This is a genomic window from Nocardioides humilatus (assembly GCF_008373755.1).
GTDB lineage: Bacteria > Actinomycetota > Actinomycetes > Propionibacteriales > Nocardioidaceae > Nocardioides > Nocardioides humilatus.
In genome coordinates this window covers 57,672-113,709 of record NZ_VUJV01000004.1, presented here as the reverse complement: position 1 = coordinate 113,709, position 56,038 = coordinate 57,672, and the positions used below count along the sequence as shown (strand labels likewise).

The following is a 56,038-nucleotide window of genomic DNA, read 5'->3' as shown; positions in this document are numbered from 1 at the left end:
GTGACCGAGGTCTCCGAATCCATGCGGACAGCACCATCCGTTCTCTCTGGAGGTCCTTCATGCGTGTCCCCAAGCCCAGCCCCTCATTGGCGGTCGCAGTCGCGGCCCTCGTCGTCTCCCTCGGAGGCACCTCCTATGCAGTGGCCCAGATCGGATCGGCTGACATCGTCGACGACTCGGTGCGGTCCATCGACGTCACCGACGGCACCCTGCGCTCCCGGGACATCAGGGACGGCGGCGTTCGCCTCGCGGACCTCTCCGACGGTGCCCGGCAGGCTGGGCCAGTGGGCCCGCAGGGGCCCCAGGGTCCAGCCGGTCCTGCCGGTGCAGGGCGCTGGCTGCTGATCAATGCTGCTGGTGAGATCGAGGCTCAGTCGGGGGGCTTCACGATCGCGGCTGCCTATCCGACCCTCCCCAACACGTTGCCGCTGCCGGAGAACAACTCTCTTCGCGCATCGGGCAACGTCTACATCAATGCCGGAGAGGACTTGAGCAACAACGGCCTGGTGGCCGTCATCGCCTTGCAGAACCAGCTCGACCAGAACGCCGACGGAGTCACCAACGGGCGGTCGCCGAACCCGGACTCCAACCCGGAGTTCTCCGGTGAGATCTCGACGACCGTGTGCGGCGTGGCCAACGTCGTCGTCTGCGCCCCCCCGGGCACCAACGAGACGACTCACTTCGTGGTCAGTCCTCGCAACAGCGACGGCACGGTCACCATGCCGGGCGCGCGCAAGCGGTTCTACGTGATCGTCTCCGGCGACTCGACGAACTGACATCGGGACGACCCCCGACCCGGGAACACGGGTCGGGGGTCGTTGTGGTCTCCACCCCAACGCCCAGCAACACATCGCGTCCGCTAGTTGGCAGCTCCGCACGCTGCGAGCGGCAATTTCGGGCGCTTGCGAAGCAGCCCCGCGGGTTACTGGCGGCGATCCGATCAACCTGGTTGATTCGATCAGCGCCGATCAGCTCGACACGCACCGAGCGTGCTCTCGGCAGTCGGCTGCGGGCGTCTCGATACGTCCTCGCGCCAGAGCGCTCGGACTACTCGACGAGCGGAAGTCGGCAGTAGCGGGCGCTTCCGGGTCCGGGCATGCCGATGGCCCCGCTGGTGGGCGGGGTCATCAAGCGATGGGTGGTCGAACGCGGTCAGTGTTCGGGGAAGCCGGGGTCGGCCCAGGGTGGTTCGTCGTCCGCGGGATATCTGGGGACGGGTGGTTCGAGGGCGTGGGTGCCTTGGGGTCCGACGATGAATCTTCGACCGTTCTTTGAGGTCCAGAGGTAGAGGCCGGGTTCGAGGATCTCGTAGACCCAGAACTCGAACGTCTTGGCCCGGTGATGTCGCCGGCAGAGGGGGACGAGGTTGCAGGGGCAGGTCGGTCCGCCCTTGTTGTGGGGCACGACATGGTCGAGGTCGCAGTGTTCGGCGCGGCGGGTGCAGTGCGGTGCTCGGCAGTACGGGTCGCGCATCTCCACGATCAACCGGAGCCGGTCGGGGATCTCGTAGGAGTCGATCGGATGGTGGCCGGCCAGGTCGATCACCGGCCGCACGATGACCGTGGTGCCCTCGGCGGCGGCCCAGGCGCGGATCTGCTCCACGGTGATCGGAGTCTGGGTGTTCTCCAGCCGGGCCACGTTGGCGGGCTCGACGGCAGTGTTGGGAGTGCTGCCGGTGATCGCGGCCTCGGACAGGTGGACCCGCAGCTCGAGGGTGCGGCCCTTCAACGTCTTCTTGATCTCACCAGTCTCGGGATCAGCGATCGGGAGGTCGAGGGAGAGGTCGCCGCGAGCGATCTCCCCTAACGCGATCGAACGACGTACGTCCAACGAGTCGGTGGACCCGGAGAGGCGGAGCTCCTCGGCGCGGCGGGCGACCGCTTCTTCCAGGGCGAGGGCATCAGCAAGATCCAGCACTGAGGCCTGGCCGACCACCCCGTCCGTGGTCTCTTGGAGGTCGATGGTGCAGTGCCGCCGGTCCGCGGCGTCCTGGCGTCGTTCTTCCGCAGCGTCGGGGTCGAACCGGTCGATCGCCTCAATGACCACCCGGTCGATCTGGGTCCAGGTGCAGCCGCCGAGAGCGAAGCCGAGGTGGCGGTCGACGAACGCCGCGGCTTCCGGCGACAGGCTGCGAGTGCGTTCGGCGACCTTGAGCGCTTTCCAGACCGGGACCTTCCCGGCGAGCACCGCGTCGCGGATGGCGGGGAGTCGCCAGCCGACCTCGATCACGTTCCCGACGTAGGTCCGACCCGAGTCCAGCGACCTCCCGAGGGTGGCGCACGGCTCCTGGAGAGCGAACTCCGACACCAGCGGTGCACTGGGCCCGGCGATCGGGATGCCGGTATCGACGTAGGAGTCCCGGATCGTCGCCGCGCCCTCGGGGTCGTCGACCACGTTGGCATCAGCCCAGGCGATCAGGTTGCTGAACTCCTCGACCTCAACTCGACGCCGCAGACCCACGCCGGTGGCGAGGTCGTCGAGGAGTTCGCTGGTCGTCCGGTTCATGTTCCATATTCAACACGAGACCACCGACATTACCCCTCGACCGACTTCAGCGCTGTGGAGAAGGCCGTAGGAACGTCGCGGCGTCTCGATACGTCCTCGGCTAGCGCCTCGGACTACTCGACGAACCAGGGGCTCGGGGCTCCTCAACCGGCGGTGTGGTCGACCGATGGGTCATCCATGGAGGTGTCGGCGGCGCAGTCACCGGTGCGGGACGTCTATGGCCGCATGCGGCGGCTGTCGGCGGCGATCGATGACCCGGACAGCACGTTCGGGCAGCGCTGGCGCTGGACCGATGAGTACGTCGACCTGGCCGCTGAGCTCGCCGGGCAGGTCGGGGCTCGGCAGGCTGCCGGGGCTGAGATGGTCGATCGGGGGACGCGGCGGCGGGAGGCGCCGGACGGGTTCACGCCGCGGGTAGGACCTCGCGCGGACGGGACCGACCTCTACCTCTGACCGGCGATCTCCACGTCGCTGATCGCGGTGAAGTCGCGGGCGTCGGGCCCGTCGCCGGGTGCGGTGACGCCGTCCAGCCGCAGTTCGATCGTGCTCGTCGTGACGCCGTCGATCGGGGTGGTCTGCATCGACCTGGTGGCGGCCAGCTCCTGGGTGACCTCGGCGCCGTCGTCGAAGACCCAAGTGACGTCGGTGATGCGGCGGTTGCCCTGGTACCAGTCGTGGATGGGGTCGTTCTTCGCATAGCCGTTGATGAGCCCGACCTCGGTGATCGTGACGGGGCTGTCGAAGGTGAACGTGATGACCGATCCGGTGCCGTCGCCGACCATCCGCCAGCTCGTGCGCGGGTCGTCGTCGAGCATGTTGCCGGCGCCGAAGGTGACCTCCTGGCCGTCGCTGTCGAGGCTCGGGGGTGCGGTGTCGGGCACGTCGACGTCGGCTGGCGTCAGCGGGCCGGCCTCGGTGTCGGGGGTCGAGGACCCGGCCGTCTCCGACGGCTTGTGGTCGACCTTGTGCGTGCGCTCGGGGTCGGGCCGTGAAGGATCCTCGTCGCCGGACCCGCCGATCATGAGGAGCAGGCCGCCGACGGCCGCGACGACAGCAAGGAGCAGGAAGGCGAAGATCCACGGGAAGACCGCGCGCCGGCCCTTCCCGCGGCCGCGACCGCCACCGCCATCACTGAGCGGGACGGTCGGCACCACGACAGGGAACGGAGCCGGATCCGTCGGGGGAGCGGCCGGGGGCTCCGCAGCGGAGACCGTGTCGGCGAACAAGGGGTAGCGCGCGGTCGACGGCGCTGGACCGAGCGGCGGAGGCGGCGAGGTGTCGAGGGGGTTGTCGCCGTACGGATGGAGCGGCGGGATCTCGCCGGGCCGCACCGCGGTGGGGAAGTCCTCCACGCTGGCGGGTGCGTCGGCGGGCGGGACCGGCACGCGGGCACCGCAATTGGTGCAGTACCGCCCGATGCCGAGCTGGTGACCGCAGTTGGTGCAGTACCTCATCTTGGAACGACCCCCCGGTTGAAGTCGTAGGGACTCTAACCCGCCGGCGTGATCGATGCCGCTTCGGCGGGTCCGCGGCCGACGAGTGGGGGCAGCTGGCGGACCGCCTGCGCGAGGGCGCGCAGCTCCGACCCGTGCAGCGCCTGCGGGCCGTCGCAGAGGGCGACCTCCGGGTCGGGGTGGACGTCGACGATGACCCCGTCGGCGCCCACGCCGATCGCGGCCCGGGCGAGCGGTACGACCAGGTCGCGGCGTCCGGCGGCGTGCGACGGGTCGACGATCACCGGCAGGTGGCTCGCGGACTGCGCGATCGGGACGGCGGAGATGTCGAGGGTGTTGCGGGTGGCCGGTTCGAAGGTCCGGATGCCGCGCTCGCAGAGCACGATGTCGAGGTTGCCGCGTTGCGCGACGTATTCAGCCGCCATCAGCCACTCCTCGATCGTGGCCGTCATCCCGCGCTTGAGCAGGACCGGCTTGCCCGCCTCGCCGACCGCCTGCAGCAAGCCGAAGTTGGCCATGTTGCGGGTGCCGATCTGCAGCATGTCGGCCTGTTCGGCGACCTCGGCGACGTCGCGCGCATCGACCACCTCGGTCACGACGGGGAGTCCGGTCGCCTCGCCGACCGCCGCGAGGATGTCGAGGCCCTTGCGGCCGAGTCCCTGGAAGGCGTACGGCGAGGTGCGCGGCTTGTAGGCCCCGCCCCTCAGCAGCGTGGCACCGGCGGCCTTGGCCATGATGGCCGCCTCGAGGGTCTGCTCGGGGGTCTCGACCGCACAGGGACCCGCGATGAACGTGAAGGTCATCGGCCCGATCGGCACCTGGGCGCCGACCTTGCCGACCCACACCGTGGAGCGCTCGGGGTGGTGCTGGCGGCTGACGAGCTTGTAGGGGTCGGAGATCCGGTGCACGGCAGCGACGCCGCGCATCGCGCGCAGGTTGAGGCCGTGGAAGCCGTCGATGTCGCCGACCAGGCCGATGATCGTGCGCACCACACCCTGGGACACGAAGGCTTTGCCGCCGAGCGCTTCGACGCGCTCGACGACGTGCGCGACGTCCTCAGCGGTGGCGTCCGCCGCCATGACCACGACCATGGTCGTCGAGGCTAGGCGGTGGGCGGCCTTCAGGCCGGCACTGTCCGGCGCTTGACCTCTGCCTCCAGATCTTGCAGATCGTGCTCGAGCATCCGCTTGGTGCGGTCGTAGCTGAAGCCGCCGAAGAACTTCCAGCTGAGCTTCTCCGCAGGCGTCCGATCGGACTCGATCATCGTGGTCGTCATGGCGAAACGGGTCTGCCCGCCGCTCGCGCCCTGAGGCGTGAGGCGGTAGGCCGTCCGGATCGTGTCGTGGCCGAGCTTGGTGTCGACGACGGAGCGTCGTTCGGACTCGCACTCGACGACGTGGAGCTCCTCCTCGCCGTGGTGGCCGAAGAGCGTCCGTTTCTCGTGCCAGACGGTGCCGACGCCGTAGTCGCCCTCGGTGAGCTTCTCGCTCCCGCTGACGCTGCGGAAGATCTGGTCGGCGCGGCCGACATCGGTGATCACGTCCCAGACCACGCTCGGTGGTGCCGGGATCGTCGCGTTGAGGATGATGACGTGACTGGCCATGGGTGCCCTTTCTGCCCCCAGACCCTCCATGGTGCTCCTGCGGAGCGCCGCGGTCCAGAGGTCGGAGCACACGGGGCGGACTACACCGCGAGGTGGGTGACCTCCGCCTCGATCTTGCGTCGCGGCAGGGCCTCGACCACGACCATCGCGGTCAGCACCATCAGCCCGCCGAAGAGCATCCGGCCGGTCACGGACTCGCCGCCCAGCAGGACGGCGAAGAACGCCGCGAAGACGGGCTCCATGCTCATGATGATCGCGCTCCGCGTGGGCGGGAGGTGGGCCTGGGCCCACGTCTGCGCGAGCATCGCGGCCGCTCCGGCGACCAGCGCCATGTAGACGAGCGAGACCCAGTCGGCGCCGCGGTCGGGCAGGACGACGCCCGCCTCGCCCGAGACGAGCGCCGCGACCAGGCAGATGCCGGCGATGACCAGCACCTGGAGGATCGACATCCCCAGCGCGTCGGCCGGGGTCGACCAGGCGCCCAGCCCGACGATGTGGAAGGCGTAGAGGATCGCCGCGACCAGCGTGATCGCCTCGCCGTAGCCGATGGAGAAACCGTCGAGGGTGAGCACACCGAGTCCGGCGGTCGCCAGCACGACGGCTGCCCACGTCATCGCGGTGATCCGCGTGCGGAGGAGGGCGGCGGCGATGACGGGGGTGGCGACGACGTACAGCCCGGTGATGAAGCCGCTCACGCTCGCCGGGGTGTGGGCGAGGCCTGCTGTCTGCAGGATCTGGGCGACGCCGTAGACGCTGCCGAGGAGGACGGCGCGGCGTCGCGTGGTGGGGGAGAGCCGGCCGATCGCGCGAGGAGCGACGAGGAGCATGGCGGCGCCTGCGATGAGGAAGCGCACCGCCAAGAAGTCGACCGTCGGCACCCGGTCGAGCAGGTCCTTGATGAGAAAAAAGGTGCTGCCCCAGCCCGCCGTCATGGCCAGCAGGGCGCCCGCCGCCAACAAGGAGGTACGGCGACTCGCCTGCGTCACCGCCTGAGTCATCGCCGGGTCATCGCCGGGTCATACGACGTAGACGATGATCGTGCTGCCCCTCGGGGCCATCGTGCCGGCAGGCGGGTCGGTCGAGTAGGCGCGGTCGCCGGTGAAGTAGATCGCGGCGTGCCTGATCTCGACCTCGAACCCGAGGTCCTCGAGCTCGTCGACGGCTTGGTCGGTCGGCTCGTAGAAGACCCGCGGGACCTCGATCAGCTCCGGACCGTCGGAGACGACGAAGGTGACCGGGTCACCCTTGAAGAGCGAGCCGCCGGTCGGGTCCTGGCTGATGACGTCGCCCTCGTCGACCGTGTCGCTGTACTCGTGGTCCGACACGGTGACCACCAGGCCACGACGCTCGAGCACCTGCTTCGCGCGGTCGAAGCTGTGGCCGACCCAGTCGCCCACGGGCAGCGGCTTGCGGCCCTTGCTCACCGTGAGCTTGACCACCGCGTTGACGGGGAGGTTCTTGGCCTTCTTCGTGCCGAACTCCGGGTCGGTGCCGATGACCTGGCCCTTCGGCACGTGCTCGGACCACCGCTCGCGCACGTTGTCGCTGGCGATCAGCTTGACCTCGGCCAAGAGGTCCTTGGCCTCCGCAACGGTCTTGCCGCGCAGGTTGGGCAGGTCGTGGACCTCCTCGCCGAGCGACAGGGTCACGGTGACCGTGTCGCCGGGGAGGATCCGCTCGCCGGGGCCGGGGTCGCTCGAGACGACGTCGCCCTCGTCGACACTCGTCGAGTAGACCGCGTCGGCGTAGTCGACCTCGAGCCCGGCGTCGTCGATCTTGGCCTCGGCCTGCGACTGGGAGAGTCCCTCGACGCTCGGCGTCGTCGTGTAGCGCGCCCAGCCGTACCAGTAGGCGCCGCCGCTGATCGCCCCGACGAGGAGAGCGACGAGCACGAGCAGCACGATCGTGCGCTTACGGCGCGGCGGCCGCGGCGCTTGGGCGACCGGGGTGGCCGGACGCGGCGCTGACGGAGGGGTGCGACGCGGAGGCGGCAACTGCTCGAGCACGGTGGTGCCCTCGGGCATCACCGGCACGGGCGGGTGGGGCTCCTTGATGACGGACTGGTCCCAGAGCTCGGCCAGTGGCTCGGGCATGGTGTCGGTCTCGACCCCGGCGCGGGCCGGGGCGGGCATCAGGTCGGCGTAGAGCTCGGGGTCCTCCCGCACGCCGTCGTGGAGCGCGTGGGTCACCCGGTGGGCGTGGTGGAGGAGCACGGATGCGTCGGCGGGCCGCAGCGTGCGGTCGCGGGTCGTCGCCCGGGCCACGAGCGCATCGACGTAGGCCGGGATGCCCGTCACCTCGTCGGACGGCGCCGGGACGTCCTCGTGGACGTGCTTGTAGGCGACCTGGATCGGGGTGTCGCCCTGGTGCGGCTTGTGGCCCGTGAGCAGCTCGTAGAGGATCACGCCGACCGCGTAGACGTCGGCGCGCGCGTCGGCCTTGCCGTCGACGACCAGCTCGGGCGCGAGGTAGGAGACGGTGCCGATCAGGACCCCACCGGTCGCGGTGTGCTGGGTCTCGGCGCTGACCGCCCGTGCGAGGCCGAAGTCGGCGACCTTGACCCGACCGTCGTCGGCGATGAGCACGTTTTCGGGCTTCACGTCGCGGTGGATGAGGCCGGCTCGGTGGGCGGCTGCGAGCGCGGACATCACCGGGTCGAGGAGCGCCAGGGCCCGCTCGGGCGACATCGGCGCTTCCTTGGCGATGGTGTCGCGCAGGGTGTGGCCCGGCACGAGCTCCATCGCGAGGAACACCGTGCCGGTCTCCTCGCCCTGGTCGTAGACCGCGACGACGTTGGGGTGCGACAGGCGCGCCGCCGCCCTCGCCTCGCGCACGAAGCGGGCCGCGAACTCCTCGTCGCCCGACGTCGAGTCACCGAGGCCGGCGTGCATGATCTTGATGGCGACCGCGCGGTCGAGCCGGATGTCGTGGGCCTCGTAGACCGAGGCCATGCCGCCGCGCGCGATCCGCGCGCCGATCCGATAACGACCGTCGAGCAGCCGCCCGATCTGGGGGTCGTTGTCAGGGGTGCCAGCGTCGCGCGGTCGCCGACCGCGGTCGTGGGTGTCCTCGTGCACAGCGACCCTCCTGTGCAGTCTGTGCAGCTCCGGTCGGGGAAGTGACCGGAGGGCCAGGATACGGGGGACCCTGAGTGCGCCCCCGCAACCACGCCGCAGTGTGATCATCGGCGCGTCGGGTGGAAGGATGGGGCCCATGAGTGACCCCGCACCTCGGCTGGCCGACCTCGACCTGGCGACGCTCGTCGACGAATGGCTCGACTGGGACAGCGCCGCCGCCCGTATCGGTGTGACGCCGGCGAAGGTCCGCACCATGGTGCGCGAGCACCACCTCGCAGCGGCCGTGCCCGTGCTCGGTGGCGGGCCGAAGATCCCGGCGCTCTTCATCGACGACGAGGGATTGCCGGTCAAGGGACTGCCCGGTCTGCTGGTCTCGCTCCACGACCAGGGCTTCGACGACCGTGAGTGCATCGCCTGGATCTTCCTCGACGCCGACCTCCCCGGTCGCCCGATCGATGCCTTGCACGAGAACCGCGGCTCTGAGGTCAAGCGCCGCGCCCAGGCGCTCGGCTTCTAGGCGCATCGGTGGCTTCCGGGGGCCGACGGGGAGGCGGAGTCGGCGCCGCCGTACTGGTCGGGGTGCTGGCGCTCGCCGGTTGGTGGGTACAGAGCACGACAGGTGACCCCGAACTGCCCGCATCGCAGCCCTCGTCGAGCGCCTCCGCCCCCGCCGGGATGCCCGAGCGCGACGACGTCAGCGGCCTTGCCTACGTCGATCTGGCCGGCCTCCCGCCCGAGGCGACGGCTGTCGTGGACCTCATCGACGCGGGCGGTCCTTTCCCTTACGACAAGGACGGCAGCACATTCGGCAACTACGAGGGGTTGCTTCCGGACCATGAAGACGGCTATTACCGGGAGTACACGGTGGAGACACCGGGGTCCTCTGACCGCGGTGCCCGTCGGATCGTCGGCGGCTCTCAGGGTGAGCTCTACTGGACAGAGGACCACTACGAGTCGTTCGAGGTGATCTGGAGATGAAGCAGGGAGCGAGTGAACAAGTTGGTGGCACGCAGTGAGCGGCCTGGCGGCCGTCCTGGCGGGCCGGCACGACGCCGGCGTCCACCACTGGCACAACGCCCTTCACGTCCCTGACGTCCAGCACGCGGTCGAGCACGCGGGCTGGACGTTCGGCTATGTGGACGGGGTGGCGTTGGAGGACAAGAAGGAGATCCTGGGCGCGATCGGCGCCGCGCTCTCCTTCCCTGACCACTACGGCGGCAACTTCGACGCGCTGCGCGACTGCCTGCGCGACCGTGAGAATCCGACCGTGCTCCTCTGGGACGGCTGGGGCAGCCTGGCTCGAGCCGACGCGCACACCTTCGAGAAGGTCTGCAAGGTGCTCGGCCACCGCGACAACGGCGAGGCCATGCTCGAGGTGCTGCTGCGCGGTCCCGGTCCCGACACCGGGATCGAGTCGCTCGACTAGAGCACGCGACGGGTCGCGGCAGCAGCGAGACCTTCGAGCACGGCGCACGCGTGCTCGTCGAAACCGATCGCGGTGCGGGCCGCAGCGAGCGCCTCGACCGCGCCCTTCGCGAGGTCGTCGATCATCGTCTCGACCTGGGCGTGCGCGCCGGACCGGTCGATGATGCCGCGCAGCTCGGCGACCTCGTCGGCCGACAGGGGAGTGCCGAGCGCGGCGTCGAGCCGAGCAGCCTCCGCTGCGGGCGCGTTGTCCAGGGCGAGCGCGACCAGCACGGTGCGCTTGCCCTCGACCAGGTCGTCGCCCGCCGGCTTGCCGGTCGTCGCCGGGTCGCCGAAGACCCCGAGCAGGTCGTCGCGCAGCTGGAAGGCCTCGCCGAGCGGCAGGCCGAAGCCGGACAGTGCCTGCAGCGCCTCAGCCCCGGCGCCGGCGAGGGCGGCGCCGACATGCAGGGGTCGCTCGATGGAGTACTTGGCCGACTTGTAGCGCAGCACCGTCATGGCCGCGGCCACATCCGCGCTGCCACGTGCCTGCACCGACACGTCGAGGAACTGGCCGGCGATCACCTCGGACCGGCACAGATCGAGTACGTCGAGCGCCGGCCCGGTGCGCTCCCAAGGGAGCCCGCAGCGGCGGAGCAGCTCGTCGGACCAGGACAGCAGCAGGTCACCGAGGAGGATCGCTGCCGCGGCGCCGTACTGGTCGGAGTTGCCGGGCCAGGCCTGCTGCTGGTGGAGGGCGGCGAAGCCCCGGTGGGTCGCGGGTCGGCCGCGGCGGGTGTCGGAGGCGTCCATCAGGTCGTCGTGGACCAGGGCGCTGGCATGGAGCAGCTCGAGGGAGGCCGCGGCGCGGAGGATCGCTGCGTCGTCGTACGTCTCCCGCGCGGCAGCGCGAAAGCCCCAGTAGCAGAAGGCGGCGCGGAAACGCTTGCCCCCGCTCACCGACGCCCGACCTTCCGCGATCAGCCGTGTGGCGTCGTCACCCAACGGGGCGAGGCGCTCGGCCTGCTCGTCGACGAAGGCGTCGATCGTTGCCTGGAGGTCGGTTCGGAACCGCTCCTGGTCAGCTTGGTCCCACGCCTGCCCGGTCACGGACCGACCCTAGGACACCGACCGGTGCCACCTAGACTGCGCCCATGACAACAGGTCGCGGCCGCTCGCTCGGGGAGATCATCCGCCAGGGTGAGCGCTCCTTCTCCTTCGAGTTCTTCCCGCCCAAGGACGACGCCGGCGAGACGCAGCTGTGGGACGCCATCCGCGCGCTCGAGCCCTACAACCCGACCTTCGTCTCGGTGACCTACGGCGCGGGCGGCAGCACGCGCGACAAGACCGTCGCCATCACCGGACGCATCGCCCGTGAGACCTCGATGGTGCCGATGGCGCACCTGACCTGCGTCGGCCACACCCGCGATGAGCTCGAGGGCATCCTCGACCTCTACATCGCCGAGGGCGTCTACCACGTGCTGGCTCTGCGCGGCGACCCGCAGGAGGGCCCGCGCGCCGACTGGACCCCGACCGAGGGCGGCCTCAACTACGCGCTCGACCTGGTCGAGCTGGCGCGCTCGCGCGGCGACTTCCGGGTCGGCGTCGCGGCCTTCCCCGAGGGCCACCCGGGCGCCGACTCCCTCGACGTCGACGCCGACCGGCTGGTCGCCAAGGCCAACGCCGGCGCGGAGTTTGCGGTCACCCAGATGTTCTTCCGTGCCTCCGACTACTTCGATCTCGTCGACCGGGTGCGGGAGCGCGGCGTCGACATGCCGATCCTCCCGGGCATCATGCCGATCCTGAACCTCAGCGCGATCCGCCGTCAGGGCGAGCTCATCGGCACCTCGGTGCCCGACGAGATCGTCGAGCGCATCACCGCCGCCGGACCCGAGCCGGAGAAGGTCCGCGCCGAGGGCATCAAGATCGCGGCCGAGCTGTGCGAGGACCTGCTCGACGGCGGCGCCCCCGGCCTGCACTTCTACACGCTCAACCGCTCGAAGGCGACGCTCGAGATCTTCGAGGCCCTCCGCATCACGGTCTGACTCAGGCCGTCTGACTCAGGCCGGACCGATCAGCTGGGCGACCAGCGCGGCCGACTGGGCGACGAACGGCACGCCCGAGCCCGGAGCGGCGTGGGCGCCGGCGGCGTAGACCCCGCTGATCGGCGTGGTCGGGCCGAGCCGGTAGCGGACCGTGCCGCGCCCCTGCCACAGCACTCCGCAGGGCGAGCCGTGCCACTGCTCGACCAGCTCGCGGGGGGAGAGGTCGACCCTGGCGACGACCTGCTCCCGAACGTCGATCTTGTGGCGGGCGAGGGCGTCGAGGATGTCCTCGGCGAGCTTGCCGCGTCCGTGGAGCGTCCAGGCGGTGCCGCCCTCCGGAGCGGTGCCACCGGTGCGGATCACGATCATGGGGTCGGCGTGCAGGACGACCTCAGCGGGAAGGTCGGGCACCTCGCCGACGAGCCCGAGGTGCGCGACGACCGGCGGGATCGCGGGCATCGTGCGCTCGACGACGCGAGCAAGGGCCGGGAGGCGGCGCGGGTCGATCGCGACGACGACGGCGTCGACGTCGATGTCTCCGTTGTCGATGGACACAGCGGCCACCTTGCCGTCGCGCACCACCAGGTCACGGGTGACGGTGCCGGTCAGCACGGTGACGCCGCGGGTCTCGAGGCGCTCGGCAAGGAGGTCGACGAGCCGGCCCATCCCACCGGGGATGCGCCAGGCGCCGAAGCACTGCTCGAGGTACGTCGTCACGCCCACCCAGGCGGGCACGTTGCGGAGGTCGTGTCCCTCGGCGACCGCGCGATAGCCGGCGACCAAACCCAGACGGTCGTCGCGGAAGTCGCGGCGCAGCCGCTTGTGGAGCGTCTCGCGGGTGCTGAACAGGGAGTCGAGGTCCTTCGGCAGGTCCTGCTGATCCCAGGGCGCCTCGACGTAGCTGCGGCGCAGCACGTCCCACACCGGCGCGTAGGTGTCGACGTGGCGGACCCAGGCCTCACCCGTGCCGGCACCGAGCTCGTCGAACGCCTCGATCTGGGCGGCGCGGGATCCGCCGGGGACCCGCACCGACGAACGGTCCTCGAAGCGGTGCTCGCTGATGATCTCGAGCGGCTCGAGCTCGCCGCCGATCTCGGCCTCGAGCGGGCGGCCGGACTTGCGGAAGAGGTCACGCAGGGCCGCGGGGACGAGGGTCGAGGACGCCGACCCGTCCCAGGTGTAGCCGCCCTCGCTGACGGCGCCGAGGGCGCCGCCGAGGGTCGCCGAGGCCTCGACCAGCACGACCTGGTGCCCGTTCTTTGCGAGCCGGGCGGCGGAGGCGAGTCCGCCGAGCCCGCCGCCGATGACGACGATCCTCATGCGTGGGTCCTGTCTTCGGTTGCTGGGGTCACTCGACGTCGATCGGGGCGGCGCCGGTGAGGCGCAGGAGCTCGTCGTAGGTCGTGGAGAAGACGGCCGCGGGGTGGCCGGCAGCGGCCCACACGACCTCGTAGCGCTGCAGCCACGAGTCGAGGTAGGTCGGCACCGGTGCAGGGTGGCCGATCGGGGAGACCCCGCCGATGACCTGCCCGGTGTGCTCGCGCACGAACTCGGGGCTGGCGCGCTTGAGCTTGTCGACGCCGACGCCCGCCGCAGTCTTCTGGGTGTCGACCCGATGGGCCCCCGAAGTGAGGATCAGGACCGGCGCGCCGCCCGCGTCGAAGAGCAGGCTGTTGGCGATCGCGCCCACCTCGCACCCCAGTGCTTCGGCTGCGAGTGCGGCCGTGTGGACGGCATCGGGCAGAATGACGATCTCGCCAGCGCCACCGCGTCGCGCGTGCTCGGCGCGGAACCGGCTGATCGAGGGATGGTCGGCCGACATGGGTGTGACCTTAAGGCACTGGCGCGCAGCGTCCGGCCTGAGGATCGGGGAGTCGAGGAGGATGGATGGGCAAGCGGCCTGCTTCGGTCGACTTCGCGTCGTGGTTGCTGTGGTTCGAGGTGATCGTCGGGTTCGTCGTCTCGATCCTGGTCGTCGTCTTCCGTGACGACCTGCAGGAGGCCTGGTCTCCTGGTCGGTCCGGCGACAGCACGGTGCAACCTCTGGACTTCGTGCCCGTCATCCTCGTGCTCTACGGCGTCATCGCGGTCACCGCGCTGACGCTCATCCCGATGCTGCGGGGCGGCCAGAACTGGGCGCGCCACGCTTTGGCCCTGCTGTCGATCGGGATCGTGCTCGCCGGCCTCGCGACCGTGCGCACGATGCCGCCGCCTCTCTTCCGCGGATTCATCATCGCCGCGGCGGTGGTCAGCGCCGTCACGCTCGTCTTCCTGTGGCACCCCGACAGCCGTCGGCACTGCCGCGCGCCGGTCGACGACTGACCCGAACTTCTGGCCTTGACCATGTGTCGGGGGACCGGTGTACCTTGGTCTTGTTCGAACAGATGTTCGAACAAGACCTGGACCGAGGAGCCCCGATGGCCGAGCAGCACCTGCGTCTCCACCCCGACCACCTGCCGGCCACGACGCATTCCTACCTGATGCGTGCGGCGCAATCCCTGAGCGAGGCGGTGGCCGCGCGCGACATCGCGGAGCGCTACGCCTGCGCTCACGTGGCGGCGCTCCGTGCCGCAGCCGCGCTCCTCGCAGCCCGAGCCAGGCCGGCGCCGGCGCGACGTCGCGCTCAGAAGAACGCCTGGGTGTTGCTCACCGAGGTGGCGCCCGAGCTCGGCGAGTGGGCTTCGTTCTTCGCGGCCGGAGCCGCCAAGCGCGCAGCCGCCGAGTCGGGCTCGACCCGAGCGGTGACCGAGCGCGAGGCCGACGACCTCGTCCGCGACGCCGACCGGTTCCTCGCGGTCATCGAACACGCCCTCGGTCTCACTCCGCACCTTCCGCTCGGCAAGCAGCTCGCCGGGCGCGCCGCAGGCTGAGCCGTCCCGGCCGGAGCACTAGTGTCTGGGGCATGGTCTCCCGAGAGCGGCCCGACCCGCGTCCGGGCTCGGTGCGCACCGCCGTCGTGTGGGACGCGCTCGGCCCTGTCCTCTCCGGCGAGCCGTGCGACGTCGTCGACATCGGTGGCGGCACGGGCGGTTTCGCCGTACGCGTTGCTCAGGCGGGGCACCGCGTCGCCGTCGTGGATCCCAGTCCCGATGCCCTTGCCGCGCTGTCCCGTCGGGCGCGCGAGATCGGCGTCGAGGTCGCCGGCCACCAAGGTGACGTGTCCGGCCTGCTCGATGTCGTCGGTCCGGAGAGCGCCGACCTGGTCCTCTGCCACGGTCTGCTCGAGGTCGTCGACGCGGCCGCGGCGCTCGCCACCATCCGCAAGGTCCTCCGGCCCGGAGGCACCGTCAGCATCCTGGTCGCGCAACGGCACGCTGCCGTCGTCGCGCGAGCGATGGCCGGTCACCTCAGCCAGGCGCTCGCGCTGCTCGAGGGTGACGAGCAGTCCGAACGTGGTGCTCGGGCGGGCCGACCGCCCCGCCGGTTCACCGCCGCGGAGATCAGTGACCTGGTCGAGCAGGCCGGTTTCGCCGTGTCGGCGGTGCACGCGGTGCGGGTCTTCACGGACCTGGTGCCTGGCTCACTCCTGGACCAGGAGGCCGGCGCGGCCTCCGCACTCGCTGAGCTCGAGCGGGCCGTCGCCGAGCGGCCCGAATACCTCCCGCTCGCCACGCAGATCCACCTCCTGGCCACCTGACCGGCCGCCGCGCCGGCCACCGGACCGACGGCCCGCGCGGTGAGTGCGCGGCTGCCGCACCTGCTCCACGTCGACATGGACGCGTTCTACGCGTCGGTGGCGATCCGTGACCGCCCTGAGCTCCAGGACGTGCCGGTCGTCGTCGGTGGCGGCCACCGGGGCGTGGTGCTCTCCGCCAACTACCCGGCCCGCCGCTACGGGATCCGGTCGGGGATGTCGGGCGTCGAGGCGCGCCGGCTCTGTCCGCGACTCGTGGCGGTCGCTCCCGACTTCGACGTGCTGCGGCCGGTGTCGAAGGCGATCATGGAGACCTTCCGCCAGTTCACGCCGGTGGTCGAGGTGATGTCGCTCGACGAGGCGTTCCTCGACGTCCGCGGTGCGACCAAGCTCTTCGGGCCCCCGGTCCTGATCGCCGAACGGATCCGGGCGCGCGTGCGTGCCGAGCACGGCATCACCTGTTCGGTCGGCATCGCCACCGCGATCTCGGTCGCCAAGCTGGCGAGCCGTCGGGCGAAGCCCGACGGCGTCCTCGTGATCGCCCCCGAGCAGTTCGTCGAGATCGTGCACCCGCTCGACGTCGGCGAGCTCTACGGAGTCGGCGAGGCCACCCGGCAGCGGCTGCACCGGCTCGGGCTGATGACGGTGGGTGACGTCGCGCGGATCCCGGTCGCCGAGCTGCGCCGGATGCTGGGAGGCCACCTCGGCGGCCACCTCCACACGCTGGCGTGGGGCGCCGATCGCAGCGAGCTGTCGCCGGGCGGTGCCGGCACCTTCGGCTTCGGCGAGGGCGTTCCCGAGGGGAGCATGGGAGCCCAGCACACTCTCGGCGCCGACACCCGCGACCGCGACGTCTTGGCGCGCGAGCTGCTTCGCCTGTCGTCGCGGGTAGCCGGCCGACTGCGCGCGGCCGGAAAGGTCGGGCGCACGGTCGCGATCACCATCCGTTGGAGCGACTTCCGCACCATCGCGCGGTCCCGCACGCTGCCCGAGCCGACCGATGTGACCAGCGACGTCTACCAAGCCGCGCTGCTGCTGCTCGACGAGGCGTTCCCGCTGCGCTCGGGCGTGCGGCTGGTCGGGGTCAGGGTCGAGGGGCTGCGGCCGCGGCTCGAGCTGGGCAGCCGTCAGCTGGTCATCGGGGAGCGGGACCCGGGTTGGCCCGATGCCGACCGTGCCGTCGACCGCGCCACCGACCGGTTCGGGTCATCGGCCGTCCGCCGTGGAAGTCTCCTCCGATGAGGCTATGACGAAATGTCAGGTCGGCCTACCGGTCACCCCGGTCGCTGCTTACACTGAAGATTCAGACAACCGACGTCACGTCGATGCACGCGTGGAGGATCCAGGTGCCACTCTCCGAGGAGGAGCTGCGACTGCTCGAGCAGATGGAGCGCGCGCTCGTCGAGGAGGACCCGAAGTTCGCCTCGACCTTGCGCGGCACCACGCTCCGGCAGGCTGCGCGTCGTCGCGCCGTGCTCGCGGGTTTCGTCTTCGCCGTCGGCATCGCCGTGCTCATGGGCGGCGCGATCAGCGGCTGGTGGCAGATCGGCATCGTCGGCTTCGTGATCATGCTCGGCTCGGCCACGATCGGCCTCAGCGCACTGCGCGGGCAGACCGCCGGTGGCGCTCCGCGTCCCGACGTGACGACCACCCACCCGTCGGGCTTCGGCGTCATCGACGGCGGCCGGCTCCACAGCCGTCGCTCCCGGCGCACCCGGTCCCACGGCTCCTTCATGGACCGGGTCGAGGCGCGCTGGCGTCGTCGCAAGGACCGCGGCGGCTTCTGAACCCGTTCGATCGGCCGAGCGGGTCTCCGGCCTAGGCGTCGACCAGGTCGTCGTCGCTGGCGACCGCGCGGACCGGTCGCTGCCAGACCGACCGCGGCAGCCACCGAGCTCGGGTGGCCACGCTGGGGGTGACCCCTGCCTCGAGGGACGCGATGCAGGTGAGGGCGTCGTCGGCGAGCCCGGGCGGCGGCACCGATGAGCCCGGCCGCGCGTAGCGGGCCAGTTCCAACGCCGAGATGATCCGCTCGAGCGCCATGGTCGCCTCGGGGTCGGCATCGGGTCCGGTGCGTGGGCGCTCGGGCCGGTCGTCGTCGCTGCGGTCGCCGAGATGGCTGACCAGGGTCATCCCGATCTGCTGGGGGGACCGACCGGCGGGCCAGGGGAGGGCCAGGTCGAGCGCACTCGCTCGCAGCTCGTCCCAGATGTCCTCCGGTGAGCCGGACAGTCGTCGACCACGGGCTCGACCGCGAGCCACCCGGGGCCAGAAGAGAGCGAGGGCTGCGATCGCGAGGACGAGCAGGCCGATGCCGACCCGCACCACGATCCCGACCCAGTCGATCCCGCTGTCAGCGCCGCTGCTGGACTCGTCGGCGACCTGCTCGTCGGGAAGCGTGGTCGTGACGGTCGCCGTGGGCTGCTCGGACAAGGTGCGCGACGGTCCGCTCGAGGTCGGGTCGCTCGTCGGCTCGGTCGGGTTGTCGATATCGACCGGGACGCTCGTGTAGTCGGGCGGCGTGCCGGAGATGCGTGCCGGCGTGGGTTCGAAGCCGACCCACCCGGTGCCGTGGAAGTAGAGCTCGGGCCAGGCGTGGAGGTCGTCGGAGGTGTATTCGAAGTCGCCGTTGCCCAGGTCGTCGGGAGCCAGGAAGCCGATCGCGACCCGCGCGGGGATCCCGACCATGCGGGCCATCACCGCCATCGCCGAGGCGAACTGCTCGCAGTAGCCGACCCGGCCTCCAGGTGCGTCGGCGTTGAGGAAGGCCTCAAATGCGTTGCCGCCGATGCCGTCCGGGGCCTTCTTCAGGCTGTACTTGAAGCCGCCGCGCTCGCGGAACCAGTCCTGCAGCAGGAGAGCGGCCTCGTAGTCGTCGCTCGCGCCGGTCGTGACCGCCACGGCCTGGCTGCGGACGATCGCGGGCAGGCCGCCAGGCACCTCGAGGAACTCGTCGGCGACCTCGTCGAGGCCGGCGTCCTTGAAGAAGCGGCCGTCGGTGCCGAAGTCCAGGTCGAGGCCGGTCGCGTCCCAGTCGAGGTCCTCGGTCGTCAGGTCGTCGGGCACGGCCAGGAAGTCGAACGTGTCGGGGTCGTAGCGCCAGTCGCCGTCGGCGTCGACGGAGGAGGCGGGGAAGGGTGTGGGCAGCCACGTCGAGTCGAAGGCGTGGGTGGCCTCGAAGGTGTAGGAGTACGACGACCGCGGCACGTCGAGGTCGACGCCCGGGGGGTCGGGGAGCGCGCCGGTCGCGGTGTCCTCGTCGGCGACACCGCGGTCGCCGGTGCTCCACTCGTCGCCGGTGAACCGGTTGAGCGCTGCGATGCGTAGATAGCCGGGGTGGGGGTCGTTGGTGTGGAACCGGACCAGGGTCACCTCCTCGGACTGCTCGAGGTCGCGGCGCAGGTCGGTGCGCGGGTTGCGGATCTGGATGTTGTCGTCGCCGTTGCCCGGACCGATCGCGAGCAGGTTGATGTCGAGCACCGGGATGAAGGGCGGGATCACCAGGGCGCAGGCCGTCGCGACGGCGCCGATGCGGCCCGCTCCCACCCGGATCGCGTCGCTGACCGGGTTGCCCTCGGCCCAGGGGCTGTTGCTCTCGGGGCCGAGCGGGCGGCCCCACTTGAGCAGGTGGTCGCGGCTGTCGAGGTGCAGCAGCGCGAGGAAGCCGATCGCCGCGAGGAGGAAGGCGACCCAGCTCGGCCCGGTCTTCACCAGGCCGGCCGGGACGGAGTAGATCGCCAGCAGTGCGAGTCCGGCGACCGGCACGCGGTGCAGCGTGCAGGCCAGGAAGTCGACGATGACGACGAAGACGACACCGCCGAGGAAGAGCAGGGGAGAGACCGACGGGACGTCGGAGGCGATCGGCGCGGCATAGGTGCTGGCGGAGTGCATCGCCTGGTCGATCGACCTCCCGATCTCCCTCGCGGCAGGGCCGAGCGGGATCGGGCTCCCGCCGAGCTCGCTACTCACCATCGCGGTAGCGACGAGGAGCTGCACGGACAGCGTCAGCACGGCGGGGCTGCCGAGCCAGCGCAGCACGGCGCCGGCGGCCCCGATCATCACCGCGGTAACGGCCAGGGGAGCGAGGTAGGAGAAGGAGTCGACGAGGAAGCCGCGCCAGGCGAGCAGTGCTGCCCAGGTCGTGCCGGCCGCGAGCATCGCGACGAGCAGCGCCGGGGCGAAGGCCGGACGGCCTCTCATCGGTTCCGCCCTGCCCGCCCGAGGTCACGCCACGCGCTGTCGAGCCGGTCGCGCGGGCCGACGGTCACCGAGCGGAAGCCCAGCGCGGTCGCCGACGGGGCCCCGTCGACATCAGGGGTGCCGCGACCGACCCACTGCTCGACGTCGAGCACCAACGCCAGCGCGGTGCCGGCGTCGTGCCTGATCTGCTTGAGGGGTACGACGTCGTGCTGCTCGATCCCGCCGAGCACGGCCACGACCAACCCGCCCCGGGTCTGGTCGCCGGTCCACCCGACATCGATCGAGGCGTGGTGGGTGGTGCTCACGAGCGCGAGCCGCTCGAGGACCGCGGTGGAGGTCTCATCGGCGCCGGAGCCGTCGGCCAGCACCAGCCGGACGGCGTAGCCGTGCTGGTCGAGGTGGAGGACCAGCGACGCAGCGGCCACGACGCCGTACTCGAAGCTCGAGCCGAGACCTTGGCCCCGGTGGGCGCGGAGCCGGTTGTCGAGGAGGACGGTCGCCCGGGCCTCCCACGGCTGCTCCTCGCGGCGCACCATCAGGTCGCCCATCCGGGCCGAGCTGCGCCAGTGGACGCGCCGCAGCTCGTCGCCGCGGCGGTACTCGCGCACGCTGACGTCCTCGGCCGAGCCGGCGGCGAACACCTGCGGTCGGTGCTCGCCCGATCCGCTCCAGCCTCCGACGATCGGCGTCCGCGGCAGGGCCACCGTGCGCGGGGTGACGACGAGGGGGGCGGTGCCGGGGACCGCCCGCCTGATCTCCACCAGGCCGAACGGGTCGGCGATGCGGATGGTCAGCGGGCCGATCTCGAAGCGGCCGCGCACGTCGGAGCGCACCTGGTAGCTGACCCGACGTCGCCACTGACGCGCGATGCCCTGCAGCACGAATCGTGGACGAGTGCCGAGCGCGTAGGGGACCTGGTCCTCGACGAGGAGCGCCCCGGCACTCGACCGACCCTCGTTGACGAGGTCGAGGTCGATCCGAGCCGGCTGGCCGGCGGCGACCATCCGGGGGTGCACCCCGCGGCCGGCGGTGAGCGCGTAGCGCCGTCGGCCGATGACGAAGGCCGAGGCGAGCGGCAGCGCGATGATGAGCACGCCGATCCGGGTCAGGTTGGACTGCCCGAGCAGGACGGCGCACACGATCGCCGTCGCGCCGGCCGCGATGAACGCCCGCCCGCGAAGGGTCAGTCCTGCGAGCCCGTCGCGCATCGCCTGGTCCTCGTCCTCCCGCGTCGGGGTGTCAATGACGGATCTCGGGCACCGGCACGAGTGCCGCGATGCCCTCGAGGATCACGCTCGTGCTGCGTCCGCCGACCGCCGCCTCCGCGCTGGGCAGCAACCGGTGGGCAACGACCGGCTGGACCAGAGCCCGTACGTCGTCCGGGAGCACGTAGTCGCGCTGGTGGAGGGCCGCGTAGGCCTTGGCCGCGCGGACCAGGTGGAGCGTCGCGCGCGGTGAGGCGCCGAGGAGCAGCTCGGGATTGTCGCGCGTCGCGCTGGTGAGCGAGACGGCGTAACGCTGCACGGCCTCGGACACGTGGACCTGCCCCACGATCGCGCAGAGCTTGCTGAGCTCGGCGCCGTCGGTGACCGGCTCGAGGTCGTCGAGCGGGTTGAGCTCGGTGTGGGAGTTGAGCATCGCGATCTCAGCCGCCGGCACCGGGTAGCCGATGGACACCCGCGCCATGAAGCGGTCGCGCTGGGCCTCGGGGAGCGCGTAGGTGCCCTCCATCTCGACCGGGTTCTGCGTCGCGATGACCATGAACGGCGGCTCGAGGTGGTAGGTCACGTTGTCGACGGTGACCTGCCGCTCCTCCATGCACTCGAGCAGTGCCGACTGCGTCTTGGGGGAGGCCCGGTTGATCTCGTCACCGATCACGATGTTGGCGAAGACGCCGCCGGGACGGAACTCGAACTCCCGGGTCTGCTGGTTGTAGACCGAGACGCCCGTGACGTCGGACGGCAGCAGGTCGGGCGTGAACTGAATGCGGCGCACGGTCGAGTCGATGCTGCGCGCGAGGGCCTTGCTCAGCATCGTCTTGCCGACGCCCGGCACGTCCTCCAGCAGGAGGTGTCCCTCGGCCAGCAGCACGACGAGGGCGGCAGAGACGACCTCGCTCTTGCCCTCGATGACGTGCTCGACGTTGGCGCGGATGCGCGCCGCCACCCGGGCAACGGTCGCCACGTCGGCGCCCGTGGGGTGGTGCAGCTGCTCGGCAGTCGGCGAGTCCACGTGCGTCTCTCCCGTCTCTTGCGCGCCCTCACGCGGGGATTCCGCGGTGAGCCAAAGGTACGCGCCGGAGAAACCTAACCCGCCCGCGTCGATTCCGGGTCACGGAGCGGTCACGCGTTCGCATCGACCCAGAAGTGGAGGAAACGCAGACCCAAAGTGGTTGACGGTGGAGGAAAGTGGAGTAGTGTGGGGGAAAGTGGAGGAAGCAGGAGGTGCCCGATGCTCTTCATGGGCACCTACACCCCCAAGCTCGACGAAAAGGGGCGCCTCTTCCTCCCGGCGAAGTTCAGGGATCGGCTGGCGGAGGGGATCGTGGTGACGCAGGGTCAGGAGAACTGCCTCGTCGTCTGGCCCTCCGACGTCTTTGCTGCTGAGGCCGAGCGCGCAGCCGCTCGCCCGATGACCAACCGGTCGGCACGCCGTTACGCACGGGTGCTCTTCGCCGGTGGCGACGAGGGCACTCCCGACAAGCAGGGCCGCATCGGCATCCCGGCGCACCTGCGTGACTACGCCCGACTCGAGCGCGACGTCGTCGTCATCGGCGTCCGCGACCGACTGGAGATCTGGAACCCCACGGCATGGCGGGAGTTCCAGGAGGACGCGATGGCCGACTTCGCCGACCTCGACGAGGACGACGACTAACCACGCGCCTGGCTCAGCGCCCACGCAGGCACCACAACTCGATAGCGATCCGTAGGACGAGGTCTCTGGCCCGCTCCCACTTCATCTGGGGCACCTTCCCCGGCACCAGACGGGGCTTGGGGGCGGGCGGGGGACCTGGTTCTACGGATCGCTCAGCACCACCGTCTTTTTCTCTCAGCACATCCGGGTCAAGGGGTCGAACCGATGAGTGTCATGGATGCGAGCGCAGCCGGCGCCGCCACCGACGGGGCTGCTTTTGGAGCAGAGCCGCGGGTGCGGGAGCTGGCACGCGACGCCGTGACGCGGATGGTGTTCTCCGCGGCTGTCTCCTCCGGAGTCGTCCTGCTGATGCTGATCGCTCACGGACTCGGGCGCTGAGGGCCACACGGAGATGACGAATCCCCGACACGTCCCCGTCCTGCTGGACCGGGTCGTGGCGCTTCTGGCGCCTGCTCTCGATCACCCCGGCGCCGTACTCGTCGACTGCACCCTCGGCCTCGGCGGTCACAGCGAGGCGGTCCTCGCGCGGTGCGAGCTGGCTCGCGTCGTCGGCATCGACCGCGACCCGCGGGCACTCGAGCTCAGCCGTGAGCGGCTCGCGTCCTACGGCGACCGCTTCACCGCCGTGCACGCCGTCTACGACGAGATCCCCGACGTGCTCGCCGGCCTCGGCCTGCGCACGGTCGACGGTGTCCTGTTCGATCTCGGCGTCTCCTCGATGCAGCTCGACCTGCCGGAGCGCGGGTTCGCCTACTCGGTCGACGCGCCCCTGGACATGCGGATGGACTCCGGGACCGGACCGACCGCCGCCGACGTCCTCAACACCTACGAGGCGGCCGACCTGGCGCGCGTCCTGAAGGAGTACGGCGAGGAGCGGCTCGCCCGCCGCATCGCCGACGCGATCGTGCGGGAGCGCGCTCGGGAGCCCTTCACCAACTCCGGTCGGCTGGTCGCACTGCTCTATGACGTGATCCCGGCACCGGCCCGCCGTACGGGTGGACACCCGGCCAAGCGCACCTTCCAGGCGCTGCGCATGGAGGTCAACGACGAGCTCCGGGTGCTCGAGCGGGCGATCCCCGCCGCGATCGCCGCGATCGGCGTCGGCGGCCGGGTGGTCGTCGAGTCCTACCACTCGCTGGAGGACCGCCTGGTGAAGCGGGCCTTCGCCGCCGCGACGGCCTCCGACGTGCCCGAGGACCTGCCGTTCGTCCCCGAGGGGCACGAGCCGACCCTGCGCCTGGTCACCCGTGGCTCGGAGCAGGCCGATGCCGACGAGATCGCCCACAACCCTCGAGCCGCCTCGGTGCGGCTCCGCGCCATCGAACGAGTCCGGACCCGCGAAGGAGCGGCGTAACCCATGAGCAGCAGCAGCGCACCCCAGCTCCGCTCCCGACTCCCACGGCTGGCCGAGGTCGCGGTCCAGCGCGCCCGACTCACCGTCGTCCCGCGTCCGCGCAACCGCCCCCGCGCGCCGCGGGTCCCGTTCGTCATCTTCGTCAGCGTGATCATGCTCGGCGGCGTCGTCGGGCTGCTCCTCTTCAACACCTCCATGCAGCAGGCGTCCTTCCGGGAGACCGCGCTCGAGCAGCAGGTCGCCGACCTGACGGCTCGTGAGGAGGCGCTCAACCTGGAGCTGCAGGAGAAGCGCAGCTTCCAGCACGTCGCCTACGAGGCGCAGAAGGCCGGGATGGTCTTCACGACGGGCGCTGCCTGCGTGCTCGGCCTGGGCACGGGAGAGATCAAGGGCACGTGCGTGCCGGCGCTGCCCGACAACCGGATCCCGATCAACCCGCCGGGGGTGGAGAAGCCTGCTGCCCTCGACCCGGCCCCGGTGATCGTGCGCGACAAGCCCGACCCGAAGACCGACCCGGGGACGAAGGGCGGCAACCCCTCGGGGGACGGCGCGCCCAACAACAATCAGCAGCGCTGACGACCTAGTTTTACGAGTGTGACCGGACCGACCCGCAACCGACCGGCGCCCGGTCCCGGGCGCGCGTCGCCGGAGATGCGGCTGAAGATCGGCTTCATCGTGATCGCGATGGTCCTGTCGGTGTTCGCTGCCCGGTTGGTGCAGCTGCAGGGCGTCGATCCGGATCAGTACGCGGCGATGGCTGCTGCCGAGGGTTCGGTCGACGTGATCCTCCCGGCGACCCGGGGGTCGATCGTCGACCGCAACGGCGAGCCGCTCGCCGAGTCGATCGACGGCAAGATGATCGTGGCCGACCCCGCGCTGACCACCGACGACGCCCCGGAGCTCGCCACCTTCCTCGCGAAGCGGCTCCACCTCGACTACTTCCAGGTCCTCCAGCGGCTGCGTGTCGAGAACAGCCGGTTCCAATACATCGCTCGTCAGGTCCCGGCCCGGCTGGCCACCCAGGTGGTCGACGAGGCGGAGGCCGAGGGCTTCGTCGGGCTGTTCCTCCGTCGCGACCCGGTCCGGATCTACCCGCAGGGCCGGCTCGCGGCCAACCTCGTGGGCTTCCTCGGCACGCCGCGCAAGGACGGGTCGGCGCGCGCGCTCGCCGGCCTCGAGGACGCCTTCAACAAGTACCTCTCCGGCACCGACGGCGAGGAGCGCTACAAGGTGGGCGCGGGCAACCAGATCCCGCTCGGCGACAGCACCATCACGCCGGCCGTCGACGGCCAGCAGCTCCAGCTGACGATCGATGCCGACATGCAGTTCTACACCCAGCAGGTGCTCCAGCAGACCGTCGAGGGCGCCAACGCCGAGTCCGGCATCGCGGTGATCATGGACAGCAAGACCGGTGAGATCCTCGCGCTGGCCGACTACCCGACCTATAACAACAGCGCGCCGGACGAGTGGTCGCCGAAGCGCTACAAGTCCAGTGCGCTCACCGACGTCTACGAGCCCGGGTCGACCGAGAAGGTGCTGACCCTGAGCGCGCTGATCGACGCCGGCCTGGCCCGGCCGCGCCAGCAGTACGTCGTCCCGCCCGTGCTCAACCGGCAGGACCGCCCGATCCACGACCACTGGTACCACGGCATCGAGCACCTCACGCTGGCCGGCATCCTCGCCAAGTCCTCCAACATCGGCACGGTCCTGGCCGCCGACAACTTCCCGAAGGGCGAGTTGCGGCGCTACCTGAGCGACTTCGGCCTGGGCCACACGACCGGCGTCGGCCCGCTGGGTGAGAGCCGCGGGATCCTGCCGTCGGGTGATGCCTGGACCGATCAGGTCGACGACCGCATCGCCTTCGGCCAGTCGCTGTCGGTCAACGCGGTGCAGATGATCGCGGCGGTCAACACGATCGCCAACGGCGGCATCCGGATCGACCCGAGCCTGGTCGACGGAAGCGCGTCGCTCGACGACGGCACCGAGATCGGCACCGACGACGCCACCGAGCGCCGGGTGATCAGCAGCGAGGCCGCCCGCCAGACCGGCTTGATGATGGAGCGCGTCCTCGACCCGGTCGACGGCGTCGCACCGCTCGCGTCCGTCCCCGGCTACCGGATCGCCGGAAAGACGGGCACCGCGCAGCGCGTCGTGGAGAGCTGTGGCTGCTACGACGGGAGCCACACCGCCTCGTTCGTCGGGTTCGGCCCGACCGACGACGCCCGGTTCACGATCTACGTCGTCATCCACGACTCCAGGACTGGTGGCGGTGGCGCGGTCGCCGGCCCCGCGTTCGCCAAGCTGATGAGCTACGCCCTGCGCCGCTACGGCGTCCCGCCGACCGACACCAAGCCCTCGAAGCTCCCCGTCGAGTGGTGAGCGGAGTGACGGGCGCAGGGGGCACGCGGCCGGAGCACCCCGTCGCGCTGGCCTTCGACGAGGTCGTGGCGCTGGTGCGGGAGCAGGCCGACGCGCGCGTGGTCGGCGGCGGACCTGCTGAGGGCGCTGGCGTGATCACCGGGATCACCCTCGACTCCCGCCGGGTGCAACCGGGCGACGTCTACGCGGCGCTCCCGGGTGCCCGCGCCCATGGGATCGACTTCGTCGAGCAGGCGAGGACGGCGGGTGCGGTCGCCGTACTCACCGACGAGGCGGGGGCTGCCGCCTGTCCGCCCGACCTCCCCGCGGTCGTCGTCGCGTGGCCGCGTTCGGTCCTGGGGGCGGTCTCTGCGGGGATCTACGGCCACCCGGCCCGCGCGATGCGAATGATCGGCGTCACCGGCACGCAGGGCAAGACGACCGTCACGCGACTGCTCGACGGCGGACTGGGCGCGGCCGGGGTCTCCTCGGCGGTCATCGGCACGGTCGGCACCCGGATCGCGGGGATCGACCTCAAGACAGCGCTCACCACACCGGAGGCTCCCGACCTGCACGGGCTCTTCGCCGTCATGCGCGAGCAGGGGGTCACCTCGTGCGCGATGGAGGTGTCGAGCCACGCCCTTGTGCTCGGACGCGTCGACGGCGTGGTCTTCGACGTGGCCGTCTTCACCAACCTCGGCCGCGACCACCTCGACTTCCACAGCGACGTCGACGACTACTTCGCCGCGAAGGCGACCCTCTTCACCCCGGCCCGGGCGCGACTGGGCCTGGTCAACGCCGACGACGAGTACGGCCGCCGGTTGATCGACAGCGCCTCGATCCCGATCCGGACGATGTCGATCAAGGGAGAAGCCGACTGGACCGCGGTCGACATCGACCTCGGTCCGGAGGGATCGAACTTCACCGTCCGCGGCCCCGGCGGGATCTCGCTCCCGGCGTCCGTTGCGCTGCCCGGCGACTTCAACGTCGCCAACGCGCTGTCGGCGATCGCAGCCGCGGTCGAGGCGGGACTGGACGGTGCTGCGCTGATCAACGGCATGGCCGTCGCGGGCGGGGTGCCCGGTCGGCTGGAGCGGGTGACCGGTGCGCTCGACAGCGAGCGAGGCTTCGCGGTCTATGTCGACTACGCGCACAAGCCCGATGCGCTGACCGCGGTGCTCGACACCCTGCGGCCGGTGACGGCCGGCCGGCTGATCGCGGTGATCGGCGCGGGCGGCGACCGTGACCGTGGCAAACGACCGGTCATGGGTGCGATCGCGGCGGACGGAGCAGACCTTTTGATCGTCACCGACGACAACCCGCGCACCGAAGACCCGGCCGCGATCCGTGCCGAGGTGCTGGCGGGCATCGACGCCGACGTCCGGGCCGAGGTGCTCGAGATCGGCGACCGGCGCGCGGCGATCGCCGCTGCTGTCGCGGCGGCCGGTCCGGGCGACGTCCTCCTCGTCGCAGGCAAGGGACACGAGACCGGCCAGGAGATCGCGGGCGTGGTGCATCCGTTCGACGACCGTGACGTGGTGCGCGAGCTGTTGGCAGGAGACGACCGATGATCCCGATGCGGCTGGCCGAGATCGCCGAGGTGGTCGGCGGTGTGGTCCACGGTGACGGCAACGCTCCTGAGGTCCTGGTCACCGGTCCGGCGTACGTCGACAGCAGGTCACCCGTGAGCGACGGTCTCTTCCTGGCGGTCGTGGGGGAGCGGGTCGACGGTCACGACTACGCGGCCGGGGCCCACGCCGTGCTCGGGAGCCGGCCGACCGACGCGCCGACGGTCGTCGTCCCCGACCCGGTCGAGGCGCTCGGTCGCCTCGCCCGCCACGTCGTCGACCGCACGCCCGCGACCGTCCTCGCCCTGACGGGCTCGCAGGGCAAGACCGGGACCAAGGACTACCTCGCCGGCATCCTGCGGCGGCTCGCCGGTGACGACGCGGTCGTGGCGACCGAGGGCAACGGCAACAACGAGGTCGGCGTACCCCTGACAGTGCTGAGGGCCGGTGCCGACACCCGCTTCTTGGTGGTGGAGATGGGGGCCCGCGGCATCGGGCACATCGCCTACCTGTGCGGCATCGCCCCGCCGCGGATCGCGGCGGCGCTCAACGTGGGCACCGCCCACGTGGGTGAGTTCGGCGGTCGCGAGCAGATCGCGCAGGCCAAGGGCGAGATCGTCGAGGCGCTGCCCGCCGATGGTGCTGCGGTCCTCAACGCCGACGACCCGCTCGTGGCGGCGATGGCGCCCCGGACGGCGGCGCGGGTCGTCACCTTCGGCAGCGAGGGCGACATGCGCTGGTCCGGCCTCGTGCTCGACGAGCTCGGGCGACCGGGGTTCGTCCTCGAGCACGGTGGGGAGTCGGCAGCGGTCCAGCTGCTGCAGACCGGGGTCCACCAGGCGCAGAACGCTGCCGCCGCGGCCGCGATGGCGCTCGCCGCGGGCTTTCCGCTCGCCGACGTCGCTGGGGCGCTGTCGGCGACGCCGGCCGCGTCGCGCTGGCGGATGGAGCTGCACGAGCGTCCCGACGGGATGGTCGTCATCAACGACGCCTACAACGCCAACCCCGACTCGGTGCGGGCAGCGCTGGAGGCTCTCACCGCGATCGGTGAGAAGCGCGGTCGTCGCACCATCGCGGTGCTGGGTGAGATGAAGGAGCTCGGCGAGGAGCACGACGCGGGCCACCGCGCGGTCGGCGCCGACGCCGCGCGGCTGGGCGTCGCCGTCGTCGTGGTCGTGGGGGAGCCTGCGAGCGGGATCGGCGACGCGATCCTGGCGTCTGGTGAGGGCGACGACGCGCCGGAGGTGATCAGGACCGAGGGGCGCGACGCCGCTCTCGCGTGGTTGCGGCAGAATGCCGGTGCTGAGGACGTGGTCCTCGTGAAGGCGTCTCGGGGAGCGGCGCTCGAATGGGTCGCCGAAGGATTGGTGACCGGGTGAAGTCGACACTTTCTGAGAGGACAGCGGCGTGCTAGCGATCCTGCTCGGTGGCGGTATCTCGCTGCTGATCTCCCTGCTCGGCACCCGCGTCGCCATCCACTGGTTCACGAAGTGGGGCTACGGTCAGGAGATCCGCGAGGACGGCCCGACCAGCCACCACACCAAGCGCGGCACGCCCACGATGGGCGGGGTCGTCATCATCGCCGCCGTCGTGCTCGGCTACTTCCTCGCCAAGGCCATCACGACCGACGTGCCCAGCGCGTCGGCGCTCCTGCTGCTCTTCCTCTTCGTCGGGATGGGCCTGGTGGGCTTCCTCGACGACTTCATCAAGATCTACAAGCAGCGCAACCTCGGTCTGCGGAGCAAGGCGAAGATGGTCGGCCAGACCGTCATCGCCCTGGTCTTCGGCGGGCTGGCGCTCTCGCCGTGGCTCGCGGACGAGAACGGCCGCACGCCGGCCTCGGAGAAGATCTCGTTCCTCCGCGAGATCGACTGGCTGGTCCTGCCGACGATCCTGGCGCTGCTCCTGGTCTGGCTGCTCGTGACCGGCTTCAGCAACGCGGTCAACCTCACCGACGGCCTCGACGGCCTCGCCGCCGGTGCGAGCGTGATGGTCTTCGGCGCCTACATGCTGGTGAACATCTGGCAGAACAACCAGTTCTGCCAGGAGGAGCCGAGCTCGAGCTGCTACAACGTGCGCGACCCGCTCGACCTCGCGATCATCGCCGCAGCCATCACCGGCGCGTGTTTCGGCTTCCTGTGGTGGAACGCCTCGCCGGCCCGGATCTTCATGGGTGACACCGGTTCGCTCTCGCTCGGCGGCGCGCTCGCCGGGTTCGCGATCCTCACGCGCACCGAGCTGCTCCTCGTGATCCTCGGCGGTCTCTTCGTGCTCGAGACGGTCTCGGTGATGATGCAGGTGACCTGGTTCAAGGCGACCAAGCGCTTCACCGGCGTCGGCAAGCGGATTTTCCGGATCGCGCCGATCCACCACCACTTCGAGATGCTCGGCTGGGAGCAGGTGACGGTCGTGATCCGGTTCTGGATCATCACCGGCCTGTGCGTGGCCACCGGCCTGGGCGTGTTCTACGCCGAGTGGGTGGCGCGGCTTTGAGCTCCCCGGCGACAAGGGTCGACGAGCTGGGCCGCAAGGACTCCTGGGAGGGCGTGCGCGCGGTCGTGGCGGGCTTCGGCGCGAGCGGCTACGCCGCTGCCGACAACCTCACCCACCTCGGCGCCTCGGTGATCGCACTCGCGGACAACGCGACGGCGGCACAGCTCGAGAAGGCCGAGCTGTTGGAGATCCTCGGCGCCACCGTGAAGCTGCACCCGGGCGCGACCGCGCAGCTGCCCGACGACGTCGACCTGCTCGTGATGTCGCCCGGCTTCCGGCCCGACGCCCCGCTGCTGGTCCAGGCCGCCGAGCGCGGCGTCCCCGTGTGGGGCGAGGCCGAGCTCGCCTGGCGGCTCCGCGACCCCGACCGCGCGGCTCCGTGGCTCTGCATCACCGGCACCAACGGCAAGACCACCACCGTGCAGATGCTCGACTCGATCCTGCGCGCGGCCGGCCTGCGCAGCGTCGCGGCCGGCAACGTCGGTCTGCCGCTCACCGAGGCGGTGATGGACCCCGAGCCCTATGACGTGATCGCGGTCGAGCTCTCGAGCTTCCAGCTCCACTACGTCTCCACGATGGCCGCCGAGTCGGCAGCAGTGCTCAACTTCGCCGAGGACCACCTCGACTGGTACGACGGCCCGACCGCCCTGGACGACTACGCCCGAGACAAGGGGCGGATCTACCAGGGTGTCGAGCGAGCGTGCGTCTACAACGTCGCCGACCCGACGACCGAGCACCTGGTGCGCGAGGCCGACGTCGTCGAGGGTGCGCGCGCCATCGGTTTCACCCTCGGCATCCCGTCGGTCGGCATGGTCGGGGTCGTCGAGGACATCCTGGTCGACCGCGCCTTCATCGACGGCCGCCAAGACAGCGCGGCCGAGCTGTGCGCGATCTCCGACCTGGCCTCGCCGGCTCCGCACTTCGTCGCCAACGCGCTGGCGGCCGCGGCACTCGCGCGGGCCCACGGGATCAGCCAGGCCGCCGTACGGGACGGGCTGCGGGCGTTCCGCCCGGACGGCCATCGGATCGCGACGGTCGCCGAGAGCGGCGGCATCACGTGGGTCGACGACTCCAAGGCCACCAACCCGCACGCCGCGCAGTCCTCGCTGCTCGCGTTCGAGCCGGTCGTGTGGGTGGCCGGCGGGCTCGCCAAGGGTGCGACGTTCGACGAGCTGGTCCACAAGGCCAAGGACCGACTGCGAGCAGTCGTGCTGATCGGCCGCGACCGTGCCGTCATCGCGGAGGCGCTTGCGCGACACGCGCCCGATGTACCCGTGATCGAGGTGACCGCCGGAGAGACTGGCCCGGTAGACGGGGCTGACCTGATGGGACGCGTCGTCGGCGCGGCGGCCCAGGTCGCCCGGGCCGGTGACACGGTGCTCCTCGCACCGGGGTGCGCCTCGATGGACCAGTTCACCGACTACGCCGCACGGGGCGATGCCTTCGCAGCAGCGGTCCGCGCGGCGGTCGACGACCGGACTGAGTAAGAGGCCGAGCGAGAGAAGGGGGTCCGTCATCACGACTGCGGTCCCCGATTCCACCGGCTCCCGGTTGGCGTCGCTGCGCTCGCGGGCGCGGCTGACCTGGTTGGCGGCTGTGCGCGACGCACTGGCGCGCCCGCTGACCAACTACTACCTGCTGCTCGGTTCGGTCGCGCTCCTGCTGACCATCGGTCTGCTGATGGTGCTCAGCTCCTCGAGCGTCGAGGCGTTCGAGGAGTCCGGTGACTCCTACGCGATCGTGAAGCGTCAGTTGCTCTGGGTCGTCATCGGTGTGCCCCTGGCGTTCGTCGCCTCGCGGCTGCCCCTGCGGCTGGTGCGGCGGATGGCCTACCCGGCGTTCGTGGTGTCGCTCATTCTGCTGCTCGCCACGGCCAAGTTCGGCGTCGAGGTCTACGGCAACAAGAACTGGCTGCCGCTCGGACCGGTGCAGATCCAGCCGTCGGAGATCGCGAAGTTCTCGATCATCATCTGGGCCGCCCACATCTACGCCAACAAGGACCGCCGGTTGCGGAGCCTGCACCAGGTGCTGGTGCCGGTGGTGCCGGGCATGGTCTTGGCCACGGGGCTGGTCGTGCTCGGACGCGACCTCGGCACGGCTCTCGTCTTCGCCGCGATCCTGATCGGCATGCTGTGGGTCGTCGGCGCACCGATCCGGCTCTTCGTGCTCTGCCTCAGCATCTTGAGCGTGCTCGCCCTCGGGATCGCCGCCACCTCCTCGGAGCGCCTATCGCGCATCACGACCTTCGTCGATCCGTTCAAGGACTACCACGGCACCGGATGGCAGCCGGCCCACGGCCTCTACGCCATGTCGACCGGCGGCATCTTCGGCCAGGGCATCGGCGCCAGCCAGCAGAAGTGGGGCGCGCTGCCCGAGGCCCACACCGACTTCATCTTCGCCGTCCTCGGCGAGGAGCTCGGACTGGTCGGCACGTTGCTGGTGATCGGGCTGTTCCTCGTCATCGCCTACGCCACCGTCCGGATCGCGCGCGAGACCAAGGACCCCTTCGTCCGCTACTGCAGCTTCGGCATCGTGATCTGGCTGCTCGGCCAGATGATGATCAACGTCGGCATGGTCCTCGCGCTGCTGCCGGTCATCGGCATCCCATTACCCCTGGTCTCCTACGGCGGTTCGAGCCTGTTGCCGACCCTCGTCGCGCTCGGTCTGGTGGTCGGCTTCGCCCGTCGCGAACCTGCCGCGGCGAGGGCGTTGGCGCAGCGGCGGCGCGCCCGCGCGACCGGACTGTCCGCACGTCGCTAGCGTTAGTGCAATGCGAGTCTTGTTGGCCGGCGGCGGTACGGCGGGGCACACCTCACCCCTTCTCGCGACCGCCGACGCGCTGAAGCGGCTGGACGCCTCGACTGAGATCACTTGCCTCGGCACGCCGCGCGGCCTGGAGAACACCGTCGTGCCGGCCGCGGGCTACCCGCTCGAGCTGATCCCGCCGGTCCCGATGCCGCGCCGCCCCAACAAGGACCTGGCCATGGTGCCGTCGCGCCTGCGGGGTGCGGTGAAGGCGACGCTCGAGGTCATCGACCGGGTGCAGCCCGACGTGATCGTCGGCTACGGCGGCTACGTCTCGATGCCGGCCTACTTGGCTGCCCGCCGTCGCAAGCTCCCGCTGGTCATCCACGAGCAGAACGCGCTGCCCGGCCTGGCCAACAAGGCCGGTGCGCGGATCGCGCGCCGGGTTGCCGTCAGCTTCCCCGACACACCGCTGAAGAAGGCCGAGTACGTCGGCCTGCCGATCCGGCGGATGATCTCCCAGCTCGACCGAGTGGCGCTTCGGGCCGAGGCCCGTGAGTTCTTCGGCCTCGATCCCGCCCTGCCGACCCTGGTGGTGACCGGTGGCTCGCTCGGGGCGTGGAAGCTCAACCGCGCGATCACCCGCGCCTCCGCCGCGCTCGGCACCAGCGGGGTCCAGGTCCTCCACGTGATCGGCGCGCGCGGCAAGGAGGACCCGGAGTGGGTCGAGCCCGCAGACACCGGCACCCCTTACGTCGTGCTGCCCTTCGTCGAGCGGATGGACTACGCGCTCGCGGCGGCCGACCTGATGGTCTGCCGTGGTGGCGCGTCCAGCGTCGTCGAGGCCGCTGCCAGCGGGGTGCCGGCGATCTTCGTGCCGCTCGCCCACGGCAACGGTGAGCAACTCCTCAACGCTCGGTCCGTCGGCGACGCCGGGGGAGCGCTCGTCGTCGAGGAGCCCGACTTCTCGGCCGACTACGTGGCCGACACCGTGCCCGACCTGGTCCACGACGCCGGCCGTCTGGCGACCATGAGCGCTGCGGCCTCCGGCCTGGTGCCGCGCGACGCCGACGAGCGCCTCGCTCGGATCGTGGTCGAGACGGCTCGCGGATGAAGATCCCCGTCCCTGAGGAGATCCCGGCCGCCGACCGGCTCGGCCGCGTGCACTTCGTCGGCATCGGCGGTGCCGGACTGTCCGCCATCGCGCGGCTCATGCACCAGGCCGGGATCGAGGTCAGTGGCAGCGACGCCAACGACTCGGTCGTGCTGCAGGCGTTGCAACGCGAGGGCATCGCCGTCCACGTGGGCCACGACGCCGCCCACCTCGACGGGGTGGACACCGTGGTCGCGACGACCGCCGCGCGCGAGGACAACCCGGAGATCGTCGAGGCGGCCGCTCGCGGGCTCCGGCTGTGGCCGCGGTCCGCCGGGCTCCAGTCGGTGCTCGTCGGCAGGTCGGTCGTCGCGATCGCCGGGACCCACGGCAAGACGACGACGACCGCGATGGCGACCGTCGCCCTGCAGGAGGCCGGGCTCGACCCGACCTTCGCGATCGGCGCCGAGGTCGAGAGCCTCGGCACCAACGCCCGGCTGGGCGCGGGTCCGGTCGCCGTCGTCGAGGCCGACGAGTCCGACGGCGCGTTCCTCGTCTACACCCCCGACATCGCCGTCATCACCAACGTCGACGCCGACCACCTCGACCACTGGGGCACCGAGGAGGCCTACGAGGCCGCCTTCGCCGAGTTTGCGCAGCGGGCTCGGGTCACGATCGCCGAGCGGGCCGACCTCGCCGACGTCACGGCTGGTTTCTTCGACGGCGCCACGGTGCGCGGTCACGATCTCGTGGTCGAAGGAGGCGGCACCCGCTTTCGGGTCGAGGCCCGAGGCGTCGACCTGGGAGAGGTCGTGCTCGCCGTGCCCGGCCGCCACTACGCCCAGGACGCCCTCTACGCGCTGGCCGTCGGGCTGGAGCTCGGGGCCGAGCCGGACGCGCTGATCCGGGGACTGGCCCGCCACCGCGGTGCCAAGCGTCGGATGGAGCCGATCGGCGAGGTCGCCGGCGTCCGGGTCTACGACAGCTACGCACACCACCCCAGCGAGATCCGGGGCGACCTCGAGGCGGCCCGGTCGCTGGCCGCCGGGGTCGAGGGCGGACGGCTCGTCGTGTGCTTCCAGCCGCACCTGGTCTCCCGCACGCGGATCTTCGGTGCGGAGATGGGCGCCGAGCTCGGCGCCGCCGACGAGGTCGTCGTGCTCGACATCTACGTCGCGCGGGAGGATCCCGACCCGGAGGTCACAGGTGCGGTGGTCGCTGACGCCGTACCTCTTCCTGCGGAGCAGGTCACCTTCGTGGCCGACCGCGACCGCGCGCTTGCCGTGCTGCTCGACCGGATCCGCCCCGGCGACCTGGTGCTGACCCTCGGGGCTGGTGACGTGACCGCACTCGCGCCGCAGATCGTCGCGGCGCTGGAGGAGCGGGCCGGTGGCTGAGCGTTCGACGCAGGAGCGGACGCGGCGCAAGTTCGCCCGCCGCCAGTGGGCGCGGCGTTGGGTCGTGCTGCGGGCCGTGCTGGTGGCGGTGCTGCTCGTCGGCGCCACCGGCTTCGGGATCTACGCCCTCTACTTCTCCTCCTGGCTGCAGGTCGAGGGCGCCACCGTCGCCGGCACGTCCCAGCTGACCGACGACGAGGTGCTGGCCGCTGCGGAGGTGCCGACCGGCGAGGCCCTGATCCGTGCGGACCTCGAGGCGATCGAGGCGCGGGTCAAAAAGCTCACGGCAGTGAAGTCGGTCGACGTCTCCCGCGAGTGGCCACACGACATCCACATCGAGGTCCACGAGCTCGACCCGATCGCCGTGGTCGGGGTGGGCACCGACTATGCGTTCCTCGCCGACACCGGCGACACCTACACCTTCGGCGCCATGCCCAAGCAGGCGCCGGCGGCCCTGCCGCGGGTCGAGGTCTCCTCCGGCGCCGACCGGCTCGCGCTGCAGGAGGCCGCCGACGTCGTGGGCGCGCTCGACCCCGCCGTCGCCTCCCTCGTCGATCACCTCAAGGTGGAGACCGCCGACCAGATCCAGCTCGTGCTGTCGGAGGACCGGCTCGTCGAGTGGGGGAGCGCGGACCTCTCCGACGAGAAGGCCCGGGTCCTGCTCGACCTGCTCGACGCGAAGCCGGACGCGACGGTCTACGACGTCAGCGTGCCGAGCATGCCGGCCACGCGCTGACCTCTCGGCGCTGATCTTCCGGCGCCGATCTTCGGCGGCGATCTTTCGCGTCCGGCGACTTTCTCCCGGCGTGTCTCCCTGATCACGGGTGTCGTCGTACCTACTGTCATGGACACGACGAGGTTGACATAACTATAACCCTCAGGATGAGGGTAAGGGTTGACCGAGGCGGAGCCGGCCGGGGAAGTCGGCTCCCTGACGAAGAAGGGGAAACGGCGTGGCTGCTGCACAGAACTACCTGGCCATCATCAAGGTCGTAGGCATCGGTGGCGGCGGAGTCAACGCCGTCAACCGGATGATCGAGGTCGGTCTCAAGGGCGTCGAGTTCATCGCGATCAACACCGACGCGCAGGCGCTGCTCATGAGCGACGCCGACGTCAAGCTCGACATCGGCCGTGAGCTGACGCGCGGACTGGGCGCCGGGGCCAACCCCGACGTGGGCGCCAAGGCCGCCGAGGACCACGCGGAGGAGATCGAGGAGGTCCTCAAGGGGGCCGACATGGTCTTCGTGACCGCGGGCGAGGGCGGTGGCACCGGCACCGGTGGCGCCCCGGTCGTCGCCCGGATCGCCCGCTCGCTCGGCGCGCTGACGATCGGTGTCGTCACCCGCCCGTTCGTGTTCGAGGGCGCCCGACGCAAGAAGTCGGCCGACGACGGCATCGAGCGGCTCCGCGAAGAGGTCGACACCCTCATCGTGATCCCCAACGACCGGCTGCTCCAGATCTCTGACCGCAACGTCTCGGTCATGGACGCCTTCCGGCAGGCCGACCAGGTGCTGCTGCAGGGTGTCTCGGGCATCACCGACCTGATCACGACGCCCGGCCTGATCAACGTCGACTTCGCCGACGTCAAGGCCGTCATGAGTAACGCCGGGTCCGCGCTGATGGGCATCGGTTCGGCCCGGGGCGAGGACCGTGCGCTCGCCGCGGCCGAGATGGCCGTCAGCAGCCCGCTGCTCGAAGCCTCCATCGACGGTGCTCACGGCGTCCTGCTCTCCGTCGCAGGTGGCTCCGACCTCGGCATCTTCGAGATCAGCCAGGCTGCGGGCATGGTGGCCGAGGCCGTCCACCCCGAGGCCAACATCATCTTCGGCGCGATCATCGACGACGCCCTGGGTGACGAGGTCCGGATCACGGTCATCGCAGCCGGTTTCGACGGCGGCACCCCGCCCCGGAAGCGCGACGTCGGCAGCACCCTGCGTCGCGACACCCGGCCGCAGGCGACCCAGGAAGAGGTGCGGGCCGCGGTGGCCTCACGCCGCGAGCCCGAGCCGGCTCCGGTCACCTACGAGCCGGCTCGCCAGGAGCAGGCTGCCGAGCCCGCTGTCCCCGTCGGCGCTCGTCCCACGGCTGCGCCGATGGACTTCGACGACGACCTGGACGTGCCCGACTTCCTGAAGTGACCTTTGTTCGCATTCCGTGACACCTTCGAGCTCGGCCCGGACTCCCCACACGGGGTCCGGGTCGAGGTCGCGTTCACGGACGCCTCGCTCGACCTCCAGGGCGAGAGCGAGGCGTTCCCTGCCTCGCTCGCGGCCGTCGTCGAGGCGACGGGCGTGCCGTTCGCGCGGCTGAACCAGGTGCACGGCGACCAGGTGGTCCACGTGGTGGCCGATCCTCCGGTCGGGCCGGTCGACACGTTGCCCGCTGCTGACGCGCTGGTGACGACACGTCGGGGTGTGGGGCTGATGGTCCGCGTCGCCGACTGCGTGCCGGTCCTGCTGGTCGATCCCGACGCCGGCGTGATCGGCGCCGTCCACGCGGGGCGGGTCGGCATGGCCCTCGGGGTCGTGCCCCAAGCGGTCGAGCGCATGCGATCCCTCGGCGCAGGGTCGGTCCGTGCGCTCGTCGGGCCGCACGTCTGCGGTCGCTGCTACGAGGTCCCCGCTGACCTGCACGACGAGGTCGCCCGGGTCGTCCCGGAGGCCACCTCGACGACGTCATGGGGCACGCCCGCGCTCGACCTCGGCGCCGGCGTCGCCGCTCAGCTCGACGCGGCGGGGGTGTCGGTGCAGTCCGTCGGTCGCTGCACGCTCGAGGACGAGCAGCTGCACTCCTACCGTCGCTCCGGTGCCGACGCGGGCCGGCTGGCAGGGCTGGTGTGGATGCCATGACCGCCATGACCAGACGCGACGAGATCGCCGCAGGGCTCGCGGCGGTGCGCGAGCGGATCGCCGCGGCGTGCGCGTCGGCCGGGCGACCGACCGGCGACGTGACCCTCGTGGTCGTCACCAAGTACTTCCCCGCGTCCGACGTGGGGATCCTCGCCGACCTCGGGGTCACCGACGTGGGGGAGAACCGGCACCAGGAGGCCGAGGCGAAGGCCCAGGAGTGTGCCGACAGCGGAGTCGCCGGGCTGCGCTGGCACTTCGTCGGCGGGCTGCAGAGCAACAAGGCAGCCGCCGTCGCCGCCTACGCCGACGTCGTGCACTCCGTCGACCGGGTCAAGCTCGTCGAGCGGCTCGACGCGGGCGCGGGTGACCGGCCTGTCGACGTACTCCTCCAGGTGAGCCTGGACCCGCCCGGTCGTGACGGTCGCGCCGGAGCAGACCCCGGTGACCTCGGTGCGCTTGCTGCCGCCGTCACCGCCGCTGACCACCTCCGGCTGCGCGGCCTGATGGCCGTCGCGCCCCTGGGGGAGGAGCCGTCGGCCGCGTTCGCGCGGCTCGCGGCCATCCGCAACGAGTTCGTCACTGCCCACCCCGAGGCCGACTGGCTGTCGGCGGGGATGAGCGGTGACCTGGAGGCTGCTATTGCGGCCGGCGCGACACACGCGCGCGTCGGCACGGCGGTCCTCGGATCGAGGCCCTCGGTCCAGTAATGTCCGAAAACAACAGCAGCCCCACGCGGGGCGCAAGATCCGAAAGGCTCCAGCCATGAGCGGTGCGATGCGCAGGATCGGTGAATACCTCGGCCTGCTCGAGGACACCGGCTACGACGACTACGACGCCGACTACGAGACCCGTGACGCCGCCCCTGTCCGCGAGGCGCGCCCCGAGCGGGCGCCGCGAGTGCGCTCCGCGTCCGTGGCCGACATCAACGAGCGTCGTCGGCCCACGCCGTCACCTGCTGTCGGAGTCGTCGCCGAGCTGTCGCGGATCACGACGTTGCACCCGCGGACCTACAACGAGGCGCGCGCCGTCGGCGAGCAGTACCGCGACGGCACCCCCGTGATCATGAACCTCTCCGAGATGGACGACGCCGACGCCAAGCGCCTCGTCGACTTCGCGGCCGGTCTCATCTTCGCCACACGCGGCAGCATCGAGCGGGTCACCAGCAAGGTCTTCCTGCTGTCGCCGCCCAACGTCACCGTCGCCGCCGCGGACAAGCAGCGGATCGCCGAGGGCGGCTTCTTCAACCAGAGTTGAGGCGACTCGAGCGGCACACCCGGTCCTGTCGCTGGGGCGGGCCTCTAGGATCACCGCTGTCCCGTCTGCCGCTCGCTAGGAACCCCCGTTGCCGATCGCTGGTCTGATCATCGATGGCGTCCTCTGGACGTTCATCGGGTTCCTTTGGGTGCGCTTCATCACCGACTGGGTGCAGGTCTTCGCCCGGTCGTGGGAGCCCCGGGGCGTGGTGCTCCTGGTGCTCGAGTTCGCTTACACCATCACCGATCCGCCGATCAACGCGCTGCGCCGCGTCATCAAACCGATCCGGATCGGCAACTTCGCGCTCGACCTGAGCTTCCTGCTCGTGCTGATCGCCGCCTACGTGGCGCTGGCCGTCAACCGCTCCATCTGGCCTGCGTGACCGCCGAGTCTCAGTAGTTGCAGGTCAGGCGCTATTGTTCGCGGAGCAGTACGTCGAACCGTATTTCCCAGTCTCAAAGATAGGTGAGGTCATGCCGCTGACGCCCGAGGACGTGAGCAACAAGCGCTTTACCCCCGTCCGCCTTCGCGAGGGCTACGACATGGGTGAGGTCGACCAGTTCCTCGACGAGGTGGAGGCCGAGCTTGCTCGCCTGAACGCCGAGAACGACGAGCTGCGCGCCAAGCTTGCTGCAGCCCAGTCGGGCGCGCCGTCGTTCGAGCCGGCCCCGACCCAGCTCACGCCGGTGCCCGAGCCCGAGCCGACCCCGGCTCCGGTCGTCGCCACGCCCGAGCCCGCGCCGGTCCCCGTCGCTGCTCAGCCGGAGCCCAGTGTTCAGACGATCCGCGTCGAGACCGTGCCGGAGGCGTCCAACGCCGCCGCGCGACTCCTCGAGATCGCCACGCGCAACGCCGACGAGCTCGTCGAGGACGCGAAGAACGAGGCCGACCGCATCGTCGGTGAGGCCCGCACTAAGGCCGAGCGCCTCGAGAACGAGTCCAAGGGCAAGGCCGACCGGATGGAGTCCGACGCTCGCACGCGTTCGGAGATGCTCGACTCCGAGACCGCCGAGCGTCGCACGCAGCTCTTCGCCGACCTGGAGAAGGAGCGGGACAAGCTCAGCGTCGAGGTCGAGAACCTGCGTTCGTTCGAGCGCGAGTACCGCTCCCGCCTCAAGAGCTACTTCACCCAGCAGCTCGAGTCCCTCCAGTCGCCGGGCGACACCATCGCCCCCTCCGACGAGGCCCCCGCGCCCAAGCGGCTGCGGTCCATCCTCGGCGAGGAAGAGCGCTAAGAGCTCGGTCGCGATCTGACCAACGCGACGGCCGGTCCACTTTGGTGGGCCGGCCGTCGTCGTTTTCCTGGTCCAGCCGAAGACGCGATCGGCCCACCATTCGGTGTGGGTGCTTGGAGCAGGTGGTGGAAGCGGCTACCCTCCGTGCAGCCTGAGGCCCTCGCCTGAGGCGCGTCGGTCCCTAGGAGGCCCGGATCATGGCCCGGAGCACGAAGAAGTCGTTGGCCGGACGGACTGTGTCCGCAGCCGGCAAGATCATCAGCCGCCGTCGCACGGATGCCGCCCCCGCGGCCGCGAAGAAGGCGGCCCCGGCCAAGAAGGCTGCGCCCGCGAAGAAGGCTGCACCGGCTCCCGCCAAGAAGGCGGCTCCGGCTCCGGCCAAGAAGGCGGCGCCGGCGAAGAAGGCGGCTCCGGCTCCGGCCAAGAAGGCGGCGCCGGCGAAGAAGGCGGCTCCGGCTCCGGCCAAGAAGGCGGCCCCGGCGAAGAAGGCGGCGCCGGCGAAGAAGGCGGCGCCGGCCAAGAAGGCGGCGCCGGCGAAGAAGGCGGCTCCGGCTCCCGCCAAGAAGGCTGCTCCCGCCAAGAAGGCTGCTCCCGCCAAGAAGGCTGCTCCCGCCAAGAAGGCTGCTCCCGCCAAGAAGGCTGCTCCCGCCAAGAAGGCGGCCCCGGCTCCCGCGAAGAAGGCCGCTCCGACTCCCGCGAAGAAGGCCGCTCCGACTCCCGCGAAGAAGGCCGCTCCGGCTCCCGCCAAGAAGGCGGCCCCGGCGAAGAAGGCGGCCCCGGCTCCTGCGAAGAAGGCTGCTCCGGCTCCGGCGAAGAAGGCCGCCCCCGCCAAGAAGGCCGCGCCGGCGAAGCTGGTCGTCCTCGAGGGTGAGGAGGCGTGGTCGAAGGCCGAGCTCAAGGAAGTCCTCGCAGAGCTCCACGAGCAGCGCGAGCACTCCGGGCAGATCGTCGCTGAGCAGGAGGCCGACCTGTCGGGACTGCTGCGTGACGCGGGCGACGGAGCCGGGCAGGACCAGGCCGACCTGGGTGCAACCAGCTTTGAGCGTGACCACGAGCTCACCGTGCTCAACCATGAGCGGGAGAAGCTCGCGCAGATCGACCGGGCGCTGGGCCGCATCAACGACGGCACCTATGGCGTGTGCGAGTCCTGCGGCAACGCCATCGGGAAGATGCGGTTGATGGCATTCCCGCGTGCCACACTGTGCATGACATGCAAGCAGCGCGAGGAACGTCGGTAGACGGTAGCGACAGCGGCCCGACCGACCCCCGGCGGACGGTCGCGAGCGGGCGCGCCTGGGCTGTCTTCAGCCTCGTCGCCGTCGGCCTCTACGCCGCCGACCAGTTCTCCAAGCATGCTGCGGTCGAGCACCTGACGGGCCGTGACGACGTACGCGTCGTGGGCGAGGTGCTGCAGCTCCACCTCACCCGCAACCCCGGGGCGGCGTTCTCGCTCGGCACCGGATTCACGGTCGCGCTGAGCTGCCTCGCGATCGTCGCGACCGGCGTCGTGCTGGTGGTGAGCCGCCGGCTGGTCGACAAGGTCTGGGCCGTCGCGCTCGGTGCGCTGCTCGCTGGGATCACCGGCAACCTCACCGACCGGATGCTGCGCGACCCCGAGCCCTTCCGCGGACACGTCGTGGACTTCCTGCAGCTGCCGAACTGGCCGATCTTCAACGTCGCCGACATCTCCATCAACATCGGCGTCGGCCTGATCCTGATCCAGGTCTTCCGCGGGATCGGGCTCGACGGCACCCGGCAGGCGACGAAGTCCGACACCACCAGCTCCGAGGACTCCGAGTGACCAGCGTCGACCATCGCAGCCTTCCCGTGCCCGACGGCCTGGACGGCCAGCGTGTCGACGTCGCGATGGCGCAGCTGTTCGGGCTGTCGCGCTCGCGTGCCGCCGAGCTCATCGCCGAGGGCAGGGTGCGCCTCGACGGCAATGACGTGAGCAAGAGCGAGCGCGTGCTGCCCGGTGCCGTCCTCGACGTCGAGATCCCGGCCGAGTCCGATCCGCTCGAGATCGTCCCCGAGATCGTCGAGGGCATCAAGATCATCCACGACGACTCCTCGATCGTGGTGATCGACAAGCCCGTCGGCGTAGCCGTGCACCCCTCGCCGGGCTGGCGCGGGCCGACCGTCGTCGGCCACCTGGCCGGGGCGGGATTCCGGATCTCGACTTCGGGCGCCAAGGAACGCGAGGGCATCGTGCAGCGCCTCGACGTGGGCACCTCGGGCGTGATGGTGATCGCCAAGTCCGAGCACGCCTACTCGGTCCTCAAGAACGCCTTCCGTCATCGGACCGTCGACAAGACCTACCACGCGCTGGTCCAGGGGCACCCCGACCCGCTGTCCGGAACCGTGGACGCGCCGATCGGCCGCCACCCGGGTGCCGACTACAAGTTCGCGGTGATGGAGGGCGGACGCGCCAGCATCACCCACTACGAGACCCTCGAGGCCCACCGGTTCGCGAGCCTGCTCGAGGTCCACCTCGAAACCGGCCGCACGCACCAGATCCGGGTGCACATGGCTGCGCTGCGGCACCCGTGCTGCGGCGACCTCACCTATGGCGCTGATCCGACCCTGGGGAAGCGGCTCGGGCTGACGCGGCAGTGGCTGCACGCCGTACGTCTGGGATTCGAGCACCCGGACACCGGCGACCAGGTCGAGTACGAGTCGACCTACCCCGACGACCTGGCCCACGCCCTCGACGTCATCCGTGACACGGACTGACGCGACAGCCGCGGAGATGGTCCTCCGCCCGGCGCTGCCCGACGACGCGGACGCTGTCGCCGACGTTCAACTGGCGAGCAGGCGGGCCGCATCGATGCCTCCGGGCATCCACTCCGACGCCGATGTGCGCGCCTGGCTCGCTCGCCGGATCGGCGAGGACGACGTGTGGGTCGCCGAGATCGATGGCCTCGTGGTCGGCTACGCACGCTTCACCCCGACCTGGCTCGACGACCTCTACGTAGCACCGGCCCATGCCGGCGCTGGGGTCGGCAGCGCGCTGCTCGACCTGGTGAAGTCGCTGCGCCCGCAGGGGTTCGGCCTCTGGGTCTTCGAGGTCAACGAGCCGGCCCGTGCGTTCTACCTGCGGCGCGGCCTCGTCGAGCGCGAGCGCACCGACGGGAGCGGCAACGAGGAGCGCGAGCCCGACGTCCGGATGGAGTGGCCCGGCAGCGCCTAGCGTGCAGGCGGGAACTGGTCGTCTCACCCGTCGATGTGTCGGAGGGTCCTCCTAACCTGGCCGTATCGGCGGGTTAGTCTGAACCTCTTCCCCGATCGCCCCATCCTCCGACGCTGAGCGTCCACCACCTTGCGAGGAGCACCTAGCACCGATGGCAGCCGCCGGGGACTTCGTCCACCTGCACGTCCACACCGAATACTCGATGCTGGACGGCGCCTCGCTGCTCGACGGGCTCTTCACCCGCGTGCGCGACCTCGGCATGTCGTCGATCGCGATGACCGACCACGGCAACCTCCACGGCGCCTACGACTTCTACTCCAAGGCGAAGAAATACGACGTCCGCCCGATCATCGGCATCGAGGCCTACCTGACGCCCCAGACCGAGCGTGGCGAGCGGCGCCGCGTGCGGTGGGGCCAGGGCGACATCGCCGAGGAGGGCGGCAACGACGTCGCGGGCGGTGGTGCCTACACCCACATGACGATGTGGGCCTCGACCACGGAGGGCATGCACAACCTCTTCCGGCTCTCTTCCCGCTCGAGCCTGGAGGGCTTCTTCTACAAGCCGCGGGCCGACCGCGAGCTGCTCAACACCTATGCGAAGGGCTTGATCGCCACGACGGGCTGCCCGTCGGGCGAGATTCAGACGCGCCTGCGGCTCGGGCAATACGACGAGGCCCGGCGCTCGGCGGCGGAGTTCCAGGAGATCTTCGGCAAGGACAGCTTCTTCCTGGAGCTGATGGATCACGGGATCGACATCGAGAAGCGGGTCCGTGACGACCTGCTGCGGCTCGGCAAGGACCTCGGCATCCCGCCGGTCGCGACCAACGACTCCCACTACAACAACCCCGACGACGCGGCTGCCCACGACGCCTTGATCTGCGTGGCGTCGGGCAAGCGTCTGTCCGACACCAACCGGCTCAAGTTCGACGGCGGCGGCTACTACATCAAGTCCGCCGCGGAGATGCGCGAGCTCTGGGCCGACCGGTTCGGGATGCCCGAGGCGTGCGACAACACCCTGCTCATCGCTGAGCGGTGCGAGGTCGAGTTCACCGAGTCGACCGGTGGCTACATGGCCCGCGCCGACGTCCCGGCCGGGGAGACCGAGGAGTCCTGGTTCTCCAAGGAGGTGTGGCGCGGCATCGAGTCCCGCTACCCGGGCGAGCGGCTGTCCGCAGAGGTTCGCGAGCGGGTCGACATGGAGCTCGGGATCATCTCCCAGAAGGGCTACTGCGGCTACTACCTCGTGGTCGCCGACTTCATCAACTGGGCCAAGGACAACGGCATCCGGGTCGGTCCCGGCCGAGGTTCCGGCGCCGGGTCGATCGCGGCCTACGCGTTGCGGATCACCGACCTGTGCCCCCTCGAGCACGGCCTGTTCTTCGAGCGTTTCCTCAACCCCGAGCGTCCCTCGATGCCCGACTTCGACATCGACTTCGACGACCACCGTCGCGGCGAGGTCATCGCCTACGTCACGCAGAAGTACGGCGCCGACCGCGTCGCCCAGATCGCGACGTTCGGCCGACTCAAGGCCAAGGCTGCGATCAAGGACGCCGCCCGGGTGCTCGACTACGGCTTCGCGGTGAGCGACCGGATCACCAAGGCGCTGCCGCCCGACGTCATGGGCAAGGGCGTCCGGCTCAACGACATCTTCAACCCCGAGGACAAGCGTTACGGCGAGGGTGGCGAGTTCCGGGCGCTGCACGAGCAGGACACCGACGTCCGGCGCATCTACGAGACCGCGCTCGGTCTCGAGGGTCAGATCCGCAACTGGGGCGTCCACGCTGCCGGCGTGATCATGTCCAGCGAGCCCATCATCGACGTGGTGCCGATCATGGCGCGGCCGCAGGACGGCACCGTCATCACGCAGTTCGACTACCCGATGTGCGAGTCGCTCGGGCTGGTCAAGATGGACTTCCTCGGCCTGTCCAACCTCCACACGCTCGAAGACGCGCTGGTCAACATCAAGGCCAACCGCGACGAGACCGTCGTGCTGGAGGACCTGCCCTTCGATGACCGGCCCACCTATGAGCTGATGGGGCGCGGCGACACCCTCGGCGTGTTCCAGCTCGATGGTGGCGGCATGCGCGCGCTGCTGCGGTCGATGCTCCCCGACCAGTTCGCCGACATCACGGCGGTCTCGGCCCTCTACCGGCCGGGTCCGATGGGAGCCGACTCCCACAACAAATACGCCCACCGCAAGAACGGCCGCGAGCCGATCACGCCGATCCACCCGGCGCTGGCCGACGCACTCGAGTCGGTGCTGGGGGAGACCTACGGGCTGATCGTCTACCAAGAGCAGGTCATGGCGATCGCCCAGGTGCTCGCCGGCTTCTCCCTCGGCGCCGCCGACAACATGCGGCGAGCGATGGGCAAGAAGAAGAAGGAAGAGCTCGACAAGCAGTACGCCGGCTTCGAGTCGGGCATGCTCGAACGCGGTTATCCGCAAGACGCGATCAAGACGCTGTGGGAGATCTTGGTCCCCTTCGCCGACTACGCCTTCAACAAGTCGCACTCGGCGGCCTACGGCGTCATCACCTACTGGACGGCCTACCTCAAGGCCAACTACCCGACCGAATACATGGCGGCGCTCTTGACCTCGGTCAAGAACGACAAGGACAAGATGGCGATCTACCTCAACGAGTGTCGCCGGATGAAGATCCAGGTCCTCCCGCCCGACGTCAACGAGTCGTCCCACGACTTCACCGCGGTCGGCACCGACATCCGCTTCGGCATGACGGCGATCCGCAACGTCGGAGCCAACGTCGTCGAGCAGGTCGTGGGCACGCGCGAGACCAAGGGGCGCTACGAGTCGTTCAACGACTTCCTCGACAAGGTGCCGGCGCTGGTCTGCAACAAGCGGGTCATCGAGTCGCTCATCAAGGCCGGCGCCTTCGACGACCTCAAGCACCGCCGGCGCGCGCTCGTCGCAATTCACGAGACGGCGGTGGATCAATACGTCGACATCAAGCGCAACGAGGCGATCGGTCAGGACTCGCTCTTCGCCGGCCTCGACGACATCGAGGGCGGCGACTTCGGGGTCAGCGTGACGATCCCCGACCTCGACGAGTGGGACAAGACCACCCTGCTCGGCCATGAGCGGGACATGCTCGGGCTCTACGTCTCTGACCATCCCTTGCTCGGCCTCGAGCACGTCCTCGCCGGCAGCGCCGACAGCACCGTCGGTGACCTGATGACCAACGAGGAGCTGCCCGACCAGGCCGTGGTCACGGTCAGCGGTCTCGTCACCTCGGTGCAGCGCAAGATCACCAAGAAGGGCGACCCGTGGGCGATGATCACCCTCGAGGACCTCGAGGGTGCGATCGACGTGCTGCTGTTCCCGAGCGCCTATCAGCTGGCCAGCCCCTACCTGATGCCTGACGCGATCATCACGGTCAAGGGACGAGTGTCGCGCAGCAAGGACCAGCCTGAGCTGCACGCGATGGAGGTGACGGTCCCCGACCTGGAGACCAACACGGACGGCCCGGTCGTCATCAGCCTGCCCTCGACCCGCTGCACGGCACCGGTGATCGCTCAGCTGCGGGAGGTGCTCGCGAGCCACCCCGGTCTCACCGAGGTCCGGCTTCGCCTGCTCATGCGCGACGCGACCCGGGTGATGCGCCTCGACGACAACCTCCGAGTGTCCCCGAGCCCCTCACTGTTCGCCGATCTCAAGCAACTGCTCGGTCCCCAGTGCCTCGCGGGCTAGAGGCCCCCTGGCAGGATGCAACGGTGGAGACCGAGTCGCAGGAACGCGCGCCCTCGTCCGCCGGCATCGTGGTCGGGGGAGTGGTCGTCACGGCCAGCGCCGCGGTCGGTGCACTCGGCGGCTGGCTCTGGTACCAGTGGTGGGGGCCGCCGAACAAGGGCTCGATCTACGAGACGCTCGACGGGCGCATCCTCTGGCTCGACCCGACCGACAAGGGCATCGCCCACCAGTTCAACGGTCCGGCTCAATACGCGATCATCGGGATCGGCCTCGGACTCGTGCTGGGCGTGCTCGCCGCACTTCTCGGCCGACGCCAGGCCCTGGTCGCGCTCGGGTCCCTCATCGTCGGCAGCGCCCTCGCGGCGTTCCTCGCGTGGGGCGTCGGCAACGTGTTGAGCCCGCCGGATCCCCAGCAGTACGCCAAGAAGTCGGCCGTCTGCACCGAGGCACCCTGCAAGGAGTACGACGCCGCCATCGAGGTGAGCGGATGGACCCCGTTCCTCTGCTGGCCGCTGGGCGCGTTGGCCGGCTTCTCGCTCACCGTGGTCGTCGCGGAGTGGATCGGAAGCTTCCGCGGCTCCCAGGCTGCTCAGCGCGACGCCGGCACCTGGCTCGCCGCGCCCGGCGCCCGCCAGGAGCCGTAACGCGAGCTCAGTCGCCGACCGGCGCCACTCCGTGCGCCGCCCGCACGAAGATCCGGCGCAGAAGCGCCCTTCCGGCGCGGTAGCCGACGAACGCGCCGGCGATCCAGAGAAGTACCGCGACGACGTCGGTCGCAGCCAAAGCCGCCGCGACTGCAGCGCCGAGCGCACCGCCTGCACCGAAGGCCACGATCGCAACGACGCCCGTCAGGGCAGGCGAGGGTTGCTGCGTGCTCATCCGTTGGTCCGTTCCCTCGCTTGAATACTGCAGTACTGATAGTTGAAGCATGTCGAAACGTACGACCGAAGCTGTTTCCGTCCAACGATGTCCCACTGCGGCGACGTGCAGGTGCCGGCAGCGCACGTGCGCGTGCCGATCTTGAAATAGTTCCAGACCACCGTAACGACGTAGACCGGCGCATCAGGCAGGTGGGCGAACGCCTCGTACTGTGTTTTCACGCGGAGCTTGATGCCCTTCATGACAGTGTCTTGGCCGCCGGTGAGGAAGTCGAGCATCCACGCGTACCAGTTGTCGCTCAGGGTGCTTTGCCATTCGGTCTCTTCGACGACACGCCGCGAGACCTCACCGAGGTTGAGGTAGTACAGAACCCCCCGCGAATTTGGGGTCTGTTCAACCGTATCCGTGTGATCGCCAGCGGTCGGAGACGCGTGGACGGTTTCGGTGCCGGTAGATGGCGCTGTTGCGTTGGCGCGCGGATCGAGGGCCAGAAGTGAGACGAAGGTTGCGATCGACAAGACGATCACGATGGCGCTGCGTCTGAACTGCATTGTTCCCCCCGAGGGATGTTGTAATGAACTTGGCGTTCAATCAAGGTTCGTATTACAACATATCGAGTTGTCTTTGGAAACCGATCAGACGGTGCTCAGGCCGGTTGCTCCGGTGGACGACAACGGCGCGGTGCAAGAAGGCGGAGTTTCGAACTACTTCGGCCGGCCGATGTCGGCGGTGATCGCAGCGGTGAGACTCACCAGATCCGCGGGGGCAAGCTCGACCTCGAGCCCGCGTCGACCCGCCGAGACGAACACCGTGGAGTGTGCGAGAGCGCTCTCATCGACGACGGTCGGGTGGAGCCGCTTCTGGCCGAGCGGTGAGATCCCGCCGACGACATAGCCGGTCGAGCGCTCTGCTGCCTTGGGGTCGGCCATGGCGGCCTTGCGGCCGCCCACGGCGCGGGCCAGCGCCTTCAGGTCGAGCTGGCCGGAGACGGGCACCACTGCGACCGTGAGGGTGCCGTCGACGTCGGCGAGCAGTGTCTTGAACACCTGGGCGGCGGAGATGCCGAGCGCGTGGGCGGCTTCCTCGCCGTAGGAGTCCGACCGCGGGTCGTGGTCATAGTCGTGCACGGTGAAGTCCGCGCCGGCGGTGGTCAGGGCGGTGGTGGCCGGGGTGCCCCCGGCGCGCTGCTTCTTCGCCATCACTGAGCCATCACTGCATCGGCCAGGGCGTCAGTTGGGCGACCAGCGCGTCCGGGCGACCTCGGTCGCCGGGAGAGAGCTGATGACGTTCATCGTCTGGAGCTCGCTGCGGAGCAGGTCGGTGACCAGCGTGAGCCGCTCCTCGGCATCGGCGGCCTCGAGCAGTTGCTGTCGCTCGGAGATCGGGAGTGGTGCGCACGCGGCGAGCACCCACGAGAGGTAGGTGGGATCGGTGGGCAGGCTGCCGCGGTAGGGATCGGCCGAGATCTCACTGAGCACGTGGCGGTAGGCGGTGAACGTCGCGCGCGCCAGGTCGAGGAGCGCCTCGGGCACCTTCACGTCGGGCTCGGGCAGCTCGTCGACCTCGCCGACGGGGAAGAGGTCGCCGCGCTCGAGCTTGTCGAGCCGGATCCGGTCGCGACCGACGACGACGATGTCGAAGGTGCCGTCAGGATGTGCCTCGACCTCGCTGAGCTGGAGGCGTACCCCGATCCGGTAGAGCGACTGTGCGCCGTGGTCACCGACCTCGTATCCCTCGCGGATCGCCACCGACCCGAAGAGGCGTTCGGCCGGGTCCTCGAGGCGCAGCAGGTGGTGCATCAGCGCGCGGTAGCGGTCCTCGAAGACGTGCAGCGGCACGGTGACACCCGGGAACAGCACGGTGTTCAGGGGGAACATCGGGAGCCGGTCGGTCACCACCCCTTCAACCTAGCCGCCGGGACCCCGACTATCCGGCAAGCACGTCGAGGATCGCCTCGATGACCGCGTCGGGACGATCGATGTGGATGTCGTGGCCCGTGTGCTTCACCACGATGACCTTCCCGTCGGTCGACTCGGTGGCGAACTCGTCGTTGGCGTCGACCCACGCCGCCCGGCTGACGGCGTCGTAGTCGCGGGGGAGGCCGGCCGGTCGTCGGGGGAGCGGCGCCTGCAGGACGACCACCGGGTGGTTACCGAACAGCCTGCCGGGCTTGTCGAGCACGGCGATGCCCTCCTCGTTGCAGGCGGTGAGGAGGAGGTGCTCGTTGTTCTGGTCGGGGTCGGCGATGTAGCCGGTCAGGAACGACCGCTCCATGACGAGGTCCTGTGACTCGTCCGCCTTCTCCGGCGGCAGTACGGCGAGCTGCTTCCCGGCGACGCGCGGACCCCAGGGCTCGATGAGCACGGCGCCGGCCACGAGCTCCGGCGCCCGATCGGCGAGCCCGAGGGCGGGGAGCGAGCCCAGCGAGTGAGCGACGATGACCATCGGCTCGTCCAACCCGGCGGCGTCGAGCAGCGCCAGCAGGTCGTCGACCTGGTCCTCGGTGGTGCGACGGTCCTCCGAGGGGAGCGAGCTGCCGCCGACCCCCAGCCTGTCGTAGCCGCAGAGGTGGTGACCGTCGGTGGCGAACTCCGAGGCCATCTTGCTCCAGTAGGTCACGTCCGGGCCCATCCCCGAGATCAGCAGGACCGTGGGCTCGCCGACGACCGCCTCGCCCCAGCAGCGCAGGTAGATCTCGTGGCCGCCGATGTCGACTTGTTCCTCGGTCACCGCGGGCACGGACGGCGTGGCCGACCCGCTGGTGGCGGGATCGTCCGGAGTGGAGGGAGCGCTCTGGGAGCTCGTGTCAGCGCTGTCGCTCGTGTCGGCGTCGCCGCCGCAGCCACCCATCGACAGGGCGGTCGTCGCGACGAGAGCGGCGAAGGTCAGGGATCGGGGAGCCATACCGGCAACGCTCCTCTTCACGCTGCCGGTATGGCATCAGGGCAGACCCGCATTTCTCCTACAGGGTCCAGCGCACCAGCTTGCCCGCGGGGCCGTCGCGGTGAGGCAGCGTCCGCGGTGCCCACGGAACCTGGCGCTGCTTGAAGCCCAGGCCCGCCAGCACGTTGGTCGTCGCGTAGAGGTGACCGTTGGCGATCTCCAGCGCAGCGGGCTGGTTGATCGTCGCGAACTCCTCCGGGATGTCCGAACCCGCGGGGAACCGCAGGATCGTGTTGGGGAAGAGCATCGCGACGTAGATGTCGCCGTTCTTGGCGATCGCGAGGCCCGTCGCGGCGAACAGTCCGCCGACGACCGGCTCCGTGGTGCCGTCGGAGGGATCGATGCTGAAGACCGCGCCGGCGCCAGGGAACTCGCCCGCCAGGGTCGTGACATAGAGCATCCCGTCCGGGCCGACCTCCACGTCGGTGGGCACCGGCTCGTTGAGCACCGTCTCGCCGATCGTGCAGTCGGGCAGGCCGTACTCCTCGGCCACGCCGGCGTCGATCTCACCGGGCAGTGGCGGCAGGATCGACAGCACCTTCACGTTGCCGTCGGACGAGACCTCCCACACCAGGTTGGCAGCCGCATCGGCGACGTAGGTCGTCCCTCCGATCTTGGCGCTGGCGTAGGGGTGCGACTCGATCGCTCCGTTGTGCACCGGCGGCCCGAAGGTCTCCTGGTCGATCTGGTCGGCGCAGGTCGGGTCGAGGTCGGTGAAGCCGTACTCGACGTCGCCGTCGGGGTTGCGGTTGGTCTCGGCGCGGCCGAGGTTGCCGAGCTTCATGGAGTGGCCGTCCTTGTAGGTCATCACGAACGCGACGGCCTTCTCGGGCGTGCCCTCCCCGGTCAGGACGTAGGTGAGCGTCCGGCCCCGACGGGAGAGGCCGCCGACCTCGCCGGCGCCACCGGTGACCTCGCGGGTGCGGTGGCCGGGTTCGACGCGGAGCACTGGACCACCGAAGTTCTGGGAGACGAACGAGACGTCGTACTTGCTCACGGCGAGGCTCAGCGGCGCCAGGAGGTGCCGCGCGAGCACCTCAGGATCCGAGGCCGCGCGCGCCGTGGCGGGGCTTGAGGGCATGGTGGCGGTGGCAGCGGCCAGGGCGGTCGCAGAGGCGAGCAGCGCGAGGACGCGCTTGCGGGGGGAGGACTTCATCGCATCACTTTTCTCGAGAGGGGAGCCGGGCCCGAGAGGGTTGCCCGACCATCGTGAGCGGCCGGGCGGCCGTACGTGGGGAAATGCAAAAACTCCTCTCAGCCTCGAAGGAACGTGAGGACCGCGCGCACCCGACGGTGCTCGTCGACCGTCGTGGGCAGGTCGAGCTTGGTGAAGATCCGGGAGATGTGGGCCTCCACCGTCTTGAGCTCGATGACCAGGCGCTCCCCGATCCCGGCGTTGGACATGCCCTGCGCCATCAGGTCGAGGACCTCGCGTTCGCGGTCGGAGAGGCGGGAGAGCTGTGCGCCGAGCTGTTGCCGACCGAGGAGGTGGGCGACGACCTCGGGGTCGAGGACGGTGCCTCCGTCGTGGACGGTCCGGAGCGCAGCGACGAGCACGTCGGCGTCGACGACCCGGTCCTTGAGGAGGTAGCCGAAGCGCTGGGGGTGCTCGCGCGCCAGGTCGGCGACGTACCTGCTCTCCAGCGACTGAGAGAGCAGCAGGATGCCGAGTGTCGGGTGGGCTGCCCGGAGCTCCGCGGCCGCCCGAGCACCCTCGTGGGTGAACGTCGGTGGCATCCGGATGTCGACCACGGCGACGTCGGGCCGGGTCTCGGCGACGAGCTCGAGCAGCGCGGGCGCGTCGGCCGCCGTACCGACGACGTCGTGGCCTGCTTCGGTCAGCAAGGTGGCGACGGCCTGCCGGAGCAGCCCGGAGTCGTCGGCGATCACGATGCGCACGGGATCACCGCCTCCAGGGTCGTCCCGATTCCCGGATCGGAGGAGATCGTCACGGTCCCGCCGCTGGCCTCGACGCGGTCGCGAAGACCGCGCAAGCCGCTGCTGCTCTGGTCGGCACCACCGCGACCGTCGTCAGCGACACGGAGGAGCAGGTGGCCGCCGTCCTGGCGTACGTCGACGTCGATCCGGGCTGCCTCGGCATGTTTCTGCGCGTTGACCACGGCCTCGGCCACCACGAGCCAGGCGGTGAACTCGACAGCCGGCTCCCAGCGGCCAGATGGCGCGTTGACCTGGACAGGCACGGGGGAGTGGCGCGCGACGTCGTCGAGCACGGCGGCCAGGCCTCCCTCGACGAGGGCTTGCGGATGCAGACCGTTGGCGAGGTCGCGCAGCTCCCGGGCGGCGTCGCGGGCCGACGTCGCGCCGGCGACCAAGGCATGGTGCATCCGGTCGGCGTCGCCGTTGAGTTGGGCCGACTGGAGGTCGAACGCGAGGGCGAGGAGGGTCTGCTGCGCGCCGTCGTGGAGGTCGCGCTCGATCCGCTTCCGCTCCTGGCGCTGGGCGTCGGCGATCCGCGAGCGCGACTCGGTCAGCTCTGCGAGGTTGCGCTGGAGCTCGGCGCGGAGCCGGGTGTTGTCGAGCTCGGCGGCGACGAGCGCGCTGGCGCGGGTCACCGTCGCCTCGTCCGTGCGGAGCGGGTCGAAGCCGATCCACGCCACCGTCCTCCCGCGACGCACCACCTCCACCTGGTGCGGCTCGGACCCGGCCAGTGCGCCCGACCCGTCGACGGGTCCGTCGATGCCGGGATAGCTGACACTGACGGACGGGTCGGCCAGCGCGACCCGGAGCACGGCCTCAGGGTCGAGCCCGGCTCGGTCCTCGGCCAGGGCGCGTCGCACGACCCGGCCAGCGTCATAGGCCCTGCGGTTGAAGCGTCGGTCGACGCGTTGCTGCACCGCTGTCCGCAGCGGTGCGAAGAGCAGGGCCGAGGTGACCGCTCCGACCGCTGCGGTGGTGGCCGGCGAGGGCGCGGTGTCCCAGCTGACCCGGCTCCCGATCCAGACGATGCCGGCGTAGACGGCGGCGAGCAGGACGGACAGCACGGAGTAGGTCGTCGTCGTCGACACGATGCGGTCGACGTCGTAGAGCCGGTACCGCAGAACCGACAGGCCAGCGGTCACCGGGATCAGGACCAGGAAGAGCCCGACCGTGATCAGGATCAGCGCGTTGTCGTCGTTGACGACTGCGTAGAGGTGCACGGGGATCACTGCCGGCAGCAGGGCGGCCGCGAAGGAGAGCCAGAGCAGCTGGCGGCGGGCATCGCCCTCGGCTCGCCTCCAGCGCAGCACCATCGACGCGCCGCTCGCGATGAGGCAGCCAGCGACGACGAGGAACGCCAGGAGCCCGCCCACGCGAGCAGGTCCGCCGATGGCGTCGATCGTCAATGGGTTGTCGACCCGGTTGTAGGGAGCGTTGAGCTCGCCGTTGCCGGTGACGGAGAGCCCGAAGGACACCAAGGTGGCGACCACGGAGACCCGTCCGACCGTGCGCCAGCGTGGTGAGAGGTAGGTGCCGGTCGGCGTGAGGAGAAGGATCAGCGTCAGCAACGGCCACCACGGGAAGAACACCTTGTCGGCGAGCAGCGCGGCGGCGCCGGCGCCGCCGACCTTCGGCGGCTCGACGATCGCGGCCAGTGCGAACCACTGGTCGAAAGCCAGGCTGAGGATCAGGGCGAAGGACAACCCCGTGAAGAGCCAGCCGACCGCGTGACGCGGGTGGGTACGCACGATCGCGAGTCCGACCACTCCCGGGGCGAGGACGGCGCCGCAGGCGAGCCAGACCCACTCGGGAGGGATCGAGTCGACCTGGTCCCCGTAGCCCAGGTCGTCGATCCAGCGGTCGACGAAGGTGCTGGCCACCATGGTCCCCACCTCGAGGAGCAGTACGGCGGCCGTGACCGCCGTGGCGACCCGCTGACTCTTGGTCATGGAGCCCATCGTGGCCCGACTGTGGCGGTTACGCGTCAGGGTTAACCCGAATCGCAGGTGGGGTGGCCGCTCCGACGCCCCGCACCCGGGTCACGACCGATGCTCGAAGGGCCAGCTCCTCGCATCCAGAAAGGCTTTCCGCCATGACCCAGCTCGCCACCCCTGAGACCCAGGCCCCGACCACGGGAGCACCCGGTCGTCGTACTCTCGTCGGCCTCGCCGGCGCCATCCTCGTCTGCTACGTGGTGATGCTCGGGACGGGCTCGGACGTCCATGCCGACACCAAGCTCG

The 56,038-nt window shown here is 70.4% G+C and carries 57 protein-coding genes (1 of these 57 running past the window's edge); 37 read left to right on the top strand and 20 right to left on the bottom strand.

The features are described 5' to 3' along the window. Positions 1-59: 59 nt before the first annotated feature. Positions 60-776, top strand: a complete 717-nt coding sequence (locus F0U44_RS15015; protein WP_149729164.1) for a hypothetical protein — start codon at positions 60-62, stop codon at positions 774-776. A 376-nt stretch (positions 777-1,152) separates the two neighbouring features. Here the strand turns inward: F0U44_RS15015 and F0U44_RS15010 are convergent, their stop codons facing one another. Then, positions 1,153-2,505 carry an HNH endonuclease signature motif containing protein gene (locus F0U44_RS15010; RefSeq protein ID WP_149729163.1) on the bottom strand — a complete coding sequence of 451 codons (1,353 nt, stop codon included), beginning with the start codon at positions 2,503-2,505 and terminating at the stop codon, positions 1,153-1,155. Positions 2,506-2,682: 177 nt separating this feature from the next. Between F0U44_RS15010 and F0U44_RS15005 the strand changes: the two genes are divergently transcribed. Continuing rightward, the gene (locus tag F0U44_RS15005) at positions 2,683-2,958 is read left to right on the top strand and encodes a hypothetical protein (RefSeq protein WP_149729162.1); all 276 of its coding nucleotides are present in this window, start codon (positions 2,683-2,685) and stop codon (positions 2,956-2,958) included. Here the strand turns inward: F0U44_RS15005 and F0U44_RS15000 are convergent. From F0U44_RS15000 to pknB, 5 genes are all read right to left on the bottom strand, one after another. Next, on the bottom strand, positions 2,949-3,959 hold the full coding sequence (locus F0U44_RS15000) for a zinc ribbon domain-containing protein (RefSeq protein WP_149729161.1): 1,011 nt from the start codon (positions 3,957-3,959) through the stop codon (positions 2,949-2,951). The two genes, F0U44_RS15005 and F0U44_RS15000, sit on opposite strands and share 10 nt — an antisense overlap. 35 nt (positions 3,960-3,994) lie before the next feature. Next, complete coding sequence (gene aroF / locus F0U44_RS14995) at positions 3,995-5,050, bottom strand: 3-deoxy-7-phosphoheptulonate synthase (protein ID WP_149729160.1); 1,056 nt, start codon at positions 5,048-5,050, stop codon at positions 3,995-3,997. Between the two features lie 29 nt (positions 5,051-5,079). After that, positions 5,080-5,562 carry an SRPBCC family protein gene (locus tag F0U44_RS14990; protein ID WP_188113504.1) on the bottom strand — a complete coding sequence of 161 codons (483 nt, stop codon included), beginning with the start codon at positions 5,560-5,562 and terminating at the stop codon, positions 5,080-5,082. Positions 5,563-5,642: 80 nt separating this feature from the next. Further along, positions 5,643-6,560 (bottom strand): DMT family transporter, encoded by a 918-nt coding sequence (locus F0U44_RS14985; protein ID WP_149729158.1) that lies wholly within the window; start codon positions 6,558-6,560, stop codon positions 5,643-5,645. An 18-nt stretch (positions 6,561-6,578) separates the two neighbouring features. Continuing rightward, the gene (gene pknB / locus F0U44_RS14980; RefSeq protein ID WP_246160501.1) at positions 6,579-8,639 is read right to left on the bottom strand and encodes a Stk1 family PASTA domain-containing Ser/Thr kinase; all 2,061 of its coding nucleotides are present in this window, start codon (positions 8,637-8,639) and stop codon (positions 6,579-6,581) included. Between the two features lie 136 nt (positions 8,640-8,775). Here pknB and F0U44_RS14975 point away from each other — a divergent pair, with 136 nt between their 5' ends. Genes F0U44_RS14975 through F0U44_RS23750 form a run of 3 tightly spaced genes read left to right on the top strand, consistent with a single transcriptional unit; the run spans position 8,776 to position 10,065 of the window. Next, complete coding sequence (locus F0U44_RS14975) at positions 8,776-9,156, top strand: Rv2175c family DNA-binding protein (protein ID WP_149729157.1); 381 nt, start codon at positions 8,776-8,778, stop codon at positions 9,154-9,156. A gap of 8 nt (positions 9,157-9,164) precedes the next feature. After that, positions 9,165-9,617, top strand: a complete 453-nt coding sequence (locus F0U44_RS14970; RefSeq protein ID WP_246160500.1) for a guanyl-specific ribonuclease — start codon at positions 9,165-9,167, stop codon at positions 9,615-9,617. 34 nt (positions 9,618-9,651) lie between these two features. Next, entirely contained in the window at positions 9,652-10,065 is a 414-nt protein-coding gene (locus tag F0U44_RS23750) for a barstar family protein (protein WP_149729156.1), read from the top strand. On the opposite strand, the gene F0U44_RS14960 is transcribed toward F0U44_RS23750, so the two are convergent. Beyond that, the gene (locus F0U44_RS14960) at positions 10,062-11,153 is read right to left on the bottom strand and encodes a polyprenyl synthetase family protein (RefSeq protein WP_149729155.1); all 1,092 of its coding nucleotides are present in this window, start codon (positions 11,151-11,153) and stop codon (positions 10,062-10,064) included. The genes F0U44_RS23750 and F0U44_RS14960 overlap by 4 nt on opposite strands. A 44-nt stretch (positions 11,154-11,197) precedes the next feature. On the opposite strand from F0U44_RS14960, the gene metF reads away from it, so the two are divergent. Further along, entirely contained in the window at positions 11,198-12,088 is an 891-nt protein-coding gene (gene metF, locus F0U44_RS14955; protein WP_149729154.1) for a methylenetetrahydrofolate reductase [NAD(P)H], read from the top strand. 15 nt (positions 12,089-12,103) lie between these two features. Here metF and F0U44_RS14950 read toward each other — a convergent pair whose 3' ends face one another. After that, entirely contained in the window at positions 12,104-13,408 is a 1,305-nt protein-coding gene (locus tag F0U44_RS14950; protein WP_149729153.1) for a phytoene desaturase family protein, read from the bottom strand. A 28-nt stretch (positions 13,409-13,436) separates the two neighbouring features. Then, entirely contained in the window at positions 13,437-13,910 is a 474-nt protein-coding gene (locus tag F0U44_RS14945) for a YbaK/EbsC family protein (RefSeq protein ID WP_149729152.1), read from the bottom strand. 65 nt (positions 13,911-13,975) lie between these two features. Here F0U44_RS14945 and F0U44_RS14940 point away from each other — a divergent pair, with 65 nt between their 5' ends. The 5 genes from F0U44_RS14940 (at position 13,976) to F0U44_RS14920 (ending at position 17,509) form a co-directional block, all read left to right on the top strand. Then, positions 13,976-14,410: a hypothetical protein gene (locus tag F0U44_RS14940; protein WP_149729151.1), complete on the top strand. Its 435-nt coding sequence runs from the start codon at positions 13,976-13,978 to the stop codon at positions 14,408-14,410. A gap of 95 nt (positions 14,411-14,505) precedes the next feature. Then, positions 14,506-14,958: an SAV_6107 family HEPN domain-containing protein gene (locus F0U44_RS14935; RefSeq protein ID WP_149729150.1), complete on the top strand. Its 453-nt coding sequence runs from the start codon at positions 14,506-14,508 to the stop codon at positions 14,956-14,958. 32 nt (positions 14,959-14,990) lie between these two features. Further along, positions 14,991-15,725 (top strand): methyltransferase domain-containing protein, encoded by a 735-nt coding sequence (locus F0U44_RS14930; RefSeq protein WP_149729149.1) that lies wholly within the window; start codon positions 14,991-14,993, stop codon positions 15,723-15,725. Between the two features lie 39 nt (positions 15,726-15,764). Beyond that, on the top strand, positions 15,765-16,964 hold the full coding sequence (gene dinB / locus F0U44_RS14925) for a DNA polymerase IV (protein ID WP_246160499.1): 1,200 nt from the start codon (positions 15,765-15,767) through the stop codon (positions 16,962-16,964). A gap of 104 nt (positions 16,965-17,068) precedes the next feature. Beyond that, a complete protein-coding gene (locus F0U44_RS14920) occupies positions 17,069-17,509 on the top strand; it encodes an SCO2097 family morphological protein (protein ID WP_149729148.1) in 441 nt (146 codons plus the stop codon). Positions 17,510-17,540: 31 nt separating this feature from the next. Here the strand turns inward: F0U44_RS14920 and F0U44_RS14915 are convergent, their stop codons facing one another. From F0U44_RS14915 to F0U44_RS14905, 3 genes are read right to left on the bottom strand one after another with little or no spacing between them, the layout of a single operon-like run. After that, on the bottom strand, positions 17,541-19,922 hold the full coding sequence (locus F0U44_RS14915) for a transglutaminase TgpA family protein (protein WP_149729147.1): 2,382 nt from the start codon (positions 19,920-19,922) through the stop codon (positions 17,541-17,543). Beyond that, positions 19,919-21,130, bottom strand: a complete 1,212-nt coding sequence (locus F0U44_RS14910; RefSeq protein WP_149729146.1) for a DUF58 domain-containing protein — start codon at positions 21,128-21,130, stop codon at positions 19,919-19,921. The genes F0U44_RS14915 and F0U44_RS14910 overlap by 4 nt, the downstream gene beginning before the upstream one ends. Before the next feature lie 31 nt (positions 21,131-21,161). Next, positions 21,162-22,106, bottom strand: a complete 945-nt coding sequence (locus tag F0U44_RS14905; RefSeq protein ID WP_438616494.1) for an AAA family ATPase — start codon at positions 22,104-22,106, stop codon at positions 21,162-21,164. A 267-nt stretch (positions 22,107-22,373) separates the two neighbouring features. On the opposite strand from F0U44_RS14905, the gene mraZ reads away from it, so the two are divergent. The 25 genes from mraZ (at position 22,374) to F0U44_RS14780 (ending at position 48,682) form a co-directional block, all read left to right on the top strand. Beyond that, entirely contained in the window at positions 22,374-22,796 is a 423-nt protein-coding gene (gene mraZ / locus F0U44_RS14900; protein ID WP_149729145.1) for a division/cell wall cluster transcriptional repressor MraZ, read from the top strand. Between the two features lie 204 nt (positions 22,797-23,000). Further along, entirely contained in the window at positions 23,001-23,174 is a 174-nt protein-coding gene (locus tag F0U44_RS23055; protein ID WP_188113503.1) for a hypothetical protein, read from the top strand. 13 nt (positions 23,175-23,187) lie between these two features. Next, positions 23,188-24,150, top strand: a complete 963-nt coding sequence (gene rsmH, locus F0U44_RS14895) for a 16S rRNA (cytosine(1402)-N(4))-methyltransferase RsmH (RefSeq protein ID WP_149729144.1) — start codon at positions 23,188-23,190, stop codon at positions 24,148-24,150. Positions 24,151-24,153: 3 nt separating this feature from the next. Then, on the top strand, positions 24,154-24,726 hold the full coding sequence (gene ftsL, locus F0U44_RS14890; protein ID WP_149729143.1) for a cell division protein FtsL: 573 nt from the start codon (positions 24,154-24,156) through the stop codon (positions 24,724-24,726). An 18-nt stretch (positions 24,727-24,744) separates the two neighbouring features. Beyond that, entirely contained in the window at positions 24,745-26,529 is a 1,785-nt protein-coding gene (locus F0U44_RS14885) for a peptidoglycan D,D-transpeptidase FtsI family protein (RefSeq protein WP_246160498.1), read from the top strand. Further along, entirely contained in the window at positions 26,526-28,079 is a 1,554-nt protein-coding gene (locus F0U44_RS14880) for a UDP-N-acetylmuramoyl-L-alanyl-D-glutamate--2,6-diaminopimelate ligase (protein ID WP_246160497.1), read from the top strand. The genes F0U44_RS14885 and F0U44_RS14880 overlap by 4 nt, the downstream gene beginning before the upstream one ends. Continuing rightward, positions 28,076-29,455: a UDP-N-acetylmuramoyl-tripeptide--D-alanyl-D-alanine ligase gene (locus F0U44_RS14875; RefSeq protein WP_149729142.1), complete on the top strand. Its 1,380-nt coding sequence runs from the start codon at positions 28,076-28,078 to the stop codon at positions 29,453-29,455. Before F0U44_RS14880 ends, F0U44_RS14875 begins: the two co-directional genes overlap by 4 nt. Positions 29,456-29,483: 28 nt before the next feature. After that, positions 29,484-30,569 (top strand): phospho-N-acetylmuramoyl-pentapeptide-transferase, encoded by a 1,086-nt coding sequence (gene mraY / locus F0U44_RS14870; protein ID WP_149729141.1) that lies wholly within the window; start codon positions 29,484-29,486, stop codon positions 30,567-30,569. After that, the gene (gene murD / locus F0U44_RS14865) at positions 30,566-32,056 is read left to right on the top strand and encodes a UDP-N-acetylmuramoyl-L-alanine--D-glutamate ligase (RefSeq protein ID WP_188113502.1); all 1,491 of its coding nucleotides are present in this window, start codon (positions 30,566-30,568) and stop codon (positions 32,054-32,056) included. Before mraY ends, murD begins: the two co-directional genes overlap by 4 nt. Positions 32,057-32,165: 109 nt before the next feature. Then, positions 32,166-33,329: a putative lipid II flippase FtsW gene (gene ftsW / locus F0U44_RS14860; protein ID WP_246160496.1), complete on the top strand. Its 1,164-nt coding sequence runs from the start codon at positions 32,166-32,168 to the stop codon at positions 33,327-33,329. A gap of 10 nt (positions 33,330-33,339) precedes the next feature. After that, positions 33,340-34,428, top strand: coding sequence for an undecaprenyldiphospho-muramoylpentapeptide beta-N-acetylglucosaminyltransferase (murG, locus tag F0U44_RS14855; RefSeq protein ID WP_149729138.1), 1,089 nt, complete (start codon positions 33,340-33,342; stop codon positions 34,426-34,428). After that, positions 34,425-35,804: a UDP-N-acetylmuramate--L-alanine ligase gene (gene murC / locus F0U44_RS14850; RefSeq protein ID WP_149729137.1), complete on the top strand. Its 1,380-nt coding sequence runs from the start codon at positions 34,425-34,427 to the stop codon at positions 35,802-35,804. The genes murG and murC overlap by 4 nt, the downstream gene beginning before the upstream one ends. Further along, positions 35,797-36,540: a cell division protein FtsQ/DivIB gene (locus F0U44_RS14845; protein ID WP_149729136.1), complete on the top strand. Its 744-nt coding sequence runs from the start codon at positions 35,797-35,799 to the stop codon at positions 36,538-36,540. The genes murC and F0U44_RS14845 overlap by 8 nt, the downstream gene beginning before the upstream one ends. Positions 36,541-36,757: 217 nt before the next feature. Further along, positions 36,758-37,942, top strand: coding sequence for a cell division protein FtsZ (gene ftsZ / locus F0U44_RS14840; protein ID WP_149729135.1), 1,185 nt, complete (start codon positions 36,758-36,760; stop codon positions 37,940-37,942). Positions 37,943-37,945: 3 nt separating this feature from the next. Continuing rightward, positions 37,946-38,653, top strand: a complete 708-nt coding sequence (locus F0U44_RS14835; RefSeq protein ID WP_149729134.1) for a purine nucleoside phosphorylase YfiH/LACC1 family protein — start codon at positions 37,946-37,948, stop codon at positions 38,651-38,653. Positions 38,654-38,658: 5 nt separating this feature from the next. Beyond that, on the top strand, positions 38,659-39,360 hold the full coding sequence (locus F0U44_RS14830; protein ID WP_149729133.1) for a YggS family pyridoxal phosphate-dependent enzyme: 702 nt from the start codon (positions 38,659-38,661) through the stop codon (positions 39,358-39,360). A 55-nt stretch (positions 39,361-39,415) separates the two neighbouring features. Continuing rightward, entirely contained in the window at positions 39,416-39,907 is a 492-nt protein-coding gene (locus F0U44_RS14825; protein WP_149729132.1) for a cell division protein SepF, read from the top strand. Positions 39,908-39,995: 88 nt separating this feature from the next. Then, on the top strand, positions 39,996-40,289 hold the full coding sequence (locus F0U44_RS14820) for a YggT family protein (protein WP_149729131.1): 294 nt from the start codon (positions 39,996-39,998) through the stop codon (positions 40,287-40,289). A gap of 91 nt (positions 40,290-40,380) precedes the next feature. After that, entirely contained in the window at positions 40,381-41,142 is a 762-nt protein-coding gene (locus F0U44_RS14815) for a DivIVA domain-containing protein (RefSeq protein ID WP_149729130.1), read from the top strand. 197 nt (positions 41,143-41,339) lie between these two features. Beyond that, positions 41,340-42,380 (top strand): TraR/DksA family transcriptional regulator, encoded by a 1,041-nt coding sequence (locus tag F0U44_RS23290; protein ID WP_223163706.1) that lies wholly within the window; start codon positions 41,340-41,342, stop codon positions 42,378-42,380. Further along, a complete protein-coding gene (gene lspA / locus F0U44_RS14800) occupies positions 42,353-42,943 on the top strand; it encodes a signal peptidase II (RefSeq protein WP_149729129.1) in 591 nt (196 codons plus the stop codon). The genes F0U44_RS23290 and lspA overlap by 28 nt, the downstream gene beginning before the upstream one ends. Further along, positions 42,940-43,875, top strand: coding sequence for an RluA family pseudouridine synthase (locus F0U44_RS14795; RefSeq protein ID WP_149729128.1), 936 nt, complete (start codon positions 42,940-42,942; stop codon positions 43,873-43,875). The genes lspA and F0U44_RS14795 overlap by 4 nt, the downstream gene beginning before the upstream one ends. Beyond that, entirely contained in the window at positions 43,862-44,332 is a 471-nt protein-coding gene (locus F0U44_RS14790; RefSeq protein WP_223163705.1) for a GNAT family N-acetyltransferase, read from the top strand. The genes F0U44_RS14795 and F0U44_RS14790 overlap by 14 nt, the downstream gene beginning before the upstream one ends. Positions 44,333-44,483: 151 nt before the next feature. Beyond that, entirely contained in the window at positions 44,484-48,038 is a 3,555-nt protein-coding gene (gene dnaE / locus F0U44_RS14785) for a DNA polymerase III subunit alpha (protein ID WP_149729127.1), read from the top strand. Positions 48,039-48,061: 23 nt separating this feature from the next. Next, positions 48,062-48,682, top strand: a complete 621-nt coding sequence (locus F0U44_RS14780; protein WP_149729126.1) for a hypothetical protein — start codon at positions 48,062-48,064, stop codon at positions 48,680-48,682. A gap of 7 nt (positions 48,683-48,689) precedes the next feature. Here the strand turns inward: F0U44_RS14780 and F0U44_RS14775 are convergent, their stop codons facing one another. From F0U44_RS14775 to F0U44_RS14740, 8 genes are all read right to left on the bottom strand, one after another. Then, positions 48,690-48,917, bottom strand: a complete 228-nt coding sequence (locus F0U44_RS14775) for a hypothetical protein (protein ID WP_149729125.1) — start codon at positions 48,915-48,917, stop codon at positions 48,690-48,692. Continuing rightward, on the bottom strand, positions 48,914-49,468 hold the full coding sequence (locus F0U44_RS14770) for a hypothetical protein (protein WP_149729124.1): 555 nt from the start codon (positions 49,466-49,468) through the stop codon (positions 48,914-48,916). Before F0U44_RS14770 ends, F0U44_RS14775 begins: the two co-directional genes overlap by 4 nt. Before the next feature lie 153 nt (positions 49,469-49,621). Then, positions 49,622-50,116 carry a Cys-tRNA(Pro) deacylase gene (gene ybaK / locus F0U44_RS14765; RefSeq protein WP_149729123.1) on the bottom strand — a complete coding sequence of 165 codons (495 nt, stop codon included), beginning with the start codon at positions 50,114-50,116 and terminating at the stop codon, positions 49,622-49,624. 30 nt (positions 50,117-50,146) lie between these two features. After that, complete coding sequence (locus F0U44_RS14760) at positions 50,147-50,812, bottom strand: LON peptidase substrate-binding domain-containing protein (protein ID WP_149729122.1); 666 nt, start codon at positions 50,810-50,812, stop codon at positions 50,147-50,149. 31 nt (positions 50,813-50,843) lie between these two features. Further along, the gene (locus F0U44_RS14755; protein WP_149729121.1) at positions 50,844-51,821 is read right to left on the bottom strand and encodes an alpha/beta fold hydrolase; all 978 of its coding nucleotides are present in this window, start codon (positions 51,819-51,821) and stop codon (positions 50,844-50,846) included. A 58-nt stretch (positions 51,822-51,879) separates the two neighbouring features. After that, complete coding sequence (locus F0U44_RS14750) at positions 51,880-53,016, bottom strand: ScyD/ScyE family protein (RefSeq protein WP_149729120.1); 1,137 nt, start codon at positions 53,014-53,016, stop codon at positions 51,880-51,882. A 98-nt stretch (positions 53,017-53,114) separates the two neighbouring features. Further along, positions 53,115-53,759: a response regulator transcription factor gene (locus F0U44_RS14745; RefSeq protein WP_149729119.1), complete on the bottom strand. Its 645-nt coding sequence runs from the start codon at positions 53,757-53,759 to the stop codon at positions 53,115-53,117. Further along, positions 53,747-55,747, bottom strand: a complete 2,001-nt coding sequence (locus F0U44_RS14740; RefSeq protein WP_188113501.1) for a sensor histidine kinase — start codon at positions 55,745-55,747, stop codon at positions 53,747-53,749. Before F0U44_RS14740 ends, F0U44_RS14745 begins: the two co-directional genes overlap by 13 nt. A gap of 143 nt (positions 55,748-55,890) precedes the next feature. Here F0U44_RS14740 and F0U44_RS23050 point away from each other — a divergent pair, with 143 nt between their 5' ends. Then, positions 55,891-56,038, top strand: partial view of a hypothetical protein gene (locus tag F0U44_RS23050; protein ID WP_188113500.1) — the start only. Its footprint extends 494 nt past the window's final position; the window shows 148 of its 642 coding nt (coding positions 1-148); the start codon lies at positions 55,891-55,893; the stop codon falls past the right edge of the window.

Bases quoted from the DNA above. Each gene is read 5' to 3' on its own strand.
- F0U44_RS14990 (WP_188113504.1), bottom strand. From the start codon at position 5,562: ATGGCCAGTCACGTCATCATCCTCAACGCGACGATCCCGGCACCACCG.
- F0U44_RS14985 (WP_149729158.1), bottom strand. From the start codon at position 6,560: ATGACTCAGGCGGTGACGCAGGCGAGTCGCCGTACCTCCTTGTTGGCG.
- murG (WP_149729138.1), top strand. From the start codon at position 33,340: ATGCGAGTCTTGTTGGCCGGCGGCGGTACGGCGGGGCACACCTCACCC.
- F0U44_RS14740 (WP_188113501.1), bottom strand. From the start codon at position 55,747: ATGACCAAGAGTCAGCGGGTCGCCACGGCGGTCACGGCCGCCGTACTG.
- F0U44_RS14750 (WP_149729120.1), bottom strand. From the start codon at position 53,016: ATGAAGTCCTCCCCCCGCAAGCGCGTCCTCGCGCTGCTCGCCTCTGCG.
- F0U44_RS14770 (WP_149729124.1), bottom strand. From the start codon at position 49,468: ATGCAGTTCAGACGCAGCGCCATCGTGATCGTCTTGTCGATCGCAACC.
- F0U44_RS14775 (WP_149729125.1), bottom strand. From the start codon at position 48,917: ATGAGCACGCAGCAACCCTCGCCTGCCCTGACGGGCGTCGTTGCGATC.
- ftsL (WP_149729143.1), top strand. From the start codon at position 24,154: ATGAGCAGCAGCAGCGCACCCCAGCTCCGCTCCCGACTCCCACGGCTG.
- F0U44_RS14930 (WP_149729149.1), top strand. From the start codon at position 14,991: ATGGTCTCCCGAGAGCGGCCCGACCCGCGTCCGGGCTCGGTGCGCACC.
- F0U44_RS14950 (WP_149729153.1), bottom strand. From the start codon at position 13,408: ATGAGGATCGTCGTCATCGGCGGCGGGCTCGGCGGACTCGCCTCCGCC.
- F0U44_RS23055 (WP_188113503.1), top strand. From the start codon at position 23,001: ATGAGTGTCATGGATGCGAGCGCAGCCGGCGCCGCCACCGACGGGGCT.
- F0U44_RS14915 (WP_149729147.1), bottom strand. From the start codon at position 19,922: ATGAGAGGCCGTCCGGCCTTCGCCCCGGCGCTGCTCGTCGCGATGCTC.
- F0U44_RS23290 (WP_223163706.1), top strand. From the start codon at position 41,340: ATGGCCCGGAGCACGAAGAAGTCGTTGGCCGGACGGACTGTGTCCGCA.
- F0U44_RS14825 (WP_149729132.1), top strand. From the start codon at position 39,416: ATGAGCGGTGCGATGCGCAGGATCGGTGAATACCTCGGCCTGCTCGAG.
- mraZ (WP_149729145.1), top strand. From the start codon at position 22,374: ATGCTCTTCATGGGCACCTACACCCCCAAGCTCGACGAAAAGGGGCGC.
- F0U44_RS14935 (WP_149729150.1), top strand. From the start codon at position 14,506: ATGGCCGAGCAGCACCTGCGTCTCCACCCCGACCACCTGCCGGCCACG.
- metF (WP_149729154.1), top strand. From the start codon at position 11,198: ATGACAACAGGTCGCGGCCGCTCGCTCGGGGAGATCATCCGCCAGGGT.
- lspA (WP_149729129.1), top strand. From the start codon at position 42,353: ATGCAAGCAGCGCGAGGAACGTCGGTAGACGGTAGCGACAGCGGCCCG.
- F0U44_RS14755 (WP_149729121.1), bottom strand. From the start codon at position 51,821: ATGGCTCCCCGATCCCTGACCTTCGCCGCTCTCGTCGCGACGACCGCC.
- rsmH (WP_149729144.1), top strand. From the start codon at position 23,188: ATGACGAATCCCCGACACGTCCCCGTCCTGCTGGACCGGGTCGTGGCG.
- dnaE (WP_149729127.1), top strand. From the start codon at position 44,484: ATGGCAGCCGCCGGGGACTTCGTCCACCTGCACGTCCACACCGAATAC.
- F0U44_RS15000 (WP_149729161.1), bottom strand. From the start codon at position 3,959: ATGAGGTACTGCACCAACTGCGGTCACCAGCTCGGCATCGGGCGGTAC.
- F0U44_RS15010 (WP_149729163.1), bottom strand. From the start codon at position 2,505: ATGAACCGGACGACCAGCGAACTCCTCGACGACCTCGCCACCGGCGTG.
- F0U44_RS14815 (WP_149729130.1), top strand. From the start codon at position 40,381: ATGCCGCTGACGCCCGAGGACGTGAGCAACAAGCGCTTTACCCCCGTC.
- F0U44_RS14830 (WP_149729133.1), top strand. From the start codon at position 38,659: ATGACCAGACGCGACGAGATCGCCGCAGGGCTCGCGGCGGTGCGCGAG.
- F0U44_RS14945 (WP_149729152.1), bottom strand. From the start codon at position 13,910: ATGTCGGCCGACCATCCCTCGATCAGCCGGTTCCGCGCCGAGCACGCG.
- F0U44_RS14875 (WP_149729142.1), top strand. From the start codon at position 28,076: ATGATCCCGATGCGGCTGGCCGAGATCGCCGAGGTGGTCGGCGGTGTG.
- ybaK (WP_149729123.1), bottom strand. From the start codon at position 50,116: ATGGCGAAGAAGCAGCGCGCCGGGGGCACCCCGGCCACCACCGCCCTG.
- F0U44_RS14910 (WP_149729146.1), bottom strand. From the start codon at position 21,130: ATGCGCGACGGGCTCGCAGGACTGACCCTTCGCGGGCGGGCGTTCATC.
- F0U44_RS14975 (WP_149729157.1), top strand. From the start codon at position 8,776: ATGAGTGACCCCGCACCTCGGCTGGCCGACCTCGACCTGGCGACGCTC.
- F0U44_RS15005 (WP_149729162.1), top strand. From the start codon at position 2,683: ATGGAGGTGTCGGCGGCGCAGTCACCGGTGCGGGACGTCTATGGCCGC.
- aroF (WP_149729160.1), bottom strand. From the start codon at position 5,050: ATGGTCGTGGTCATGGCGGCGGACGCCACCGCTGAGGACGTCGCGCAC.
- murC (WP_149729137.1), top strand. From the start codon at position 34,425: ATGAAGATCCCCGTCCCTGAGGAGATCCCGGCCGCCGACCGGCTCGGC.
- F0U44_RS14940 (WP_149729151.1), top strand. From the start codon at position 13,976: ATGGGCAAGCGGCCTGCTTCGGTCGACTTCGCGTCGTGGTTGCTGTGG.
- F0U44_RS15015 (WP_149729164.1), top strand. From the start codon at position 60: ATGCGTGTCCCCAAGCCCAGCCCCTCATTGGCGGTCGCAGTCGCGGCC.